Genomic DNA, 57,671 nt, shown 5'->3' with positions numbered 1-57,671 from the left:
ACCGCGAAGTGGACCAGCGCACCGCGCTTGAAGGTCAGCAGCGGCTCCGGCTTGCGGGAGGCGGGATCCTTGATTGGGCGGTCCTGGCGATACTGGCGCTTGGCGTTCTCCACCGTCTGCTTGAACTGGCTCTTGAGCTCCAGCGTCGCGGTGGGGATGCCGTTGACGAACAGAACCAGGTCGAGGCGAGGGTTGTATTGCCCTTCCCGGGCGTGGGGCGAGTAGGAGACCTCGGGCACCACCCGCAGGCGATTGGCGCGGTAACGGGCCAGCGAATCCGGGTTCATGCCGTGGTCGGGCTGGAAGCTGCACAAGTCGAACTTCACCCCCGGCACCTTGAAGCCGTGGCGCAGCACCTCCAGGGTGCCGACCCGCTCCAGCTCGCGCACCACCTTCTGCACGAACACCTTTTCCGGCGCCTGGGGGTTGGCCTTGCTGAACTTCTCCCAGCGCTGGGGCCAGGCCTCGCGTACGTAGCCGAGCAGATCCTCGGTATAGAGCGCCGAGGTGCGTTCAAAGCCGCTGGCCGGACCGCTTCTCCAGCCGTGGGCCGTCATGGCCTCGATGATGTCCTGCTGAAAGCGGGCTTCCCTGCTATCCGCCATGTTATCCCCTGCGTTTAGCGTAATTATGAGTAACAGCCTAGCGCTTTGGGGTTAGGAGGAGAAGCCTACTTAGGACGATGAGTTGCCCATAAAGGGCGATCTCGCCAGTCGTCAGGAAACCCCATTTCGGCCACATTGACGGCATGGTGATCGATGAGCCCGACCAGCCGCTCCCGCCAGTGATGGTGGGGGTTCACCACATCCATCAGATACAGCATCAGAGTGAGGGTATTGTAGATACGTCGCGACGCGTCAAAGGACAGAGTGTCCAGCACCGCCGCAGGCCGATCTTTTGGCAGCTTGGGAAGGAAGGTGAACTCCCGGTTCCACAGGCGTGCATGGTGGGCACACTGGTTGCGTACCGTGCTCAGGTGGTGCAGCACCGATGTCAGCACACTTTCATCGAAGTCGTACTCACGTGCCACGGCATTACGATCTCGGCGCGGTCGTGTGTTGGCGTACCACTGGGACAGCTGGCCGAACGTCATGATCTCTACCAGGGCCCAGATCGGAGGCAGCGGCTCATCGTAGGTAGCGCTCAGGTGGCGAATGAAGGTTTCCTGGCTGCGCCGCACCTCCCCTTCCAAGGCACGGAGCCGCTCCTCGTGACGCCAAGAACGGTGAGGTGACTTGAACAGGGTCGGATCAAGGTGGCAATGGGGCCCGTGTGTATGGGCCATGTGGTAGGCCCAGCAGGTGCGAATAGAGACCTCGATGCGTTCGATGGCGTCCATGACCAGCAACCGGAACTCCCGGTCGAACACATAGAGATTCAGTACGTCATCCAGTGTGGTGCCGGGGCGCAGGCGATGCGTCTGGTGATCGGCCTCGAAGGGCAACCAATAGGCGCCCAACCGGTAGTAGTTGAGATGACGCAGATAGTGGAGCGCCCGCTGGCAGTCCGGCACCGTCAGCCCCCGCTGGATGAGCCGGTCGAGCTGATCATCTAAGCTCAGCGGGGGCTTGTTGAACTGCAAGGCCGGCCTCCAGAAAAAAGTAACCCCCCAAGGTGCGCTTCAGGGAGAGGCGTGGGGGGTGTTGTTACGAAGCAGTATAAGGACGCAAAGGCCCGCTGCCAAGTCTCACCCATCAGGTTGGCGCCATCTCTTCAGGTTGCGCCGCTGCTGCACTCACCTGCTGGTCCTGCCACTCGCCGTAGGTCATGCCGCTGCCCTCCGCCTTCCACGAGATGCGCCCATTGGCGCTGCGCCCGGAGACCACCGCCGCGGCGGCGCTGGGGCTGCTGAAGCTCTGATCCTCGTTGAACACTCGAGTGCCATTGCTGCCTTCCACCAGCACCCCGTCCTCGCAGAGCTGGTTGTAGAGGCTCTGATAGCCGCGCTCGGTGCCGACCCAGCTGCCCCGGGCCAGGGAGCCCTTGAAGACGTAGAACTCGCCGTCGATCTCCTGGCCGGTTGCACGAATGCCGTGCCGTGGCACCTCCAGGGTGAAGCGGGGCGAGGCCTCTGGTTCTGCCGCTGGGGCCTCTTCCGGCATCCGCGAGGGGCGCGAGGTCTCGCGGAGGAAGTCGAACCCCAGCACCGGCAGCACGGTGCGGATCTGCTCGACGAAGAACGCCATATCGGCGCGATCCGACTCGGGCAGGTTGATGTACTCGTGGGCGGTGCCGTTGATCAGCTTGCAGCGGCCGACCTGGCCGGCGTTCTGGATCAGCAGGCTCTCCAGGTACTTCACGTGGGCCTTGGTGAGGTTCTGGTCCTTGCTGGTAACCAAGCAGACCTTTTCCCAGAAGTCCTTGCCGCCTCCTGAGCCTGAAACGGCCTCAGGGCGGTTGTGCTGCTTGAGGCGGGTGCCGACGTCGTCGCTCTCGCCGATGTAGACCAGCGGGCGCAGGCTATTCTCGGGGTCGGGGCCAACCAGGAAGTAGATACCTGTGCGGCCGCACTCAGGTCGCTGGACCAGCTCGCTGAGCTTGCTGCGCGGCCCGGTGAGCACGTGGCCGGTCCAGTTCATGATCTCGGCGGTGAGCAGGCCGTTGGGCGTGCCGTCCACCAGGAAGAGCCGGATGCTGCGCCCCTGCGTCATACGGCCTCCGTTTGGGTGGTTTCAGTGGGGGCCGGTGAACCCGCCGGTGGCTTCCAGCCGCGCACATCGATCTTGCCGGTGACGGCGGCGGAGATTAGGGCGGAGCGACGTTCTTGTAACAGCTTAATCCCATCAACTGCTTCTTTAATCAGCTCTTTGGTTACCTTATCGGCCCCGGTGATTTTTTCTTTTATTTTCAATCTTTCATCAGAAGAAGGAGGTGATGCCACAGCAATAGAACCCAAAGCCTCGCTAGTCAGCTTGGGCTGAGCAGACCCCGTCACATGAATGGACAGATCTAAATTTTCAATCACCTCAGCCCAGTATTCCAAATTCGCATCTATGGGCTCCAAGATATGGGCATGATTGTTCACCCAATACCTCCCTTTAGCAACAAAGGCAATGGGGGAGGAGCGCGCAAGAAGATTAGCCCCATCCTCGGAAACAAGAACATGGTCCTTGTCGAAAATAAAACCATCTATCCAATCAATAACTCCTGAAGCACCATAGTAGGGAAATTCGCCCTGGCGGCCACCTCGGTCCTCAGATTTCAGTGGAATTCTTTTTCCATCCAAAAAATTAAAAAACATCTTGATCGGCGCCACTACCCAATGCGCCGGCACTTCCCCCAGCCACTCCACCCCGGAGTCCTTCATCGGCACATCGGGGTCCAGCCCCTTGGTGACGGCATGGGAGATCACCGCCTGGCGCTTCTCCTTGAGCAGCTCGATCAGGCGCTGCTGCTCCTCCACCAGGGCATCAATGCGGGCGGTTTCGTGGTCGAGGAAGGCGGCGATGGTGGCCTGCTCTTCTATGGGAGGCAAGGGGGTAGGCAAATTATCTGACGCATACTGACTCAGGCCTACACGCGTTAAGCCGTTCGCTGAAACAGCAAAGTAAGATTTTGCAGATCTAGAATCAAAGTAGTGCTTCAAGAACAGGCCAATAATAGAAGGGTGTGGTCTCGCAATAGATAAATGGTAGCCACACACTACACCTGGCAGCGTTTCAGGTACGTGTGCGGCAATAGCGATGTCATCTGATGACTCGGAGTCTTTAGTGAAAATCACATCGCCTGCCAGAAGGGGGAATTTTTCAATCTGACTCCCTGAGGCAGTCGCTTGCATGAAGCTCATGCCTTGAACAATATCATCGTGGTAATACACATCTGTATAGTTGCATAGAAGGACTGATTGTTCGCCCTCTACCGACTTCTTATCAACATTGCTCGGCATAACATCGCAATGCCGCTTAAGCGGTTGAATGCCCCAATGCGCCGGCACCTCCCCCAGCCACTCAACGCCGGAGTCCTTGTATTCGGGGTACTGTGGGAAGCTCATGCCGACAACTCCTCGATCATCTGCTTGATCCGGTCGGTACAGGCCTTGAGGTCGGCGTCGATCTCCTCCAGCGGGCGCGGCGGGGTGAACTGGTAGAAGTGCCGGTTGAAGGGAATCTCGAAGCCGACGATGCCGATGCGGCCATCCAGCGGGTCGCGCTTCTCCTCGTCGATCCAGGCGTCGGGCACGTGAGGCTTCACCTCGCGCTCGAAGTAGTCGAACACCGACTCGTCCAGCGGCACGTTCTCGTTGTCGCGCAGGCCGCTGTCGGGCTCGGGGTTGCCCTTTTTGTCCAGGCAGATATCCGCCTCGGGGTCGCGCTCGGAGAGCGCATTGAGGATCGCCTTCTGCAGCGGGGCGCCGACCTTCATGCCCTCCGGCAGGTGCTGCTTGAGGGCGGCCTTCAGCGCCTTGGTGAAGGCGTCTCGGTTGGTATAGCGCTGCTCCGGGTCCAGGGTGGCGCAGGCGGCCTTGATCGCCTCGCGCTCGCCCTCCGCAAGCTTCTGGAGCGGCTTCTCGTCATCGAGCTTAGCCAGGCGCTCGGGGCTCGCCTGGAAGTTGAGGCGCAGCGGGCGCTCCACGGTGATCCGCCGGTAGCCGAAGGCCTCCACCGGGAAGAGCTTGCTCTCCTCGCTCTCCTGGCAGGCGCCGTAGAGGCGCACGATCTCCTCGATGTCGCGGTCGGCGACGAACTGACGCTTGCTGCCAAGCGATTTGCGCATCTTGCTGGCCCGGCCGGTGGCGTTGATCAGCTGCACCTGGCCGCGGCGCTCGGCGGGCTTGTGGTTGGAGAGGATCCACACGTAGGTGGCGATGCCGGTGTTGTAGAACAGATCGGTGGGAAGGCCGACGATGGCCTCCACCAGGTCGTGCTGCAGCAGGTAGCGGCGGATCTCCGATTCGCCGCTGCCGGCACCCCCGGTGAACAGCGGCGAGCCGTTGAGGATGATGCCGATGCGCGAGCCGCCCTCCTGGCGGGCGCGCATCTTGCTCACCAGATGCATCAGGAACAGCAGCGAGCCATCGGAGACCCGCGGCAGGCCGGGGCCGAAGCGGCCGTCATAGCCCTTGTGGTTGTGCTCGTCGGTGATCGCCTTCTGGACCTTCTTCCACTCCACGCCGAAGGGCGGGTTGGAGAGCATGAAATCGAAGTGCTCGCCGGGGAGCTGGTCGTCGGATAGGGTGTTGCCGAGCTTGATCTGCTCCACCGCCTGGCCCTTGATCAGCATGTCGGCCTTGCAGATGGCGTAGGACTCGGGGTTGAGCTCCTGGCCGTGCAGCGAGACGGTGACGTCGCGGCTGACCTGCTGGATGTACTCGTCGCTCTCGGAGAGGAAACCGCCGGTTCCCGCCGTGGGGTCGTAGACGGTGACGATGCCGTGGGGACGCAGTTTCTCCTCCTGGCCGGTGAGCACCAGGGAGGTGGTCAGGTGGACGATGTCGCGTGGGGTGAAGTGCTCCCCCGCCGTCTCGTTGGAGCTCTCGGCGAACTTGCGGATCAGCTCCTCGAACACCAGGCCCATGCCGTAGTTGGTCAGCCGCTGCGGGCTCATGTCGATGGCGGCGAAGCGCTGCACCACCTGGTAGAGCAGGTTGCTGGCCGAGAGCTGCTGGACGAAGCCCTCGAACTCGAAGTGCTCGAAGATTTCCCGGGCGTCCTGGCTGAACGACTGCACGTAGCTCATCAGGTCGTCGGCGGTCTGGGTGTCGGAGAGCGTACCCAGGATCAGCGGCGAGGCATTGAAGAAGGGCTGCTCTGCCGCACGCAGCAAGAGCTTCTCGCGCACCGCCTCGGGCTTGGCCTGGTGGGCGTGGGCGGCGTCGAGCACCGCAGCCTTGGTGGGCTCCAGCACGCACTCCAGGCGCCGCAGCAGGGTGAAGGGCAGGATGATGCGGCCGTACTGGGACTGCTTGAAATCGCCGCGCAGCAGGTCCGCCACGGACCAGATGAAGGCCGCCAGTTGAGAATGACTCTCCGTGTTCACGATGCTTCCCCACGTTCTTGCTGCTGATGATGATGGATGCGGCCCATCATACACAGTGAAGCGAAGGGAGGGGAAAGGATGCGTAGAAGCCTACCTTTCCTCGCGATATCAAATTGCTCCAACCTTCTCTCTTATTTCATTCCTTAAATCATTCAACCCATTCAGAAGGCTAGATACCTCCACCATCTTGTCCTCATGACCGACAAAATCCTCCTGATTTGACAGCAGCATTTTTAACAAGCCGCCAAGTCTGCCTAAATCACCATTGAGCTGCATCAGGTCACCCACCGCCTTATGATCAATCATCGACTTGGGCGTGTACCCCATCCCCAAGTTCCGCAGGAACGATGATGCACTGTGATTACAGCCCTTGGCGTTATCTTCGATTTCTTCTTTCTCGCGCTTATCCACCCATACTTTGATGCACTGCTTTCTTATGCGTGTCTGACTTCCCATCATTATCTCCATAGTCGATCTACCCTACAGCGGCGGTAGCCGCTCAGCCTCGCAGAGCAGGACAGCGTAGAGCCCGTTGGGCGAGTAAGCGCATTGCATTGTTGGCTAGCCGCTTGCGGCGTAGGCCTACAATGCACATCCTGCCATTGGCCCATCACACATTTTGCTTCACTCTGCTTCATTTCAGGCCCAGATCCCGCAAATGAACTAGAATGAGACAAAATGAAATAAAATCTCTCAAAATGAAGTAAAATGCAGCATCGCTTCGCTATGAGTCGCCACACAGCTGCTGCTTCGCAGCTTTTTGAACGCCAAATGAGATGACTAGCCGACCTCAACTCGCCTCAAAAGCCTCCTGAGACGATTTCAAGCCCTACCCTATGCCTACCCCTTCCTACTTCTATATCTCTCCTCACAGCCGCTTACAGGGCACGCAGTGGCATTGACACACGCACAGGCAGCCCTAGCTGGTGGATAGCGCCCCGGCCCTGGCCGTTGGCGACTCAGCCCTCTTGGCCACTTTCACGCCGCCAGAACTCTTTCATCACTGAGTCTCCATCTTTGACAAGCGTATGAACCTCATAGGGACTGAAGGTGGCAAGCTCTACAACCAGCAGACTGTCAAACTGGAGTTCCCTGTCCAAAGCTCTAAGACGCTGCAACTCGAATGGCCACTCGTCACCGTTATATATACCAAGAAGTAATCGACGAAGGTGGTGAGACTGCCCGCTATGCCCTTGAGCAACATTGATCAACTTTAAAAGTGCTGGGATGCCATGATCGACCAACTTGTCTTCATAGCTAGTCCCACCGCTAATCACCTCACCCATCACTTCATCAGGATTATCAAGCGGCGGATGACCACGCCCTTTCTTTAGCAGATGATCGCCAAGATAGCAATGCGCACCTTCAAGCCATTTTTCGCCAAGCTCAGGAGCGTCATCGGCATCTTTCCACTCTTTCCCTTTATGCGGCTTACGATACTTCATATGTCACCTATTAATCTCCAGATACTAGCTGTTCTTTGACTTTCAAAAATCCCTGCCTTCCTTCCAAAGACTCTATTCGACTCATCCTCAAATTTTCGCCTTTGAAGTTCACCACTTCAAAACACGCGTAATGTTTCTCAAACTCCCCCTTGCGATATTTTCGCAAAAGGCCTTCAAACCACCGCACAGGTGAACCACTAATCGCTCCCGCCCGTAACGCACCACTCAATTCATCAATCAGCAAAACGGCATCTTCCCCGGATACCTCTTCCAGTAAGCGAGCCACCAGGGCCCTCTCACCGCTCCTAAGCGATTCTGGAGTCTCAGGGTAGAGCTTTGCTCCAGGTAGCTGCTGCCCTGCTTCACCACCACACTTATCCACAGGCCTGCTGCCAACTTCCTTTTTTACTTCCTCTGTTAGTTCTAGGGGTGACACAGCTATGTCACCCCCGGGGGTGACACCCGTGTCACCCTCCCCCTGACATTCTGTCACCCCTAGGGGTGACAAATTGTCAGGGGCTTTATCCACAGAGAGGCGATAAGTGTTCGACGTTTGTCTACCGCGCCTTTCGTAACCTGGCCTTATTTCCATAACACCCTGATTAACCATCGTTTTTATGGCTCTCCTTACGGTCCTTGTCGAAGAACCGCTCTTACGTGCAATCGTTGACACGCTGGGCCAACAAACGCCGTCGTCATCGGCATGCCATGCAAGGACCACAAGGATCATCTTGGTGGCCGGTGCCAAAGTGACCTCCATGGCCCACTCAAGAGCGCGGTAACTCATGGCTTCACTCGGCTGAGGCGATGTACTCAGCAATTTGCGGAGTGCGGAAATACACCCTGCGACCAATTCTGACTCGGGCTTTCTTGATCTCGTAGGCATAGTCATGCGACTGATTTATCGCGATTCGGAGACCATCCGGACTCCGGTGCAACAGCTCAGCCAACTGCCCCAAGCTGATAAGGGGGCCATATTTGTCGAGTAGAGAACGTTCGATAGCAACCTTGGTATCTTCCATCGTTCAGCATCCATTGATTACGTTGGTTTGCGTAATCTAGCCCCAAAATGCTTGAAAGAAAGGAACAGTATATGTAAATTTGGTTGACATCGGTAAAAAAACGTCGTCTGTAGGGCAGGCTGTATGGACCTAGAAGAAATCAAGCCAGTCGAAGGCTGTTCAGAGGAGCTCAAGGTAGCTCTCCAGGGATTTCGTGACAATGTCACGGAGTCATACACCACTGGATCCAGACGCTGGTCTATTTGGTCACTTCTCGGTGATCACTTTGACCAGCCATTGGAGCTATTGCTGAACACCAATGGAGCAGAAAATTTCTTCCAGGGGGAACGATTCTCGGCGTTCTGCAAAAGAACCAGCTTCGACGAGGCAGATTTATATCTATCTTCAATATTCAAGAAATATAATGCTCGCCTGCGGGCCGCTGACATCGACATCCTTAGAAGCGTAATCTCATTCTGCGATGACCGGCGGCCTATGAAGATATCTTCTTATTACTTCTCTAAGACAAGGTCACCATATTATAGAAAGGGTGGCAGACCACCCTTTTGTGAGCTTTGCTGGAAAAGAAGCCAAGCTCACCAGGAACTCCACGATGGTGAGAAATTAAGTCTTAAAACCGAGAGGTTCTGCGCAGATCATGATCCACGAAACCCTGACTCAATGTACAGGACCGATCACAACAACAGGAAAGCCTTCTATGACAACCTACGCACCATCACCAGGACAGGCTACTACTACAACATAACAGACTTTGAGCAGCGCCAACATTCACGGTGGGTCGCCTACAGGATGACCAAGCTTCACATACGAGACAAGGACATTGCTGTAATGGACTTGCTTATGGATGGCTTCTCGCAATCAGAGATAGCCCGGAAGCTAGGTGCTTCCAGGCAGAACATCTCAAAGATAAAGATGAAAACCGAAGGGTTCATTGAATACTGGAGGGAGATTAGAACTTCCAGCTACCCCATTGATCCAGAGGACCTGGCTGTGTGGGAAAACTTCGATCAAGCCGACCCAGACTAGCCATTATTACTATAGAAATTTCCATCAACAGCAGGCTCTACCCTAGCCCACCAGTATCATAGCCACACTCCTTGATCGCCGGGACCATTAATTCAGCTTGCTCAGAAAATCCAGCCGCTTTCAGCTTCCCGGCAATTTCATGCCACTTGAGATAGAGACTCTTCGTCACTTCCAAAAGCTCATCGTCATCAGATAGCTTTTCATTTATCTCATCGATGATCATTTCCAGAATCTCTTCCGGATCAAAGTCAAGACCAAACTTCTCATCCGCTTCTCTAAGCAGAGCCTGCTTGTCAGAATACGGGGCCAATTTATAGGCGTTGTAGATCTTTCCATAATCCAGTTTCTTGATTTTCAAAAACGGCATCACCGTCTCTCCTCTCGCTCAAAACGTGCTGAAAGTTAGATATTTGTCTGATTTTCGCAGGTAGTCGCGCCTTACCCTTCCGCAAGCCTGTCCAGCTTCGATACCAGGTCCTCGGCCCGAAGGTGGGTATAGCGCCTCAGCATCTGCATCGACTTGTGCCCACTTATCGCCGCCACTTCCTGGTCGGACAGACCGGCCTCCACCAGCCGGCTGACGGCCTCATGGCGTAGATCATGAAAGCGAAAGTCATCGAGCCCGGCCTTCTTCTTCGCCTGGTTCCAGAGCTTGGTGTAGGCGTAGGGGCCCCGCTTGCCATCCTTTCCAGGCTCGCCAAAGAACACCAGGTCACAGTCAAGCGGGCGCACTGGGTTGTTCAGCGCTTGCTTGAACACCTCGGTGGCGGCCTGGGTCAGTGGCACCAGGCGAGCTTCGTTGTTCTTGGTGTCGGTGAGTCGCACCACGCGGCGTTTCACGTCGACCTGGGCGCGAGTGAGGGTCAGGATCTCTGAGGAGCGCATGCCCGTCTCCAGGGCGATTCTGGCGATCCAGGCCAACATGGGATTGCTGTGCTGCCGTAGCACGGCGAACAGGCGCTTCTCCTCGTCGGCGCTCAGGCGCCGGTCGCGCCCTTCTCCAGGGCTGGGTTTGCGGATATTTTGGACGGGGTTGTAGGTCAGGCCCAGACCCCATTCCTGGATGGCCACGGTGTAGAGATGGCCGAGCAAGGCGAGCTCCAGGCGCACGGTATTGGCGCTGATAGGCTGGCCACGATGGCCGATGCTGTTCAGGCGGGTGTCGCGATAGTTGGCGATCAGTTCCGGCGTCAGGGCTGCGAGGGAATACTTACCCAAGTGCTCGATCAGCGTGTTGGCCTTGTGGCGTTCGCTTTTCTGGGTGCTGGGCTTCTTTGTGGGGGTAACGTCGGCCAGGTAGCGCTTGAGCGCGGCTTCGAGCGTCATGCGCTCCGAGGCACTGCGCTGGATATAGACACCACGCACCATCTCGTCTTCGGTGCGGCGTGCCCAGTCCTGGGCGTCTCGCTTGGTGCGGAAGGTCTTGGCGGTGGTGGGCCAGCCGGTCTTGCGGATGACGGCTTTCCAGCTACCGGCAGGGGTCTTGACGATGGTGGCCATGAAAGTCTCCAGGGGGCTGAAGGATCGGCACTGTACCGAAACTGTACCCTTGGACTATGGGACTCACCAGAGATAATTCGTAAGCTGCTGATTTCATTGGTGGGCCCAGCTGGACTCGAACCAGCGACCAAGGGATTATGAGTCCCCTGCTCTAACCAACTGAGCTATAGGCCCTGAAACGCGGGAGCCGTATGATAACCAAAGCGGCCGGCACAGGCCAGCCGCTGTTGAAGGTTTGCACGTCTAGGGAGGACACGATGTCATCGAAAACGATCATCCGCCGTATCATGGGTGTCGGTCTGGCTGCCGGTTTGACGGCGTTCCACGGCGTGGCGCTGGCGGCCTGGCAGCTCGATCCCGAACAGTCCCAGGTCACGGCAACGGTGACCGAAATCACCAGCGGCGGCGAGTCGATTCCCCATGAGCACTCGCTGCGCCGCATGGAAGGCCAGATCAGCGCGGATGGCACGCTGCAACTGCCGATCCGGCTCAACCAGACCGACGTGCTCGATACCCTTGGCGAGCTGCCGTCGTGGATGTCCTCGCTCACCAGCACGACGCTGGTCACGGTCGTCACTCGCCTGCCGCCGGAACGCATCAACTCGCTGGGGGTCGGTCAGTCGACGGTCGAGATACTCACGCTGAGCACGGAATCCAACGGCGAGCAGCGCCAGGAGAAGCTGCCGGTGCGCTTCACCCGGGAGGCGGCCGATGTGGTGCGCGCGCGCAATGCCGAGCCGGTCTCGCTCGATGGCAAGGAACTGATGAAGAACCAGACCGTGCGTTCGATCCTGTCGCTGATCGGGTATCAGCAGATCGGCGACGAGGTGCCGGTCGAACTGAATGCCGTGCTGGTCGACCGTTGAGCGATGCCTGACACCGTCACCCCGTTCGAGACGCTACCCGCCGGCTGCCACTCGCCACGGAGCGAGTGGCCCTGGCGGCTCGCGCTGCCGGATGCCCGGTTCAGCGCGCTGTGCTTCGAACCCCAAACGCTTTGCGACGCGAACCTCGACGCCTGGGAGCTGGCCTTGCCTGATCGCCTGACGACGGCGGCAGCCAAGCGTCGGGCGGAGTTCCTGGGTGGCCGCCTCACCGCTCGGCGCGCGCTTGCCGCGCTGACCGGGTCGTCCTCGACACCAGCGCAGGACGCCGAACAGCTCCCCGCCTGGCCAGCCGGCACCGTCGGCTCGATCACGCATAGCCGAGGCCTGGCTGCGGCGGTGGTCGCCAATCGGGCAGCCTATCAGGGGGTCGGACTGGACGCCGAGGTCGTGATGAGTGGCGAACGCGCCCGGCGGCTGGCAGGACAGATTCTGGTGGCCTCGGAGCTGGCCTGGCTGGACCGGCTGCCCGCCGAGCGGCAGGGAGAGTTCCTTACCCTGGTGTTCTCGCTCAAGGAGAGCCTGTTCAAGGCGCTCTATCCGCTGGTGGGGCAGCGCTTCTACTTCCCCCATGCCCGCCTGATCGAATGGAACGCCGAGGCGGGCGCGGCGTCGATCGAACTGCTCAAGACGTTATCGCCTCAGTGGCCAGCCGGTGCGCGTCTATCCGGGCAGATCGCGAAAATCGATGACTATCTGATGACGTTGATCGCCGTCCCCTCACGATCCTGAGCTCTTCCCTCTTCCCTCTTCCCTCTTCCCTCTTCCCTCTTCCCTCTTCCCTCTTCCCTCTTCCCTCTTCGCCAAATCCTCGGCTCCCATCCGCCGCGTCTTATAGCGCCTGAAGCGGGCTATTGTAAATAATTGTCATTTCGGTTCAGGAATTCGATTCCCCTCCGTCATCTTCTGGGCAACGTCCATGGATAAGAACGAGTTTCATTCAAGGGGAGTCCGTCATTCATGCATCATGTTCTGCGTTACCCGGTAAGTGCACTGGCCTGCGCTTGCCTGTCGTTTCCAGTCTGGGCCCAGCAGACGGGTGACGATACGACATCCACCACGGCATCCGCCGGCACGGCGGCCAGCGGCACCTCTCTCGATACCGTCACGGTGACCGGCCAGTCTGCCGCCACCAAGACCGAGACACCCATCGTCGAAACCCCGCAGACCGTCTCCAATGTCGATCGCGAGGAAATGGACGAACGTGGCGTGCGTACGCTGCGTGAAGCCGCGCAGTACACGCCCGGGGTCTACACCAATCAGGTCGGGGCCTCCAATCGTTACGACTATCTGGTCATGCGCGGCTTCTCCGACGGCAGCCTGAGCAATACTTATCTCGACGGGCTCAAGGTGATGGGCGACGCCAACGGCTACAGCTCGATGGTGATCGACCCGTGGTTTCTGGATAACGTCGAAATCGTTAAAGGGCCGGCGTCGGTGCTCTATGGCCGCTCGTCGCCCGGCGGGCTGGTTGCGTTGACCAGCAAGAAGCCGCTGTTCGAGAATCGCAACGAGCTGCGTTTCAGCACCGGCACCAATAGCCAGCGCAGCGCCGCGTTCGATTTCTCCGGCCCGCTGGACGTCGAGCGGCGCGTCGCCTATCGCCTGGTCGGCATCGGCAGCAAGGCGGACACCCAGTTCGATCACGTCGAAGAAGAGCGCTACGCCATCGCGCCCTCGATCACCTGGGACGCCACCGACGACACCTCTATCACGCTGATGGCCTATCTGCAGAAGGATCCGGAAGGCGGCTATCACTCCGGCGTGCCCTACGAGGGCGCCGTCAGCCGCCACAACGGCCGACATATCAGCAACAATTTCTTCGACGGCGAAGACGACTACGACAAGTTCGAGCGCTCCCAGCGCATGTTCGGCTACAACCTCGAGCATCGCTTCAGCGACAACGTCACCGGTCGTCAGAAGCTGCGCTATCTGAACTCGGACGTCGAGCTGAACCAGGTCTACGGCTTCGGCTGGGTATCGCCGGACTCCAACGAACTGAACCGCTACTATTCCGGCGGCCGCGAATCGCTGCAGGCGTGGACCGTCGACAACCAGGTGGAAGCGAAGCTCAAGAGCGGTTTCATCGACCATACCCTGCTGGTCGGCGTGGATTATCAGAAGCGCAAGAACGACATCACCTGGACCTATGGTTCCTTCCCCAGTCTCGATGCCTTCAACCCCAGCTACGGCGCCGATCCGATCGGAGAGATTGGGGTCACCAACGACGAGCGTCATGAGCTCAGCCAGACCGGGATCTACCTGCAGGATCAGATGGCGATCGATCAGTGGCGCCTCACCCTGGGCGGCCGCTACGACTGGGTCGATATCAAGAATACCGATCACTACAACGATACCGAGAGCACACTCGACGACACCCAGTTCAGCGGTCGTGTCGGCGCGCTCTACCTGTTCGACAATGGCCTCGCGCCCTACCTGAGCTACAACACCGCCTTCACGCCGACCAGTTTCGTCGACGCGGAAGGCGATCTGCTGGAACCCATGGAGGGTGAACAGTGGGAAACCGGGCTCAAGTATCAGCCGCCGGGCAGCCGGGATCTCTATACCCTGTCGCTGTTCCGGATCAATCAGGAGAACGTGGCCACCAAGGAGCAGCCCAACGACCCTTATCGCTCCGTGGGCGAGATCCGCTCCCAGGGCGTCGAGCTGCAGGCCCGCACCTGGCTGACCGACAACTTCCGCCTGCAGGCCGGCTACAGCTATACCGACATCCGCTATACCAAGAGCGACGACCCGGAAGAGGACGGCAACTACGCCATCTATGCGCCGCGCCACCAGGCCAGCCTGTGGGGCCACTATTCCTTCAAGAACGGCGCCTTCGACAACGGCGCGCTCGACGGACTGGATGTCGGCGTCGGCGTGCGTTACTACGCGGATGTCTATGCCGATCGCGCCAACACCGAAACGGTTCCCGACTACACCCTGGTGGATGCCGCAGTGGGCTACGATCTGAGCCAGGTCGGGCTGCAGGGTGTCAGCGCCCGAGTCAACGTCGGCAACCTGCTCGACAAGGAGTACGTGGCGTCGTGCAACTCGCTCGAGTACTGCTACTTCGGCGCGGAGCGTAACGTGACCGCCACGGTCTCGTACCAGTTCTGACGGGTCATTTCGCAGCCGCCAACCCGGCCGCGTGATCCAAGTGGGGCACAGGGACGTGCCCGTCTCATCGCGAATCACCCGAAGCGCATTTCACCCGACGCAGTCATACAGCGCACGCCATCTGTGCGCAGGGGTGCCTATGTCCGAAATTCGGCTCGAGAAGCCTCGGAAAGGCGCTACACGACAGGCAATCAGGAGGATCTGTCATGCGACATGACACGGAATTCGTCACGCCCATTCCTTTGCATCGGCCCCGGTCGCCAGGCCGGCCAGATTCGGTCGATCTGTTCAACGACTGGTCGCTGGATGCCTATCGCAGCGGCATGCAGCGCTGCGTGGATCTGGTGCGCCGCACGCTGACCCAAGCGCAAGGCCCCTGCAGCGGCATCGAGCCCCACGAACTGCAGCCCGCGTTCGAGGCGATCGATCTCGACCAGCCGCTCGGCGATCTCGATGCCAGCCTCGAGGAGGTCCAGCGGCTCTATCTCGATCACGCCGTGCATTTCCATCACCCGCGCTACGTCGCGCATCTCAACTGCCCCATCACGCTGCCGTCGATCCTGGCCGAGGCGATCGCCACGCCGCTCAACACCGCAGTGGAAACCTGGGACCAGAGCGCCGGCGCGACCCTGATCGAGCAGAAGCTGATCGACTGGACCGCGGCACGCATCGGGCTTGGCGACGACGCCGACGGGGTGTTCACCAGCGGCGGCACCCAGTCCAACCTGATGGCACTGGCCATCGCCCGCGATAGCGCCTGCGAAGCGATGCCTGGCCACGGTGGCAATCGCCATCATGGCCTCCCCCCGAACTACCGGGACCTGCGCATTCTCACCTCGGAAGTCAGCCACTTCAGCGTGCAGAAGGCCGCCGCGCTGCTGGGGCTGGGCTACGACGCCGTGATCGCGGTGCCGTGCGACGCAGACAAGCGCATGGATCCCGATGCGCTCGAGGCCGCGCTGAAGGCGTGCGACGAGGCAGGACGAATCCCGTTCGCGATCGTTGCCACCGCAGGCACCACCGACTTCGGCAGCATCGACCCGATTCCCGCCATTGCCGAGCGCTGCCGCCAGCGCGGCATCTGGCTGCATGTCGATGCGGCCTACGGCGGCGGGCTGCTGCTCTCCTCGCGCCATCGCCACTGGCTCGCCGGCATCGAGCAGGCGGACTCGGTCGGCATCGACTACCACAAGACCTTCTTCCAGCCGGTGAGCTGCAGCGCCTGCCTGGTGCGCGATCGCCGCCAGTTGCGCCACGTCACCTACCACGCCGACTATCTCAACCCCCGCGACCAGGCCGAAGGCGGCACGCCGGATCTGGTCAACAAGAGCCTACAGACGACCCGGCGCTTCGACGCGCTGAAGCTGTGGATGAGCCTGCGCACGCTGGGCGCCGATCACCTGGGCGACTGTCTCGACGACGTGATCGAACTGACCCGTCAGACCTGCCGCGTGCTTCGAGCGCGTGATGATTTCGACGTGCTGATGGCTCCGGCGCTGAGCACGCTGGTGTTTCGCTATCGCCCCACGGCGCTGGAAGAGGATGCCCGGATCGAGGCGATCAACCGCCGGATTCGCCAGACGCTGTCGCGACGTGGCGAGGCGGTCATCGCCGCCACCCGGGTCGACGGGCGCTTCTATCTCAAGTTCACCCTGCTCAATCCCATGACCCGCCCCGAGGATCTGACCGCCCTGATCTCGGAGATCGCCGATATCGGCGCGTCCTTGATGTCGCCCCAGGTATCGCCCGCTGCCCGCCCGTCAATCGTTCGGAGAAAGACCTCATGCTGAGCCGCATACATGACTTCATCGCCATCGGTCTGGGGCCGTTCAATCTCGGCCTCGCCTGCCTGACCGACCCCATCGACGATCTCGATGGCCTGTTTCTCGAGCGTCGTTCGAGCTTCGACTGGCACCCCGGACTGCTGCTCGAGGACGCCACCTTGCAGACACCCTTCATGGCCGATCTGGTCACGCTGGCCGACCCGACCAGTCGCTTCAGTTTTCTCAATTATCTGAAAGCCCAGGGGCGGCTCTACAACTTCTACATCCGCGAGAACTTCTTCCTGCTGCGCAACGAATACAACCAGTACTGCCAGTGGGTCACCACGCAGCTCGAGTCGTTGCGCTTCGATCACGACGTCCAGCGCATCACCTATGACGACGACGAACGTTGCTATCACATTCACTGCCGAGACACCCGCGCGGGCGATCTCGATGACGATGCCGGCCATGACTTCGACGACCGTGGCAATCGCATCTATCGCGCCCGGCGGCTGGTACTGGGTACCGGCAGCGAGCCGATGATTCCGGCGTGCTGCCAGCCGGTGGCCGAGCGCGTGGTGCACTCCTCGCGCTATCTCGAGCACAAGGCGGCGCTACAAGCGAAGTCAGCGATCACTATCGTCGGCAGCGGCCAGAGCGCAGCGGAAATCTATCTCGACCTGCTCGACGAGATCGACGCCCACGGCTACACCCTGAGCTGGGTCACCCGCTCGCCGCGCTTCTTCCCGCTGGAGTACGGCAAGCTGACGCTCGAGATGACCTCGCCGGACTACATCGACTACTTCCACGCCCTGCCCGAGTCGACCCGTGACGAACTGATGCGCCAGCAGAAAGGGCTCTACAAGGGCATCGATCTCGACCTGATCAACACCATCTACGACCGCCTCTATACCAAGAGCCTGCAGGGCAAGGTGGATACCCACCTGCTCACCTGCGCCGAGCTGGAAAGCTGCCATTTCGATGCCGCCCATCGCCGCTTCGACCTGACCTTCACCCAGACAGAGCAGAACCGGCGTTTCCAGCACCGGACGGCGGGGCTGATTCTCGCCACCGGCTACGCGGCGCACAGGCAGGACTTTCTGGCTCCGATCGAGCACCGCATCCGACGGGACGACGCGGGCCGCTACGCGGTCAGCCGTTACTACGGCATCGGCACCGACGACGACATTTTCGTCCAGAACGCCGAGCTGCATACCCACGGGCTGGTCGCGCCGGATCTCGGCATGGCGTGCTACCGCAACGCCTGCATCATCCGCGAACTCGCCGGTCGCGAGGTCTATCCGATCGAGCGCGGGTTCACCTTCCAGGACTTCGGCGCGCCCGATGACCGCGTGTTTCAGCCACAGCGGGCCACGGCGTGAATGCCACCGCGCATCCCGATTCGCCATTCCCGATTTCCGACTTTCATCAAGAGAGAGACTCATGAACTTACCGCAGCGCCGGCTGCCCGCCGCCGAGACAGTTTCGTCACTGGCCAGCAGCCTCTATTCGCCCGACCTGAGATTTCATCGCGACTGGCCGGGCATCGGCACCCTCTCCCTGCGCCCGCTCGATCTCGATCGCGACATCGACACCGTGTTCAATTGGGTGAGCCGCGATAGCGCCCGCTTCTGGGGCATGAGCAACGACACGTGCGACCAGGTCACCGCTTTCTACCGCGACATGGCGCAGAGCGACAGCGCCCAGGCATTCATCGGCCTCCACGATGGCCAGCCGGCGTTTCTGGTCGAATGCTACGACCCGCGCCACGACCCGATCGGCGAATACTATCCGGTCCAGCCCGGCGACCATGGCATGCACTTTCTGGTCGCGCCGAAAGATCCAGCGACATCGCCGATTCACGGCTTCAGCCAGGCCGTGATCGATACCGTCATGGCATTCCTGTTCAGCGACCCGGGGACGCGCCGCATCGTCGTCGAGCCGGACGTCACCAACGACAGGATCCACCCGCTCAACCGCCGGGCGGGATTCGTCTACGCGGGTGAGATCCGGCTGGCGGAGAAGACTGCCCGGCTGGGGTTCTGCACCCGCGAGCGATTCGAGTCGCTGCACGCCTCGCAGCGCCCCGACACCGCAATGGACGAAGCGATCGCCCATCTCCGCCCCGACCGCTGGCAGCGCGCCAATCGCGACCTGCTGGGCAAGGCGATCAGCGAGTTCGCCCATGAACGCCTGCTGACGCCGTTAGCGGAATCCCTGCCCGAGGCCGATGGCTGGGCCGATTATCGGCTCACCACCGATAGCGACAGCATCGTCTATCGTTTCCGCGCCCGCCGGATGGCGCTGGATCACTGGTGGATCGACAAGGGAACGCTTGCCAAGACCCGCGAAGGCGATCCGCAAGCGCTGGACGTGGCGCAATTTCTACTGGAATGCCGTGCGCGGCTGAACATCGATCCCGACAATCTGCCCACCTACCTGGAAGAGATCGCCAGCACCCTGGCCGGCATGGCCTACAAGCTTGGCCGAGACGTGCCGCCGGCCGGCGAACTCGCACTGGCCGATTTCCAGACCGTGGAGGCGACGATGAGCGAAGGCCATCCCTGCTTCGTCGCCAACAGCGGGCGGATCGGCTTCGATATCGAGGACTATCACCGCTATGCGCCGGAAGCCGGCGCCGCGATTCGCCCCGTCTGGCTGGCGGCAGCGCGTCACTGCACGACCTACAGCGCCATCGACGGGCTCGACTTCGAATCGCTCATCGAAGACGAACTGGACGCCTCGGTACGGGAGCGTTTCGTGGCTCGGCTGCGTGCGCTCGGCCTCGATCCCGACGACTATCTGTTGATGCCGGTCCACCCATGGCAATGGCGCCACAAACTGGCGATCACCTTTGCCGGCGAAGTCGCCGAGCAGCGCCTGGTGCTGCTCGGCGAGGCGGACGACGATTACCGCGCCCAGCAGTCGATCCGCACCTGGTTCAACGTCTCGCGACCCAAGCGGCGCTACGTCAAGTTCGCGCTGTCGATTCTCAACATGGGCTTCATGCGCGGGCTGTCGCCCCACTACATGAAGGGTACGCCGGCCATCAATGCGTGGGTCGAGAACCTGGTCGCAAGCGACCCGGAACTGCAGGCACGGGGGTTCAGCGTACTGCGTGAAGTCGCCACGCTGGGCTATCACCATGCCGATTTCGAGGCTGCCACCGACAAACAGCACCCGTATCAGAAAATGCTGGCCTGCCTGTGGCGTGAGAGCCCGTGCACCCGCATCTCGCCCAATCGGCGGCTGATGACCATGGCGGCGCTGCTGCACCGGGACGCCAGTGGCGACGCGCTGCTGCCGGCACTGATCGATGCCTCCGGCATCGGCGCTCGCAGCTGGATCGAGCGCTACCTGGCCGCCTACATGACGCCGCTGCTGCACTGCTTCTACGCCCACGATCTGGTGTTCATGCCCCACGGCGAAAACCTGATCCTGCAACTCGAGAATCAGGTACCGGTCGGCGCGATCCTCAAGGATATCGGCGAGGAGACCGGCATCTTCGACAGCGGCCAGTCGCTGCCGGAAGCCGCCCGGCGCATCGCGGTGGAGGTGCCGGAAGAGCTGAAGATCCTGTCGATCTTCACCGATCTGTTCGACTGCTTCTTCCGCTTTCTGGCCGAGATTCTGGTGGCTTCGAACCAGCTCGAGGAGAACGAGTTCTGGCAACTGGTGGCGGCGTGCGTGATCGACTACCAGCAACGACACCCGGAGTTCGCCGCCAAGTTCGAACGCTTCGACCTGTTCGCGCCGGAATTCACGCTCTCCTGCCTCAACCGGCTGCAGCTGCGTAACAACCGCCAGATGATCGATCTCGCCGATCCGTCGAAGAACCTGCAGTTCGCCGGCACGCTTGCCAATCCCATCGCCGCCTATCGCCCGATGTCTGAACGGCGAAACGGCGCCGGGGACGAGCGCGACGCACCGACCGTGTCGACATGAGGTAACCGACGCCCAACCCGATCCATCGCCGGGCACATGTCGAGGCGCCCGGCCCCAACCAATTGCTAATGATTCTCATTTTTGCCATGATCGCGACACTTCTGTCGTTCTGCCCCCAGGGCCGCCATCATGCGCGAAGCACTGTTCGAATCTCTCTATCGTCAGCACCATCATGAACTCCTGGGCTTTCTCAGCCGCCAGCTCGATTCCCGGGATCAGGCCGCGGATCTGTGTCACGAGGTCTACCTGCGCCTGTTCAACACCGCGTCGGAAAACGTGCTCGATAGCCCGCGCGCCTATCTCTTTCGCATCGCCCGCAATCTGCTGATCGATCAACGCCGACGACAGGCGCCCGAACTGATCGCCATCGACACGCTGGCGCCGGTGCTGGTCTGCCCACGCGCCTGCCCGGAAGCCGACGCCTGCCGGCAGCAGTGTGTCCGCCAGCTCACGCAGACGTTGGCCGGATTACCGGAACGGCTACGCCAGGCGCTGATCTGGCACCGCATGGAGGGCATGACCCAGCGCGAAATCGGTGATCGACTCGGCGTTTCCGAACGCATGGCGGGGCGCTACATCGCCCAGGCCCTGACGCGGTGCCAGACTGAGCTCGACAGCCTGGATATGGCCGTGACATGACGTCCGCTAGTTGCTTGGCTTGGGATACCACGCCATGCCGATGGCATGAGGCGCGGTTGGCTCGAAACCGAACTGGGCATAGAGCCGATGGGCCTCGCCGTCCGCCAGCAGGCTGACAAAAGCGTTTTCCGGCGCCTCGCGCAGGATATAGGCGCGAATTTCGCCCATGATCCGCTTGCCCAGGCCACGCCCCTGATGCGCCGGCTTCACGGCGATATCCACCACCTGATAGAAGCAGCCGCCGTCGCCGACGACGCGGCCCATGCCCACCGTCTCGTTTCCATTTTCGCCCTCGTGAACGACCTGCACGACAAACAGGCTATTGGGCAAACCGCGCTCGGCACCGGTGGCACTGCGCGGGTTCATGCCGGCTTCATCACGGAGCCTCATATAGGTATCAAGCTCGGGCGGCTCGAAGATCAGGCGGTAAGCATTGTCATGATCGACGTCATCATTCATAACGCGGGATCCGTTCTGGAGTGGTTTTTCGGTTGAATGCCTGAGGCGCCATCGACCTGCAGCTGCCGTCTTTTCATCAGCCAGCGAGGCGTTCTCGATGTCGCTTTCAGCAACGGCACCAACAGCCACAGCAGCGGCGCCAGCAGCCAGCGATAGACGAATCGCGCAACGATCAGCAATGGTAGCAGCACCAGCGTCCAGATCAGGAACTGCCCCAGCCAGAGCGGCCAGCCCATCCATTTCGCCACATTGGCACCGAGCGCACTGACCAGGCTAGGGTGGCGCACCACCACGTAGGCCGTGCCAGTGATCGCCGCGACCTTGGCCGCCCGCGACAGGTTGACGAAGCGGCCGCCCCCGACCAGCACGCCACGCCCCGCCGCCCGCGCGCCCTGACCTTCGACAGCGGCTCCGGTACGTACCGCGCGGCCGGCACGCAGCACCTTGATCGCGCTGGTCATCACCAGCAGGTCAACGCCGGCCCAACCCATGTCGGCAACGCCGATCGGCTCGCCACGTCGCCACTGGCTTTCCAGATCGCGCAGGCCGCTGGTGAAGAAATCGCCGATATCGCTCACCACACGTTCACTCTGCAGCCACTGCACTTCTCCATCCGCACCGACGACGAACTGCCCGAGAAAGCCGTGGCCCTCGGCCTCGAGAATGGCGATGGCAATCTGACCACGATGCGCTGGCGTCAACGTGGCCGGCGTTGCTTCGTTGTCGGCCGTCGTCGGATCCGCTTCGGGCGCCTTTTCGGCATCGTCTTGCCACCAGCGCGTCAGTTGTTCGCTTGCCGCCCGGTAGCGGGTGCCCAGCCAGTGCTGGGCGCGCAGCGTGGCGATATCGTGATCGCGGTAGTAACTCACCGGCAGCACCGCATCGGCGCCGAAACGCACCAGCACGCGCTGGAACGCGGGATCGAGGCCGTAATCGCGCAGCGCTTCACGAGCCAGATCGCCGTGATTGCGGATCGCCAGCCAGGCAGCGGCCCAGAGCGCCGGTTCGTCGGCGTAGCTCAGAAAGAGCGCGTTGATCTCCGGCGACTCCTCGGCCAGCGTCGGCGCCAGCGACGGCAGCGCCCGCTGCGCTTCCAGGCGCACCATGCGAGGCTCGAACGGTTCGTGCGAGGCAACGGCGGTCAACACGCCCCCGGCGACGAGCGCGAACAGCACAATCGATAACCACACTTTCATGGGGTCGGGCTCCTTATCATGGGTTCGCGCTCCAGAGACAGGGATATTCGTCCGGCCAGGGACGCTGCCAATCGATAAACGACGACAAGTGTCTTTGATAAGCGTTCGTATTTGAATTAGGATTGCATTCCACCCTGTGACCCACCACTCGCTGCGAGGTTGCCCCGTCCATGTTCGAAGTCCAATCGGCGAGCTTCGAGATCGCGGGCAAGACGTTGCTCTCCCCTATCGATTTCACCTTCGGTGAAGGCCGGATCTACGGTCTGATCGGGCACAACGGTTCCGGCAAGTCGACGCTGCTCAAGCTGCTCGCGCAGCAGCAGCCGGTCAGTCACGGTAACATCCGGCTCGATGGCCGCCCGCTGTCGCAGTGGAAACCGCGAGAGTTCGCCCGCCAGGTCGCCTATCTGCCGCAGCATCTTCCCAGCGCCGAAAACCTCACCTGCCGCGAGCTGATCGGTTTCGGCCGCTACCCGTGGCATGGCCTGCTGGGAAGGCTCAATCGCCATGATCATCAGCAGATCGAGCGCGCCATCGCCCTGACCCATACCGAAGCCTTCGCCGACCGTCTGGTCGACACGCTCTCCGGCGGCGAGCGCCAGCGCGTGTGGCTGGCCATGCTGCTGGCCCAGGGTAGTCGCTATCTGCTGCTCGACGAGCCGCTGGCGGCGCTGGATATCGCCCATCAGGTCGAAGTGCTGGCGCTGGTGCGCAAGCTCTGTCGCGAACTGGGCCTCGGCGTGATCATCGTGCTCCACGACGTCAACATGGCCGCACGCTACTGCGATCATCTGGTCGCGCTGCATAGCGGCAAGCTTCTCGCCGAAGGCGAGCCCGCCAGCATGATGAACGATACCAATCTGGAAGCCATCTACGGCATCCCGATGCGGGTGATGAATCACCCCGCCGATGCCTGCCCCATCGCGGTGCTGCAGTAGGCCATTTTCCCGGCCTCCTGTCTCGTGATCGGCGAGCGTCGTCTGCCACCTCATGACGTATCGGCATCTCCTCTGCCGGAGCGCCATAGCGCTGGACCCGCACGGCTGAACCAAGGATGCTAATCTTCAGGCTTTGCCTTCCGATTCGCCCCTTGTCTGCGAGCTCGCCATGCTGCAACCCGTTTCCCGCCAGAGCGATCTGACGCTAGAACCCGAACAGACGCCGCCACGCCCGGCGCATGTCAGCACCTTCGCCCCGCTGGGAGTCCCGGCGTTCCGGATGATCTGGATCGCCAACCTGTTCGCCAATCTCGGCGTGTGGGCGCAGTCGGTGGCGGCGGCGTGGGTGGTGACGTCGAACGACGGCGGCGCAGTGGCGGTGGCGATGATCCAGGTCGCAGCAGCGCTGCCGCTGGTGCTGATGTCGATCGTCACCGGGGTGATCGCCGACAACTACGATCGCCGCAAGGTGATGCTGCTCGGGCTGGGCATCGAAGTGCTCGGCGGGCTGTTCATCACGCTGATCGCCTTCATGAACCTGCTCTCCCCGACGCTGCTGATCGTCTCGATTCTGTGCGTTTCCATCGGCGGGGCGATTACCACCCCGGCGTGGCAGGCGGCGGTCAACGAGCAGGTACCGCGCAATCTGGTCTCGAGCGCCGTGCTGCTCAACAGCGTCAACTACAACGCCGCCCGCGCCATCGGTCCGGCTATCGGCGGGCTGCTGCTGGCCGCGGTGGGGCCGGCGTGGATCTTCCTGCTCAACGTGCTCTGCTTCTGCGGGCTGATCGCCGCGCTGTGGCGCTGGAAGCGTGCGGTGCTGCCCAAGTCTCTGCCCCCGGAACGCATCTGGGAAGGCGTCAAGGCGGCGCTGCATTTCGTGCAGTACTCCAGCGTCACGCGGCTGGTGATGATGCGCTCGTTCATCTTCGGCATCTCTGCCAGCGCACTCTGGGCGCTGCTGCCGCTGCTGGCCCATCAGCACCCCAGCGGCAGCGCCTCGCTCTACGGCTACATGCTCGGCGGCCTGGGCATCGGCGCGATCGCCGGCAGCACGCTGGTCAATCGGGCCCGCCAGCGCGTCGGCAGCAGCCGCTTGATCAGCTTCTCCGCGATGTTGCTGGGCCTGACGATGCTGGCGCTCGGCGGGCTCGATACGCTGTGGGTGCTGTTTCCGGCGCTCATCGTCGGCGGCAGCTGCTGGATCGCGGCCGTGGCTTCCTACAACTCCTCGGTGCAGATACTGGTGCCGGACTGGGTCAAGGCCCGCGCCCTGGCGCTGTATCAGACCGCGCTCTACGCCGGCCTGACGCTGGGTTCGCTGCTGTGGGGGCAACTGGCCGACGGCCTGGGCGTACAGATGGCGCTGATGCTGGCCGGCGCGCTGCTGATCGTCTCGGCGTTGCTGCTGCTCCCTTCCAGGCTGCCGGACCTGGACGCCAACGATCTGGTCGAGGCGCCCGAAGCGCACACCCACAAGCCGGACTTCGAATTCAATCCGGCACGGGGCTCGGTCATGGTGACGGTCGAATACCGCATCGACAGCGAACGTCTGCGCGAATTCGCCCGCGCCGTGCGGCCACTGAGAAAGCTGCGGCTGCGCAACGGTGCCAAGCGCTGGTCGCTCTACCGTGACGTCGTCGACCGCGATCTGTGGCAGGAGGTGTTCCTCGTGCCCAACTGGCTGCAGCACCTGCGCATGCTGGACCGGCTGACGCTGGCGGACCGCGCCGTCATCGATCGGGTCACGGCACTGCACAGCGGCCCGGAGGCCCCGCGCCTGCGTCACGGCGTCAGCTATCGTTCCTCGCGGTATGACCAGCCGGCGTTGACGCCGAACCAGACCGAACCGCCTGACGATTCGCCGGCCGATGTCACCTCGTTCGATGACACCGCGCCCGATACGACCGTGCCCTGGCCGCAGCAGCGGACATGACTCGTAAAACGAACCTGACGCAGGAGACAACATGAAAAGCGCTCGCGATACCCTGCTCGAGGTGTTCGGCTTCCCGGCGTTCCGCGGTGGCCAGGAAGCGGTCGTCGAGCGCGTCATCGCCGGCCGCTCGACGGCAGCGATCTTCGCCACCGGTGCCGGCAAGTCGCTCTGCTACCAGTTGCCGGCGCTCCACCTGCCGCATCTCACGCTGGTGGTGTCGCCGCTGCTGGCGCTGATGCAGGACCAGCTGGCGTTTCTCCAGCGCCACGGCGTGGCGGCCGCGAGCCTCGATTCGACCCAGGACCGCGACACTGCCCGCGACATCATGGACCGTGCCCGCCGCGGCGAGCTGAAGATCCTGATGGTCTCGGTGGAGCGGCTCAAGAACGAGCGCTTTCGCCATTTCCTGCGCCAGGTCGCGATCTCGCTGCTGGTGATCGACGAAGCGCACTGTATCTCCGAGTGGGGACACAACTTCCGCCCGGACTACCTGAAGCTGCCGGACTACCAGCGCGAGTTCGGCATCCCTCAGGCGCTGCTGCTGACCGCCACCGCGACGCCCGCCGTGATCGACGACATGCGCGCCAAGTTCGCCATCGCCTTGGATGACGTCGTCACCACCGGTTTCTATCGCGACAACCTCGAGCTGCTGGTGCAGCCGGTAGAGAGCGAGCGCCGGCTGCCGGCGCTGGTCGACTGGCTGGCGCCGCAACGCTCGTCACGACAGTCGCCAGGACATCAGCCGGCATCACAGGCGCCCACCATCGTCTACGTCACCCTGCAGCAGACCGCCGAGTCGGTCGCCGCGGCGCTGGCGAATCAGGGCTTCACGGTGCGCGCCTATCACGCCGGCCTAGACAGCGAGACGCGGGACGAGATCCAGCAGGGCTTCATGCGCGGCGAGATTCCCTGCATCGTCGCCACCATCGCCTTCGGCATGGGGATCGACAAGGGCAACATCCGCAACGTGATCCACTACGACCTGCCCAAGTCGATAGAGAACTACAGCCAGGAGATCGGCCGTGCCGGTCGCGACGGCGAGCCGTCACGCTGCCTGATGCTGGCCGGTCGCGACGGCCTGCGCGTGCTGGAGAACTTCGTCTACGGCGACACGCCGGAACGCGAGGGCATACGTCACGTGCTGGCCGAGATCGCCGAGGCCGGCCGCCAGCCGCAGCGTCAGTGGCCGGTGCTGCTCAATACGCTCTCCCGCGACAGCAACATCCGTCTGTTGCCGCTGAAGACGTTGCTGGTGCGCCTCGAGATGCACGGCGTGATCGCGCCCCGCTTCGCCTATCTGGCCGAATACCGGCTGCGCTATCTGGAGGAGCCCGGCGACCTGATCGCACGCTTTCAGGGCGAACGCGCCGACTTCGTGCGCCTGCTGGTCGACACAATCGCCATCGCCAAGACCTGGGGTACGGTGGATTTCGAGCGTCTCTACCGCGCCGGCGTGGACGCGGGGATCGATGCCTCGCGCTCGCGCGTCATCACGGCGCTGGAGTACTTCCAGGACAAGGGCTGGGTGGTGCTGGAAGGCAAGCGCATGACCGATGTCTACGAGGTATGCCAGCCCGCGTTCGACATCGACGCCCTGACCGACCAACTGCTGGCGGAAAGCCAGTCCCGCGAGCAGATCGAGATCGAACGTCTGCAGGCGACGCTGGCGCTGTTCGAATCGGATACCTGCCTGACCCGACGACTCGCCGCTTACTTCGGCGATGACCATTTTTCCCAGACGGCAACCCAGGGCTGCGGCCACTGCTCGGTCTGCCACGGCCACGTCGCTCGCCTGCCGAGCGCGGCGGCGCTGCCTGAATTGACCGATGCCGACTTCGAACGATACGCCCGGCCGCTGATCGAGCGGCATCGCGAGCAGATCGGCACGGTGCCGGGCGCGCAACGCATCGCGCACTTTCTGTGCGGGCTCGCCATGCCGGTCTTCACGCCGCTCAAGGCACGGCAGCTGCCCGGCTTTGGCGTCTTCGAGCAGCGCCCCTATCCCGAGATCAAGGCGTGGGCCAATGCCTGCGCGAGACATTGATGCGAGACATTGACCGATGGTGAATGGCAACGAGGCCCATCGAGCACTGCTCCTGGGATTACGGAAGCGACGTATCAGCGTGCGTTATGACAAACTGGTTTGATGCCTCGGCCTCGACCATGCCCTGAGACTTACGATATGGCTCCAGATTTCTCCTCTCCAGACGAGCCGCTTTCGGTCGGGTTCGTGCTGCTGCAGCGCTTCACCATCCTGCCGTTCGCGGCCTTCGTCGATTGCCTGCGGCTGTCCGCCGACGACGGCGACCGCAGTCAGCAGATCCGTTGTCGCTGGCAGTTCATGAGCAGTGGCGGGCAGGACGTCGTTTCCAGCAGCGGCGCCACGATCACCGGCTGCGGACCGCTGACGGCCCCCGAGCGCTTCGATTACATCGTGGTCATCGGCGGCGTGCTCGGCGCGGCCGAAGAGGAGGATCAGCAGGCGCTGGATTATCTGCGCCTGGCCGCACAATGCGACGTTCCTCTCGTCGGTGTCTGTACCGGGGTCTTCTCCCTGATCAAGGCAGGGTTGATGGATGGTCGTCGATGCTGCATCAGCTGGTATCACCATGCCGATCTCGTGCAACGCTACCCGGATATCGAGCCGGTGGCCGACCAGCTCTTCCTGGATGACGGCAATCGATTGACCTGTGCCGGCGGCGTGGCCTCCGCCGACCTGGCCGCGTACCTGGTGGAGCGACACCTGGGGCGGCTATGGGCGAAGAAGAGCCTGCATATCATGCTGATCGACGAGCCGCGGCCCGGGCAACATCCCCAGCCGCAGCCCGTGGTCTTCAGCCGGGTTTCCGATCCGCTGGTGCGCCGGGCCATCTCGATCTTCGAGCAGCATCTGGGCGAGGTCGTCACGATCGAGCGGCTGGCGAAGCGCCTGCATACTTCGCGGCGCAACATCGAGCGCCATTTCCGGGAACAGTTCGGGGTCGGGCCGCAGAAATTCGCCCGCGACCTGCGTCTGCATTACGGATGCTGGATGCTTAACTACACCAAGCACAGCATCACGGATATCGGCGAGCGCTGCGGCTTTGCCGACACGGCCCACTTCTCGCGTCACTTTCGCGAGGTGTTCGGCATTCCTCCTTCGGAGGTCAGGCGGCTTTCCGAGGATCAGCGCGCCAGGCTCGTGGACCCGTTCTTTCTCCATGTCGGCCAGACCTCCCGAGCGCTCGAGATCGCCACGCCTGCTCAGCGCTGAAGGCGTCTATCCGCTCGCGCTCCGTGTCGGCACCGCCCCGTTCGACCCAGCCCGACTGTCGGAAACGTTAGCGTCGTCAATATCGTTCTCGGGATAGGCCCTGCCTCTCCCGGCTGGCCAGAAGCGCACGGCTGCCAGGCCACAGCGCGGTTTTACGCTCGAACCTGGCTTCCCCTCCATTCAATTATCCAGTCGCAAACGTTCAAGCACCTTTCGATCTGCCTGGCGGATCATGAGCGCAAGCTTCCAACGATCTGATTTCAACGGTTTCCAACGCTGCGGCGAGCCTGCCCGGGCGGCGCCCCTCCAGGAGAAAAGCATGCAACGCTATTCCGGATTCGGTCTGGTCAAGCACGCGCTGAACCATCACGAAAACTGGCAGCGCCAGTGGCGCAACCCCACGCCGAAGAAGCAGTACGACATCGTCATCGTCGGCGGTGGCGGCCACGGCCTGGCTACCGCCTACTATCTGGCCAAGGTCCACAACATCACCAATGTCGCGGTGATCGAGAAAGGCTGGCTGGGTGGCGGCAACACCGCCCGCAACACCACGATCGTGCGCTCCAACTACCTGTGGGACGAAGCGGCCGCGCTGTTCGAACACTCCATGAAGCTATGGGAAGGACTCTCCCAGGACATCAACTACAACGTGATGTTCTCGCAGCGGGGCGTGCTCAACCTTGGCCACACGCTGCAGGACATGCGCGACATCCAGCGTCGCGTCAACGCCAACCGCCTGAACGGGATCGATGGCGAAGTCCTCGATGCCAAGGGGGTCCAGGAGATCGTGCCGATCCTCGACTGCTCGAGCCGGGCCCGCTATCCGGTCCTCGGCGCTTCCTGGCAGCCGCGCGGCGGCGTGGCCCGTCACGATGCCGTGGCCTGGGGCTACGCGCGGGCGGCGGACGCACTCGGCGTGGACTTGCTGCAGAACACCGAAGTCACCGGTTTCAAGATCCGTGATGGCCGCGTCCATGGCGTTCACACCAATCGCGGCGACATCGAAGCGAAGACGGTGGGCTGCGTCGCCGCCGGGAACTCCGGCGTGCTCGCCAAAATGGCCGGCTTCAAGCTCCCGCTCGAGTCGCACCCGTTGCAGGCGCTGGTCTCCGAGCCGCTGAAGCCGGTGCTGGATACGGTGGTCATGTCCAACCACGTGCATGGCTACATCAGCCAGTCGGACAAGGGCGATCTGGTCATTGGCGCCGGCATCGACGGCTACGTGGGTTATGGCCAGCGCGGCAGCTACCCGACCGTCGAGCATACCCTGCAGGCGATCGTCGAGATGTTCCCGATCTTCTCCCGCGTACGCATGAACCGCCAATGGGGCGGCATCGTCGACACCTGCCCCGACGCCAGTCCGATCCTCTCGGCCACGCCGGTCAAGGGCATGTTCTTCAACTGCGGCTGGGGCACCGGTGGCTTCAAGGCCACGCCGGGCTCCGGCCATGTCTTCGCGGCGACGCTGGCCAAGGGGGAAGCGCATCCGCTGGCCGCACCGTTCTCGATCGACCGCTTCCACACCGGCGCCCTGGTGGACGAACACGGCGCCGCTGGCGTCGCCCACTAAGGAAGCGCTGAATAAATCGGCGAGCAGGATGAAGCGCAAGGCGCACGGAGCGCAGCAACCGGAGCCTATGGGGTATAGGTGAGGATTGCGAGCACCGCGTAACGCAGCGATTCGCCTGCGCAGACATTTATGCAGTGTTTCCCTAAGGAGGACTCTTGCATGTTCCATATTTACTGCCCTTACTGCGAAGAGCATCGCGAAGAGGAAGAGTTCCATCCGCGTGGCCAGGCCCACCTGCAGCGCCCCGCCGATCCGGAGAACTGTTCCGATAAGGAATGGGGCGACTATCTGTTCTTCCGCGACAACCCCCGCGGCATTCATCACGAGCTGTGGGTGCATTCCGTCGGCTGCCGCAAGTTCTTCAACATCACGCGGCATACCGCGAACTACGAGATCCTCGAAACCTACAAGATGGGCGAGCGCCCTTCGATCACTGCCGAAACGCTGGCCGCCGACGAGCGCCAGTCCGGCGTTCAGGCCGCGTCCGGCGGCTGGCAGACGGTCGGCGCGCGCCCCGAAGACGAAGCGTTGAACACGGAGGCACGGGCATGACGCAGATCCATCGATCCAACCGCGGCGGTCGTATCGATCGCTCCCGCGAACTCTCCTTCACGTTCAACGGCAAGCGCTACACGGGCTACGCCGGCGATACCCTGGCCTCCGCCCTGCTGGCCAACGGCGTGGATATCGTCAACCGCAGCTTCAAGTATTCACGGCCGCGCGGCATCGTCGCGGCGGGCCCTGAAGAACCCAATGCCGTCGTGCAGCTGGGCGCCAGCGAAGCGGCTCAGGTACCCAACGTCCGCGCCACCCAGCAGGCGCTCTACGAAGGGCTGGTGGCGCGCAGCACCAACGGCTGGCCGAACGTGCAGCGCGACATGATGGGGATGATCGGCAAGTTGGGCGGCAGCTTCATGCCGCCGGGGTTCTACTACAAGACCTTCATGGCGCCGGCCTCGATGTGGATGACCTACGAGAAGTACATCCGCAAGGGCGCCGGTCTGGGGCGTAGCCCGCTCGAGTCCGATCCGGACATCTACGACCACATCAACCAGCATTGCGACGTGCTGATCATCGGCGGCGGTGCCGCCGGTCTGGCAGCGGCCCGCATCGCTGCCGACAGCGGCGCCCGCGTCATGCTCTGCGACGAACAGGAAGAGCTGGGAGGTTCGCTGCTGGATAGCCGCGAGACGCTCGACGGCCTGCCGGCGCCGGAATGGGTATCGCAAGTGGTCACCGAGCTGGCGGGAAGAGAGAACGTCGAGCTGCTGCCCCGAACGACCGCCAACGGCTATCACGACCACAACTTCGTCACGCTCCACGAGCGTCGCACCGAACATCTCTCGGATACCGCGCCCGCCGTGAACCACCGTCCGCAGGCGCGCTCTCGGCTGCATCGCGTGCGCGCCAGGCATGTCATCCTGGCGACGGGCACCCATGAGCGTCCGCTGGTCTACGGCAACAACGACGTCCCCGGCAACATGGTCGCCGGTGCGGTGTCCACCTACATTCGACGTTTCGGCGTCGTACCCGGCCACAAGCTGGTGCTGTCGGTCAGCAACGATCACGCCTATCGCACGGCGCTGGACTGGCACGAGTCCGGTCGTGAAGTGGTGGCGATCGTCGATGCCCGCGCCACTTCTCAGGGTGAACTGGCTGAACAGGCCCGCGCCCAGGGGATCCGGATCATCAACCAGAGCGCCGTCATCGAAGCCAAGGGCAGCGATCGCGTCACGGCGGCTCGCATCGCCAGGGTCGATCTGGATGCGTTCTGCGTTCTCGGTCACGAAGAGACGTTGAGCTGCGACACCATCGCCAGCTCCGGCGGCTACAGTCCCGTCATTCATCTCTCCTCCCATACCGGAACCCGGCCCGTATGGCGTGACGACGTGCTGGGCTTCGTGCCCGGCGACGTCAAGGGCATGACATCGGTGGGTGGCGTTCACGGTGTCTTCGCCCTGAAGGCAGTGCTCGAGCATGCCACCGAAGGGACTCGCCGCGCGCTGGAGGCCATCGGGTTCGACGGTGCCTCGTCCGCACCCGGGCTGCCTGACGTCGCCGAACGGCGCGAGGCCCCGGCCTGCGCGCTCTTCCAGGTGCCCCACGTGAAGTCGGCCATGCGAGCCCCCAAGCAGTTCGTCGATCTCCAGAACGACGTCACTGCCGCGGGTATCGAACTGGCCACGCGCGAAGGGTTCGAATCGATCGAGCACGTCAAGCGCTACACCGCGCTGGGCTTCGGCACCGATCAGGGGAAACTCGGCAACATCAACGGCATGGCAATTGCCGCCCGTTGCCTGAAGCGTTCGATCCCGGAAGTCGGCACCACCGTCTTCCGACCCAATTACACGCCGGTAACCTTCGGTGCCATCGTCGGCCGCCACTGCCGGGAGCTGTTCGACCCTGAGCGCTACACCGCCCTGCACGCCTGGCATGTCGAGCATGGCGCGGAATTCGAGGACGTCGGCCAGTGGAAGCGCCCTTGGTACTTTCCACAAGTACGCGCCGGAGCCGTCAGCGGCGAACGCGAGAGCATGGCAGAAGCGGTGGCCCGCGAGTGTCTGGCGGTGCGCGAGAAAGTCGGCATCCTCGATGCTTCTACGCTCGGCAAGATCGATATCCAGGGGCCGGATGCGCGGGAATTCCTGGGCCGGGTGTACACCAACAAGTGGGCCAAGCTGGCACCTGGCCGCGTGCGTTATGGCCTGATGTGCAAAGACGACGGCATGTTGATGGACGACGGCACCACCAGCTGCCTGGCCGAGAATCACTTCCTGATGACCACCACCACCGGTGGCGCCGCCGGCGTGATGGAGTGGTTGGAGCTGTGGCATCAGACCGAATGGCCGGAGCTCGAGGTCTACTTCACCTCGGTGACCGACCACTGGGCGACCATGACCGTCACCGGGCCACAAGCGCGCAAGCTGATGTCGGAGGTGACCGACATCGATCTGTCCCCGGATCAGTTCAAGTTCATGGACTGGCGCGAGGGCAACGTTGCCGGCATTCCGGCTCGCGTATTCCGGATCTCCTTCACCGGCGAACTGGCCTACGAGATCAACGTCCAGGCCAACTATGCGATGCCGGTCTGGAAGGCCCTGTTCGAGAAAGGCGACAAGTACGGGCTGACCCCCTACGGCACCGAGACCATGCACGTGCTGCGCGCCGAGAAAGGCCTGATCATCGTCGGCCAGGACACCGACGGTTCGGTCACGCCCGAGGATCTGGGCATGCAGTGGGCGGTGGGCTACGACAAGCCGTTCTCCTGGATCGGCAAACGCGCGTTGACCCGCCCTGACACGGCGCGAACCGACCGCAAGCAGTTCGTGGGGCTCAAGCCCAGGGATCCCAAGGTCGTGCTGGAGGAAGGCGCGCAGATCGTCTTCGATCCCGAGCAGAGCATTCCGATGACGATGGTCGGCCACGTCACCTCCAGCTACTACAGCCCCAACCTCGGTCACGGGTTTGCCCTCGCCGTCATCAAGGGCGGCCGCGATCGCCTGGGGCAGACGGTCTATCTGCCGATGAAGGATGGCGTCGTGCACGAAGCGGAAATCGTCAGCCCGGTCTTTATCGATCCCAAAGGAGAACGTCAGAATGTCTGAGATTCGTGAATTCGACTGCCGGCCGAACGATCAGACCGGTGCAGAGTCGCCCCTCGCCTGGTCGTTTCAGCGCGGTCCGGCGCCCGCCGCGGACGCACAGGCCGGGGTGACGCTTCGGGAATCCGCCTTCATGGGCCATCTGATCCTGCGGGGCGGCGCCATCGTCCTGGATGAGGCCGTGCGCGAGGTGCTGGGCATCAACCTGCCGGCGCGGCCCAACACCCTGGCCGTGGATACCAAGGGCGAGCGTTCGATCCAGTGGCTATCGCCGGACGAGTGGCTGATTCTGGTTCCCGGCGGCGAAGAGTTCGTGCTGGAGAAGGCGCTTCGCCATGCCCTGGGGCAAGCACACTTCAGCCTCGTCAATGTCAGTGGCGGTCAGACCGTCATCACCTTGCGCGGCCCCAAGGCACGCGAGACGTTGAAGAAGTCGACGCCCTACGACGTTCACCCGTCGGCGTTCCCGGTCGGCAAGGGCGTTACCACGATCTTCGCCAAGACCTCCCTTATCTTGCGCCAACCCCAGGCGGACTGCTGGGAGCTCATCGTGCGCCGCAGTTTTGCCGACTACGTCTACCGATGGCTCCTCGATGCCGCCGCAGAGTTCGGTGTGACGGTCGAGCGTCGATGAGACAGAAGGCCGATGTGCAATCGGCCTTCCTATACCCAGGAGCCCCGTCAGTGGAGAACAATAAAGCGATGAACAACAAATCGACGAACAACAACTGGATCCTCACCGCCCAGTGCCCCAGCCGCCTGGGCACCATCGATGTCGTGACGCGCTTTCTCAAAGAGTCACGCTGCTATGTCAATGAAATCAGCTCGTTCAACGACGCGCCAGCCGAACGCTTCTTCATCCGCGTGGCCTTCCAGCCGGACAGGACGCTGACGTTCGACAAGGACCGCTTTGCGGAATCCTTTGCGGCGAGAGCGCAGGAGTTCGACATGACGTTCGAGCTCAGCTCCAGTGCCGAGCGAATGAAGACCGTCATCCTCGTTTCCAAGGCGGATCACTGCCTCAACGATCTGCTCTATCGCTATCGGACCGGCCAACTGGCGCTCGACGTCAAGGCCATCGTGTCCAACCACCCGGACCTGGAACCGCTCGCCAGGTGGCACAACATTCCGTACCACTACCTGCCGGTCACCCCCGAGACCAAGACAACACAGGAAGCGCAGATTCGAGCGGTGATCGATGACATGGACGCTGACCTGATCGTTCTCGCCCGATACATGCAGGTGCTTTCACCGCAGCTCTGTGACGCCCTGAATGGGCGCGCCATCAATATCCATCACTCGCTTCTCCCCGGCTTCAAAGGCGCCCGGCCCTATCACCAGGCGTATGAAAAAGGGGTAAAGCTGGTCGGCGCCACGGCGCACTATATCAATAACGATCTCGACGAAGGCCCGATCATCGCCCAGGGTGTCGAATCGGTGGATCACGCCTACTTTCCGGAAGATCTGGTCAACAAGGGCCGGGATATCGAGTGTCTTACGCTGGCTCGCGCGATTCAGTACCACACCGAAAGACGCGTTTTCCTCCATGCCCAAAAGACCGTCATTCTCAGCAAGTGACAGCACTCGTCATGGAGGATGACTGAAAGACGCTTGGTACCTCTGAATCCGACAGACCTTGCCCCTGTGCCACAACTCGAATACTGTACACAAATACAGTATTCGAGACGGATCACAGGGTCGCCGCATGGAACTGATCGACAAGCTTTCCATCCTCGCCGATGCCGCCAAGTATGACGCTTCCTGCGCCAGCAGCGGCGCACCCAAGCGCTCGTCACGGGGCAAGGCGGGGCTCGGGTCGTCATCCGGCATGGGGATCTGTCACAGTTTTACCCCGGACGGGCGCTGCGTCTCGCTGCTCAAGGTGCTGCTGACCAACTTTTGCCTGTTCGATTGCCAGTACTGTGTCAATCGACGCTCGAGCAACGTGCCGCGGGCGCGCTTCACGCCGGAAGAAGTCGTCCGATTGACGCTATCGTTCTACCGCCGCAACACCATCAGCGGGCTTTTCCTGAGCTCCGGCATCATTCGCTCCAGCGACTACACCATGGAGCAGCTGATTCGCGTGGCCAGGCTGCTGCGCGAAACGCACCAGTTTCGCGGCTATATCCATCTCAAGGCGATTCCGGAAGCGGATCCCAGACTGCTCGAGGAGGCCGGACGCTACGCCGACCGGCTAAGCGCCAACATCGAGCTGCCGACGCTGACCAGCCTGAAGACGCTGGCCCCGGAAAAGGAGCTCGGCACCATCCACGCCGCGATGGGCCACATTCGCCAGGGAATCGACGCCACCAACGACGACATCGCGCGAGATGCCAGGCACCTGCCGCGCAGCGCCAATCCGAAGCGCATGGCGCCGCGCTACGCGCCCGGTGGCCAGAGCACGCAGATGATCGTCGGCGCGGATGCCACCGACGACCGCACGATCCTCCAGTCCGCCCAGCATCTCTACCGGAATTTCCGTCTCAAGCGCGTCTATTACTCGGCGTTCAGTCCGATTCCCGAACGCCCTGCCGGGCTGCCCCAGGCTGCGCCGCCGCTGCAGCGGGAGCATCGGCTGTATCAGGCCGACTTTCTGATCCGCAGCTACGGCTTTCAGGCCGAGGAGCTGCTGAACGCACCGGGCAATCTGGATCTGGAGATCGATCCCAAACTGGCCTGGGCGCTGGCCCATCGCAATGACTTCCCGGTGGATCTCAACCGAGCCGAACCGGCCATGATCGCCCGCGTCCCCGGCATCGGTTTGCGCAGCGTACAGCGGCTGGTCGATCTGCGACGGTTGCGGCGCATTCGCTATCAGGACCTGGTGGCGCTGCGCTGCCGGCTGGACACCCTGCGGCCCTTCGTGGTGACGCAGGACTACCGCCCCACCGATGCCGATCGAGACAGCACCCGGCTGCGACAGAACCTGACCGCGCCGCAGCCGTCCCAGATGGCGTTGTGGTAGCACCGAATAGAATATTGGAGATAGCACGAAGGAGATCTCGTCATGCACGGTGTCTCAACGCTCCCGGCGTCATGCGTTGCCTGGGCCGACGATTTCGATGAATGGCGGCAGCAGGCGCGCCAGTTGCTCCAGGCTGGCATCCCGCCGCCTCGCGTGACCTGGCACGATGGCGAGGCGCGCCACGACGACCTGTTCGCGTCACCGACGATATCCGAGCGACCGTCAAGCCCGGAGGGCGCTTCGACACCGATAAGCATCGGTCGCGACCAGTTGGCGCTGCTTCGCAATGCTGCCCGCTATCGCCCCCGCGGGAGCGAACAGCCACGCTGGCCGTTGCTGTATCGGGTTCTGTGGCGAGTGGTCCAGAGCGATGCGACGGCCATGCATCCCGCCGATGAGGATGGCCGCGTGCTGCACCAGCGCTGGCATGCGATCAAGCGGGAAGCGCATCACATGCACGCCTTCCTGCGGTTTCATCGTCGCGACGATGCGCACGGTGAACGCTATGTCGCCTGGTTCGAGCCCGCGCATGAGATCCTCGATCTAGGCGCGGAGCACTTTGCCGATCGCATGGGCGGCTCGCGCTGGATCATCGCCACGCCGGGAGGTGGCGTCAGCTGGGATGGCACGACCCTCGACTACCGCGCCCCCTGCCCCGAAAACTGGACCCGCGAAGCACGGGCGGCCGCCAATCGTTCCAATGCCGACGAAGAACATGCTCTCTGGCGGACCTATTTCGTCAGCACGTTCAACCCGGCGCGTCTCAACCACAAGGTGATGACCCAGCACATGCCACAGCGCTTCTGGCGTCATCTCAGCGAAGGCGACCTGATCCCGACGATGGAAGCGAAGGCGCGCCACGGCGGCCAGCGCCTGGCGCAGGAGACGAGCGTGGGTCAGCGCCAGGGGAAGACGCTGAGTGTAAAGCTGCCCGCCGACGCCACCCGCCTTCCCAGCCGTCAACGAGATGACGCGCCAACCGATTGATAGGGCGAAATGCCATCTCAATTAGCGCTTTCTTATTCAATCCATTTCTCGAACTTGCTGCATATTGGCGGCGTTTCGCTGATCGATAGCGACCCGCTGGGCGCTGTTTCCTGTCGCCATCCTGCCATGGGATAGCGGCGGGCCAGCGGTGAGCGTTCGCTCGCCTCGAAACGATGACCGCAGCCATGGAGGCTCGGTCCCACCCTCCGCAACGATGGATGTTACGGCTACGTCATCGCAGGACGCATCGACACGACACTCGTCATGAGATGCCTACATGAATGCCTCCTTCTTGATCGATTACCGCCTGTCCAGCGAATGGAACGGGGGTTTTACGCTCGAAATCTATCTGACCTACCAGGGTTGGGAACCGCTCGATGGCTACCAGCTCGATTTCGGCCTCGATGCCGAGCTGAATACGCTCTGGGGCGCCGACCGCTACGAGACGACGGATACCGGTTACCGGATCGAGGACAGCGGGCAGCTCGTTCCCGGCGAGACGGTACGCATCAAGCTCAAGGCGCTGGGCGACGACACGGTGATGCCCCTCGCCCCCACGGTAAATGGCGTGGCCGCCTCGCTGACCGAAGGCGCCCGGCTGCTGACCGAAGCGCTTACGCCGCCCGATCTGCTGGGTGACGACTATTCGTTCGTCGACAACGCCATCACAGTGGATGACGGCATCGACGCCGCCACGCTCAACGCACTCATCGCCGCCGCGCCGGAAGGCGCCACGATCCATCTCGCGGCCGGACGCTACCTGCTCGACGAATCGCTCGTCATCGAACGCTCCGATGTCACCCTGGCGGGCGCCGGTTCCGACGACACCACCCTGGTATTTACCCGGCAGGCACTGGAAAGCGATACGAAAAATGCCATCCGCATCAGCGGAGACGAGGGCGAGACCGTCGCCAGACTCGCCAGTGACGTTCAGCAGGGCGATACCCGACTCACGCTGAGCGAAGGACACGGCCTCGCGGTCGGCGACACGATCCGGCTGGCCCAATCGAATGACGTCGCGTTCCTCGACGCCATCGGCGACAGCGAATGGCGGGAGATGGATTCACCGCTGCGCACCAGCATGGCCCGGATCGTGGCGGTCGACGGCAACGAGATCGTGCTGGATCGCGGCGTACATTTCGACCTCGACGCCGGGGTGACGGAAATCGACAGGATCGAACCGCTGACGGACGTTCGGCTCGAAGGGCTGACCGTGGCATTTACTCTGGGCGAGGCCGACAGCAGCAACTTCAGCAATACGCTGCCGGCGCTATCCCGCTATCACGCGGTGGAGTTCAACGCCACGGTGGGCGCGGCAATGAAAGATGTCGCCGTCGTCGATGGCCCCTCGGTCGCGTTCGAATTCAGCCGCTCGCTGGATCTCGATGTGAAGGAGATCACGGCCAGTGGCAGCTTCAACAAGGGCAGTGACGGCAACGGCTACGCCTACGAGCTGCGGGAGAGCTACGACGGCCAGTTCAGCGGCCTGGAGGATAGCGGCATGCGCCACGGCGTGCTGTTTGCCTCCTGGTACTCCTCGGTCGGCAACGAGATACGCGTCACCTCGACCGACCGCGACATCAACTTCCACGGCGGCCGCGATCATGGCAACAGCGTCCACGTCGAACAGTCGATTCGAGATGCCGGCAACGACAAGATGTCGACGACGGTCTGGATCAACGAAGGCGAGACCTTCGGCGCGCCGACGGACGCGGATGCCAACCTCGTCACCTTCGACTACGTCATCGGTTCGCGCCGCGACGATATCATCCATGCCAGCGACGACGGCGCCTACCTCGATGGCGCGCTGGGCAACGACACCCTGATCGGCGGCAGCGGCGACGACATTCTCGGCGGCGGTGGCGGATGGGGGAGCAACCGCCTCGAGGGCGGCGCGGGAGACGACACCGCGCTCTTCACCGGCGAACTGTCGGACTACGACATCGAGCGTCTCGCCAGCGGCGAATGGTACGTCGCCGGTAACGGAACGCGCGACACGCTCAGCGACATCGAACGCGCCCTGTTCGCCGACGGACAGCTGCTGGATCTGACGACCGGCGCGGTCAGCCAGGTCGATGCAAGGGCCGATGTCGCGCCCGAGACGTACTGGGCCAGCCGGGACAGCCTCGATATCACGGATGCCACGGATACCGCGGGTGCCAGCTCGCTTCACGCCTCGTTCGACGTCGTCAGTCGCTGGTCCAGCGGGTACGTCATGGGTGTCACGATCACCAACGACGGCGACGCAGCCGTGGAGGTCGATGACGTTGCGCTGAATCTGGCGAGCGATGTGCATGCGTTCTATGGCGCCAGCCTCGCCTCGCGGCAGGGCGACGACTACCGGGTCGATGTCACCAGTCGTTCGCTCGAAGCCGGCGAGTCCATGCGCTTCTCGTTCAAGGCCTACGCGGATACCAGCGACATCCCGCGGGAGATCCTTCTGAATGGAGCCTCGGTCACGATCGACGAGGGATCGCTACCGGATGGTAGCCGTCTCGCCAGCGCCCTCGTCGATGCCGATCGCACCATCACGGCTTCCGGTGACGAAACGCTGACCGGCGGCAGCGGCAACGACACCCTGATTGGCAATGCCGGAGACAACGTGTTGATGGGCAGCCTGGGCGCCGACCGGCTTGAGGGCGGCGGTGGCCAGGATCGGTTCGTGTGGCAGGCAGCGATGGAATCGACGCCGCTGTCGATCGATGAAATCGTCGATTTCGGCGACGACGATCTGATCGACCTCTCCTCGCTGGACGCCGACATCACCCAGGCGGGCCGTCAGGCATTCCAGTGGCTGGGGGCGGAAAGCTTTACCGGCGACGCCGGTCAACTTCGCTATGCCGACGACCAGTTGCAGGGTGACATCAACGGCGACGGCCTCTCCGATCTGGTCATCGGTGTGCAGAACCTGAACCCGATGGATAGCGGATTCCTGATCCTGAGCTAAGCATCCACTTTTCCTTTACTGCTTGATGATGGCGGCGCCGCATTCCTCGTTAATGCGGCGTCGATCTTTCTCACCATACGAAACCAAAGCGCTACAGAGCGTATCCCTATCGTGCCCTGGAACTGCGTAGGATTCCGTCGCCAATTGATCCAGATCAACAAAAGGGAGCCACATGATTCGTGTCGATAACGAGGTAACCGCCGAGGAACTCGAGCAGATCATCAATGAAGAGGCCAATCGCGACGAAACGGTCAAACTGGAGGCCGGTGAATATCACTTCGACCAGGCCCTGACCATTACCCGTTCAGACGTCTCTCTGGTCGGCGAAGGCAGCGACGATACACGACTGACCTTTACCGACGACGCGCTGGAGGACAACGACGACAATGCCATTCTGGTCAGCGGCGAGAAGGCAGACACGATCGGCAAGATCGAATCCGACGTCGACGAAGGCGAGGACGTGCTCAAGCTCGACGATGCCGACTCGCTGACGGCGGGCGACACGATCCGCATCGCGCAGGACAACGACACCGAGTATCTCAACGAGATCGACGATCATGACTGGCGCGAACTGGACTCGCCGCTGCGAACGAGCATGGCGAAAGTGACCGACGTCGATGGCGACTACGTCACGCTGGACCGCGGCGTTCATTTCGACTTCGATCATCACGAGGCCGAAGTCACCCGGATCGACAGCGCCGATGATGTCTCGCTGCGCGGCTTTTCGGTCGGCTTCGAACTGGGCGAACCCGATGACGACGAGTTCAGCAACGAACTCGACGACCTCACCGGCTATCACGCCATCGAGTATGCCGACACGACAGACGGCGAGCTCGACGATGTCGCCGTGATCGACGGCCCCTCGACCGCCTTCGAATTCTCGCGCTCGCTGGACATGGATGCCGACTCCCTGACCGCCGAGGGCAGCTTCAACAAGGGGTCCGGCGGCAACGGCTACGCCTTCGAACTGCGCGAGAGCTACGATGGCACCTTCGACGATCTGAGCGACAGCGGCATGCGTCATGGCCTGCTGTTCGCCTCCTGGCACTCCTCGGTGGGCAATGACGTCGAAGTCACCCGAACCGATCGCGACATCAATTTCCACGGCGGCCGCGATCACGACAATCGCGTTCACGTCCAGCATTCGGTCCGCGACCCGGACAACGACAAGATCTCCTCCACGCTATGGGTCAACGAAGGCGAGTCCTTCGGCGCCCCCACCGACATGTCGACCAACGACGTCACCTTCGACGATGTCGTCGGCTCGCGTCGAGACGATATCGTGCACGGCAGCGACGACGGGGTGACACTCTTCGGCGGTACGGGCAGCGATACGCTCTTCGGCGGTGATGGCGACGACGTTCTCGCGCCCGGCAGCGGCTGGGGGCAAGACTGGCTCGATGGTGGCGATGGCCATGACATCGCCAGGATGGAGGGCAACCGCAACGACTATGCCGTCGACCGGCACGACGACCTGGTGACCGTCGACGGCAACGGCATCGAGGCGACACTGGTGGGCATCCAGGAACTCATCTTCGACGACGGCGGCCTGTCGCTCTAGTCAGACCGCCGGCCGTGGCGTCAGGGCGTGTCGATCCTGGCCACGGCGTCACGACTGACCAGCTCGCGCTCGTCGCCGGTCAGTTCGCGCAGCTGGCCATCGCGCATCTCCAGCAGCCGGTCGGCGTGGGCGAAATAGTGATCGTCGTGGCTGATCGCGAAGACCGTGATGCCGAGTTCGCGAAAACGCGGCATCAGCTCGCGGTAGAAGGCGCGGCGGAACTGCGGATCCTGATCCGCGGCCCACTCGTCCAGCAGCAGGATCTGGCGCTGTTCGACCAGCGCCATCAGCAACGCCAGACGCTTGCGCTGGCCCTGGGAGAGTTCGGTATCGAGGATTCGGCCATCCTCGAGCTGCAGCTTGCGCGCGAGCTGCAGCGTCTGCAGCCAGTTGTCCAGCAGTGCGGGATCGGCGCTGCCGCCATGCGGCCCCATCAGCCGATCGAACTGGTGAAAATCGGTGTAGACCGCGGAAAAGCGCTGCCGGTAGCGATGCCACCCCGCTTCATCAATGGCCTCGTCATCGATACGGATCTCGCCCGAGTGCGGGCGGTAGAGCCCGGTCAACAGCTTGGCCAGCGTCGACTTGCCGCTGCCGTTGCCGCCGATCAGGTAGACCTGCTCGCCACGCTTCAGGCGCAGATTGATCGGGCCTATTTCGAAACCCACGCGCGCAAAGCCTTCCCGCCCCGCCCTGGCCGGGTAGCGATAGGTAATGTCGCGCAACTCCAGCGACTGCCACTCGCTGTGCGTCTCGACCAGATCGAAATCGGCACGGTACTCGGCCAGCGCCAGCTCGCGCAGCCTGTCGAAGGAGACCTGCGCGGTGATCAGTGTCGGCGTCGCGCCGACGGCCTGGATCAGCGGCGAGCGCAGAAACAGCAGGGTCAGCGAGAACGTCGCCGCCACCGCAGTGTTCGACCAGCCCAGACCGTTGGCCAGGAAGAACACCAGGCCGATGGCCCCCAGCATCATGATGTTGGTCCAGTTGCCCGCGCTCAGGTGGTAGGTGTCGGCGCGAATGATGTGATCGCGATAGGTGCGGGCGTTGGCACCGTAGACCTCTTCCAGCAGGTGCCGGGCGCGGTCGCGGTTGAGCGCCAGCTCCTTGCGCCCGTGAATGATCGTCTCGTAGTCCTGGTAGAGCCGGCTGTCGGTGGTGCGGGTAATGTGAATGTGGTGATAGACCTTCGATACCAGCCACCAGCCGACCAGCATGGTCACGGCAATCCAGATCGCCGTGATCAGCAGCAGCGGCGGCGAGAGCCAGAACAGGTAGACGACGGAAGCCAGCGTGATGACGACCCCCTGCACCAGTTCCGGCAGGCGGACGAAGGCGATGGTCACGTTGCGGATGTCGCTGGAAAGGCACGACAGCAGATGCGCGCTCCCGAGCTGCTCGAGACGTTCGATGTCGGTATCGAGGATGCGCTTGATCAGGCGGCCGCGTAAGCGGTAGACAAAATGGTGGCCCAGCGTCGTCAGCGCCAGCTGCGATCCCAGCGTGACCGCCAGTAGCAGCGCCACCAGCCCGATGAAAGGCAGCAGAGCCGTGATGGCGGTGCCGTCGGTGACGATCAGGTAGTGGTTGATGAAGGCGATGACGCCGATCCCCAGCGCCGCGCTCAGCAGACTGAGCAGCATGACGCCGATGAACGGCCAGCGATAGTGACGAAAGACGACGCGCAGTAGTTCCATTCGGATTCCGTAGCCGGCGATTGGGCTCGCTCACGATCTTGGACATGGCATTCCGCCATGACACTTCCGACAGAAGCGGCAGCCCGGAAAAGGCTTGTCAGACCCTTGAGCGAGAAGCACGGCGCCGATAGATGACCAGCTCACCGCAGGCGCGAATGATTCTGATCTTCACCCGTGAAGTCAAGCCGCCTGGTGCAGACGACCGGATGTGGACGACCGGGTCGGCTTCGATTCATTCGTCGTCGGAGAACATCATCTGTATTCGCGAGCGCAGCCAACGCTCGGCAGGGTCGTTGTCGTAGACGCTCTGCCACACCATGCTCAGCGGCGACGGCGCACGCTCCAGCGGCATCTCGTCCACCCGCAGCCCGCCCTGCGCGGCCAGCACGTCCGCGGCGTAATCCGGCACGGTGGCGACCATGTCGGTATCCCGCAACAGCGAGGCCAGACTGTTGAACTGCGGGACGGCCAGCACGATGCGGCGCTTGCGGCCTTGCTCGGCGAGCAGATCGTCGACGTAGCCATTGAGATCGCCATCGAATGACACCAGTGCATGCGGCCGCTCGCAGTAGTCGTCGAGGGTCAGTGCCCCCGGGCGGCTATCCGCCCGCAGTACCTTGGCGCGGCTGTGGCGCAGGATCTTCTGCTTCGCATTGGCCGGCAGCTCCCGCGCATAACCGGCGGCAACGGTCACTTCACCGGTATTGAGCAGTTGCGGCATCAGGTGGAAATCGGCCCGCCGGACCACCAGCACGATGCCCGGCGCTTCGGTCCGCAGCCGCTTGAGCAGCGCCGGCAGCAGGGCGAACTCGATGTCGTCGCTCAACCCGATTCGAAACACCGCCTCGCTGGTCTCGGGGTCGAAATCGCTGGTACGGCTGAGCACGTTGGAGATGGCATCGAGGGCGGGTTGCAGCTGTTCGTAGATCTGCTCGGCACGAGCGGTCGGCACCATCTGGCGACCCGTTCGCACCAGCAGCGGATCGTTGAAGACATCCCTGAGCCTGGCAAGTGAGGCACTGGTGGCCGGCTGACCCAGAAACAATCGCTCCGCGGCCCGCGAGACGCTGCGTTCCTGCATCAGGGTCTCGAACACGACCAGCAGCTTGAAATCCACCCCCCTCAGGTCACTACGGTTCATGCCTCTCCTCCCTTCGACGGCTGGCGGCCCACTCGTTGCTCCCGGCACCCGCTGCGGCGATCGCATCACCATGGCGGGTGCTGTATCGATCAGCGTTATAGCCACTATCGATCCCTGAGCATAGTCTTTGCCCGTCATCGTCGATAGAGTCGGGACAAACTCTGGAATCATTGAGGTGCACGATGTCACGTGCGATACAGTTTCAACGTTTCGGCGATGCCGACGTTCTGGAAATCATTGAACGCGACGACCCGCACCCCGCCGCCGGGGAAATCCTGATCGAAACCGAGGCGCTCGGCCTCAACTGGTACGATATCCTGTGGCGGCGCAACATGGCGCCCACGGAGGCCAGGCTGCCGGCCGGCACGGGTAGCGAGATGGCCGGCAGGGTCATCGCCGTCGGCCCGGGGGTGACGGCCTTCTCGCCGGGAGAGCGCGTCGCTTCGATCCCCGCGTTCGATCCCAACAAGTATACGGCACACGCCGAGCGCGTGCTGCTGCCGGCCGAGGCGCTCATTGCCTATCCGGATTGTCTGCCCCCGGCCGAAGCCAGCGTTCACTACGTTCCGTCGCTGATCAGCTGGCTGGGATTTCGCGAGGTGGCCGACCTCAAACCCGGCGAAACGGTGCTGATCACCGGTGCCTGCCATATCGGTGGCCCCTACGCCGTCCAGATCGCCCATGCGCTGGGCGCCCGGGTCATCGCCGCGACACCGCACGAGTCGGCGATCGACTATCTCAAGTCCCTGGGCGCCGACGCGGTGGTACACACGGAAACCCAGGACCTCGTTACCCGGATCAACAAGCTGACCGATCACCATGGCGTCGATGTGGTGCTGGATGCGCTGGGCGGCCCTCAGATGAATCTGCTGGGCGATGTCATGGCGCCTCGGGGCCGGATGATTCTCTACGGCCTGATGGGAGGCAACCAGACCACGTTTCCGGCTCAGGCCGCCTTCCGCAAGAACATCCAGTTCCATGTGCACTGTCTTTCCAACTTCAGCGGCAAGCCGGAACTGGGCATCCCCCAGAACCGGGAAGCATTGGAACGTGCCATTGCCGAGGTCGAGCGGATGACCCGGGCCGGCGAGATCAAGCCGCAGATCGACTACCGCTTCGCGTTCGAGGAGATGGTCGAGGCACATCGCTATCTGGAAACCTGCGCCAATCACCATGGGCGCATCGTGGTCGAAATGGCCTGATCGGCGGGGGCGCGACGGTGATTGGCAAACACGCATTGCCAGTCGCCTGACGGATTGACGACAATACGGCCTTCCACTTTTGTCGCTCTTTCTCTCTCACCGCCCTCAGTCAGGCTAAAGGGCTCAAGGATATTCGATGCTTGCTCAACTGTTCGCGGTCATGGCGCCAGTCCTGGTTGGAGCAAGCATCGGGTTCGGCTGGATTCGCCTGGGGCTGAACTACCCCACCGAGTTCGTCACCAAGCTGGTGTTCAATATCGGTACGCCAGCGTTGGTACTCGCTTCTCTGGCCAATGCCGAGGTCGACCCGCATACCTTCGGGCGTACTCTCGCCACGACTTTCGTGGTCCTGGCCGGCATGGCGGTAGCGAGTTTCGGCGTCGCCAGACTGCTGGGCAAACCCTGGCAGGTGATCATCTCGCCGATGATGTATCCCAATGCCGGCAACATGGGATTGCCGGTTTCGCTTTACGCCTTCGGCAAGGAAGGATTCACCTTCGCCATGACGGCCTGGGTCGCCAACGCGCTGATCCAGTTCACCATCGGCATGATGATGGCCACGCGCGGCAACCCCTGGAAAGCGCTGGCCCGCAATCCCACGCTTTACAGCATCGCCATCTCGCTGACACTGCTGCTGTCCGGCGTTCATCTGCCGGCATGGCTCGGCAATACCGTCCACCTTCTCTCCGGCCTGACCATCCCGCTGATGCTGATAACCCTGGGCGTCTCGCTGGCCAGCATCCAGGCCCGCAGCCTATCTTCGGGATTTCTGTTCACGCTGTGCCGCGTACCCATCGCGCTGGCCCTCTCGTTCGGCATCGCTGCCTGGTTCGGCCTGCCTCCGGTGGCCGCCAGCGCCGTGGCGCTCCAGATGAGCATGCCGGTCGCCGTCTACAACTATCTGTTCGCGCAACGTTCCCGTCGCGAGCCGGAGTACGTCGCCAGCCTGGTGTTCTGCTCCACCGTGCTGGCCTTCGTCTACCTGCCGCTGGAACTGGCCTTCATGCTGTAGCGCATCGCATCCTCGGCTTGCAAAAGCACGACGAGCAACTACATTACAAAGTGTAATCTTGGAAAAGTTAATGGATTACAGCTAGTTGGATGTATAGACAGTCGTATGTATAGATGGCTTTATGCACCGACTAGTTACATGCCTAGATTGCATGTACAGATAGAGAGTCGCACGCCCAAGAAGCCGCAAGGCAAGGAGACACAGATGCAAAACCTGTCATGGAAACAGACACTCGGCGTGGCCACGCTGGCAGCCGGCAGCGTGATGATGTCCCAGGCCGCCCTGGCGCAGGACACCACAGACCCGCAAGGTCTCTACTCCGCCGATGAACTGATGGATGCAGACGTCTTCCTGTCCAGCAAGCCGAATGAAGACATTGGCGATGTCGAGGACATTCTGTTGGGCGAAGACATGAGCGTCCAGGCACTGGTCGTCGAAGCTGGTGGCGTACTCGACATGGGCGACAAGAACTTCGTCGTCCAGAACGGCGAATTCACGGTCGAGACCAACCATGACGAGAGCCTCGACGACATGGAGTATCGCGTCGTACTCGACATGGATGGAAACGCCCTGAAGCAGCAGCCCGAATACACCAACGACTGGTGGCAAAATGCCAAGAACCAGGCGGCCGATGCCTGGGAAAACACCAAGCAAGGCGCTTCCAGTGCCTGGCAGAACACCAAGGCCGCCACTTCAGACCTCCTGGATGATGCCAGCGACGCGATCGACAACAACTGATCGTACCGCGCTCTGATAAAGCATCGAGCCAGATACCGATACAAAAAAACCGCCGACCCGAGGTCGGCGGTTTTTCTTTGGGCGGTTTACGAGACCGCTGCAATCCGGCCCGATTACTGCTGGGGCTGCTGGACCATGCCTTTGACACGCTGCATCAGTTGCGGATCCTGCTGGATGGCCTGACCGATGGAGTTGAACTGCTCGACACTCATGCCGCTGTCCTTCACCGCCTGCACCATTTCGTCATTGGCCTGCTGACGGATCTTCTGCTGCTCGTCTTCGTCGGAAGCGTTCTGCAACTGCTCAGTGTAATCCTGAGAGATCATCGCGATGTTCTGAGAGGCATCGGCGAACTGCTGCAACTGCTCATCGGAAAAATTCTTGGCAGGTGCCTGTGCCTGCGAACCGCTGCCGGCTGCGTTCTGGTCTTGCGCCATGGCTGGTGCGCTGACGAGACCGGTCGTCATCATTGCCGCCGCGAGAAATGCAGTGATCCTTTGCATGAATACCTCCAAGTACGATTTTATGCATGTGCTGTCATGGGATGCCACTCATGGCAGAGAGTTCCGCCCGGAAGTGTTTCGCCTGGAAATTTAATGTTTCCTTAAGAAACTTGAGCGCAATTCCCCTTCCAACTCGCTCCCTCATGGTAACCATTCAACGATAGCCTGAATACCGTCGCGAACCTTGTCGAGCGCCGGTAACGCCATGGGATCGTCATGGCGCTGCGGCTGATGCGCCAGCAGCGCCTCGCCATCGAAGTCCACATAAGCCAGACGCACCGTGAGCTGGGCGGGGTCGCAACCAAAGGCGCTACCCGGCAGCAAGGCTACGCCGGTCTCGGCCAGCAGCCGCGCGGTCAGGTCGGCACTGGTCATGATGCCCCGTTGAGCCAGTCCTTCGCGATGCGCCTCGAAGTCGGGAAACAGGTAGAAGCCGCCGTCGGGAAGATGCGTGCGAATGCCCGCCGCCTGCAGCCGAGTCGCACACCAGTGGCCGATCAGGCCTAGCCATGCTCGCTGGCGATCGAGGTACTCGGTCAATTCCGGCGTCACTCGATAGGCGACGCAGGCGGCCTCCTGAACCGGGCTGGCAACGCTCGACCAGGTCTCCGAGGCGATGCCCAGCAGGCGCGAGACAATCTCGTCTCCCAGCGCTTCGGGCACGTGCATCACCCCCAGCCGCCACCCGCCCGCGCCACACCACTTCGACAGGCCGCTGGTGGTCACCGTGCCCTCCGGGTAGTCGAGCGCGAAGGCGCGATGAGAGCCGTCGTGATCCAGCGGCCCGTAGATCTCGTCGGCCAGCACGATCACGCCATGGCGACGCGCCACCTCGGCCAGCGCCTGCTGGCTGTCGGCATCGGGCGATAATCCGGTGGGATTGCCGGGCGCGTTGAGTATCAGCAGTCGCGTGCGGCTGCCGCCTTCACGGCAATGCGCCTCGAGCTGTTCGGGCGTGATCTGCCAGCGCGTTTCGAAACTCGCCGCCAGCTTGACTGCGGTCTGCCCTGCCAGACGCGCCTGCGGCGCATAGGAAACCCAGGCCGGCGCAGGGATCAGGATTTCCGCCGCTGGCAGCGCCTTGATCAAGGCGAACAGCAGCAATTTGCTGCCGGGGCCGATCAACACCCGTTCGGCTTTCCAATCGGTCCCATCCAGCTCGCGGTGGAAGGCTGCGACCTGCTCGCGCAACGCCGGCAGCCCCTGAACCGGCAGATAGGCCTTGCTGGCGGCGTGTTCGGTCAAGGCCTCCACGGCCGGCCCATAGACCGGGAACGGCGACTGGCCGAAGCCGAACTTGACGATCCGCTCGCCCTTCGACTCGCGCAATCGCGACTGTTCGTTGATTAACAGCGTGTCGGAGGCCGGCGTGGCATTAGCGTCGGCGTGATAGTCGCGATTCAGCAGCTCGGCTGCGAGCCCCGATGAAACGTTCATGACGGGATTTCTCCTGGGTGGCGCGGGTCAAAAGAGTCGGCGAGGCGGATCACTCGATCTGCCAGCGGGCGATCAAGGCTTCACGACGGCGGATCGACGCCACGGCATCGCCGCCCATCTCGTGGGCCATGTGGGACAACAGCATTTCGATCACCACGAACAGGCTGCTCATGGGATTGAAGAAGAAAGGCCCCTCGGCGGAGGCGAGCAGTGTCATCTCGGTCATCGTGGCCAGCCGGGCGGAACCGTGATTGGTCAGTGCCAGCAGCTGCGCGCCCTGTTCCAGCGCCTGCTGACAATAATCGACGCTGATCCGGGTCTCCGGCCGATAACTGACACCCACCACCAGATCCCCCTCCCCCAGCTCTCGTACCGCCTCGAGATTGAGGCCGCCCAGCGAATCGATCAGACGGACGTCGCTGCGCAGGTAGCCCAGATAATAAGAAAGATAATGCGCCCCCGCGAAGCAGGCGCGCTGACCGACCACATGCACGCGACGCGCCTCGATCAGCGCTCGCGCCGCCTGCTCCAGCTTTGCGTCATCGAGCCCTTCGGCCGTTCGCGAGAGATTGCCCATCTCCTCCTGCCACAAGGTCTGCTGCTGAACCGGGTGATCCCCCTCGCTCGGCACCTGACCGAGATCGAGCAGACGTTCGGCGCGGGTGGAATAGAACGCCCCGTTGGTGGCATCGGCACGGAACAGCGCCTGGAAGGCCTTGAACCCGGTCAGCCCCAGCGCGTGCGCCAGGCGAGTCAGACTGGAGGCATTGACGCCATGCTGCCGGGCCAGTGCCGAAATGCTCAGCGTCGCCGCCGGTTCCGGGGCTGCGAGCAACTGCTCCAGCAGCTTGAGGCCGCCCGGAGTCAACCTGGGCGCCTGAGCTTCTCCTCGGCGCGCGGCAATCGAGAGCGCCTGCAGGGCAGCTATCGATGTGGGGGGCGTGTCGAAACCATCGTGATCGGCCATGACCAGTCCCTCTTTTTCAGTTTTGTGAGGTTATACCTTTGCCCAGATATCGGCAAATATATTTTCAAAACAGGAAATAAATTTGCCAAGCTGGGTTCCGATTCAACGCGATGACGATTCCGATGCAACGCGATGACTCAGCCCGCTGCCTTGAACCCCTCTGCCTTACACGGGTCACAAGCTATAGAGTACGCGTAAACGACACGCCTGGAGACGCTTATGAAACGATGGTTAATGGCCGGTGCGCTGATGGCAGGCGCCTTTCTGGCGACGAGCGCCGTGTTCGCGGCGGACGACGCCGCCCGCCCGGACGACGGAAAGAACCCAGCCAACCCGCTGATCACTGACAAATGGAACTTTCGACCGTTGGTCGTGGTGACACCGGACGCAGGGCAGCCGGCCTATCGGCACCTGCGGCAACAGCTCGAAGAGACACGGGGAGCGTTCACCGACCGTGACATGCTGCTTTATACGGTCGAAGGAGACAGCGGCACGCGCCACGGCCAGCCGATGACGCCCTATGAAACCCGGGCGCTGCTGGAGGCACTGGGCGTCAGCCCCGATCAGGGCTTGACGACGATCCTGATCGGCAAGGATGGCGGCAAGAAGGTTCAGCTTCGAGGCGACGTCGACCTGGAGGAGATCTACGCCACCATCGACCGGATGCCGATGCGCCGGGCGGCCGAGAAATGATCGGCCACCCGGTGCATGGATGAGCGCTGGCGGCTAGCGCCAGCGCGCAAGCTGGCGCAGATAGCGCGTGCGCGCCTGATGCGGGGTGACCGGGGAGAGTCTGATCGTCGTGCCGGGGGCGCACTGCCCCAGCCGCGCGCAAGCGATAGGCGACAACGCACCGAGACGCGGATAGCCGCCAATGGTCTGGCGATCGTTTAGCAGGATGATCGGCTGTCCGTCCGGTGGCACCTGGACGGCGCCGAGCGGAATGCCTTCCGACACCATCCCGCCCGCCTGACAGCGCAGCACCGGGCCAGTCAGTCGCACGCCCATGCGATCGGCACGGCTATCCACCTGCCAGGGCTGATTGAAGGCGGCAAACAGGCTGGCGCCGTCGAAGTGGGCGATCTGTGCCCCGGTGACCAGCTCGAGCACGGCCTCGTCTGTCGGCATGGCGCATAAGGACGGCAGCTCCCGCAACGGCTCGCCCCTCTGCGGCGTCGACGATGCCGCGACCAGACGGTCTCCAACCTGGATCGCACTGCCCCGGCCATCGAGACCGCCCAGCTGTTCGCGAGCTACCGTCGACAGGCTGCCCATGAAGGGCGCCGCGTCGATCCCGCCCGGCAATGCCAGATAGGCGCGTAGCCCGGCCCTCGGCTGATCGAACGCGAGAACCTGACCCTGTTCGAGCGTGAAGCTGCCGTTGGCCGCCAGCGGCTCGCCGTCCCGCGTCGCGCCGAGATCGGCACCGGCGATGGCCAGTCGCAGCGTCCGTTCCGCCTTGAGCGCGAGCCCGCCGATGGCAATCTCGATACCGGCGGCGTCCGGCGCGTTGCCCAGAAGCCAGTTGGCCCATCCCAGCGAAATCCAGTCCAGCGCACCGCCCTGGGTCACGCCAAGATGGCGACAACCGAAGCGTCCCGCGTCCTGCACCAGGGCCAGCGGCCCCGTACGCTCGACGACGAGTGACGCCTGCGTGGGTTGCGTCGGGTTTGGCGTTCCGTTTCGTGCAGTAGTTGTCGTAACCTTCTGCGTGGTCGTCCGCGTCGCCATCAGCGCTCCTCCAGCGGCGTGGTATCGCCGCCCTGTTCGATAAAGGCTTCGCGACTGATCGGCTCGAAGCGCACTCGGTCACCGGGCCGGAAGAGGCTGATTTCGTCGCGATCGCGGTCGAACAGCTTGACGGCGGTACGGCCGAGAATGTTCCATCCGCCCGGAGAACGCATGGAGTAGATGGCAGTCTGGCGCTCGGCGATTCCCACGCTGCCTGCAGCCACTTTCTGGCGCGGCGTCTTCAACCGCGGCGTGGCCAGCGCCTCCTCGATCATGCCCATGAACGCATAACCGGGAGAGAATCCCAGCGCGAAGGCGCAGTAGTCGCGGCTGGTATGGCGTCGCACGATCTCGTCGGTATCGACACCCAGGCGCTCGGCGATCCTCGGGAGTTCAGGACCGACGCTTTCGTCGTACCAGACCGGGATGCGGTGTTCGCGCCCGGCCTCGGTCGAAGCCGGCTGCAAGCCGTGCAGGGCCTGCTGGACCCGCCTTCTGGCCTCGATGTGGGACAGCTGCTCGATGTCGTAATGCACCAGCAGCGTGGTATAGGACGGCACCAGATCGATCAGCGCCCCGCCGAGGCCTTCGCGCAAGGCGTTGTCGGCGGCCAGGATCCACGGCATGTGCGCCTCGTCGATGGCGTCGAACAGCCTGACGATCAGCGCATCCATACCCACCGTTTCCATTCGAAAAGAGGGCGAAAGAGCGGGGGAAGGCGATTGGCTCATGCGTCGGCTCATGCTTCAACCAGCTGCTGGAAGGCTTCACGGATGGCTTTGACCGCTGCGACCGATTCGGCATTGTCGCCATGAACGCACAGGGTATCCGCCGGCAGATGCAGCTTGCTGCCATCGCTTGCCGTCAGCGGCTCGCCTTTGGCCAGCGCCACGGCCTGATCGACGATGGCGCCGCGATCGTGATGCACGGCCCCCGGCAGGCGTCGCGACACCAGATGCCCCCTGGCATCGTAGGCACGGTCGGCGAAGGTCTCGAACCATAGCGTCACGCCCATTTCCGCCGCGAGTGCGCGTACCGGCTCGGGATTGGCGGTCGACATCACCAGCAGCGGCAGCTCGCGATCGTAACGGACGACGGCCTGCATCGCCGCGCGCAGCAGATCCAGATCCGCAGCCATGTCGTTGTAGAGCGCGCCGTGCGGCTTGACGTAACTGACCCGGGTGCCTTCGGCGCGGCAGAAGGCTTCCAGCGCTCCGATCTGGTAGAGCATCAGGTTCTCGACTTCCTGCGCCGAGCAGGCCATCGAACGGCGGCCGAACCCCACCAGATCGGGATAGCCCGGATGCGCGCCGATCCTCACGCCGTTGGCCACCGCCATCGCCACGGTCTTGCGCATCACGTCGGGATCGGAGGCGTGAAAGCCGCAGGCGATATTGGCGCAGTCGACGAAGGGCATCGCCTGATCGTCGAGGCCCAGCGCCCAGTTGCCGAAACTTTCACCCATGTCGCAGTTGAGCAGGGGCACGCGCATCGCTTCACCTCGTGTCGTTGTTGTCAGAGCGTATCGTCGTTGTCAGAACGTGTCGTCGTTGTCAGAACGTATCTTTGTTGCAAGAACGTATCTTTGTTGCACGAACGTATCGTCGATATAGGCACGCTGCCGGCGGGCAGCCTCATGGCACTTTAAGAAACCGCTGGCGAAAGGGTCCAATCGTTTTTCGCGATGCGCAGTATCGGCGCAATCTTTCATTCCGCCGTATGGCGCGTGCCGGTGCCCCTTGAGAGTTGACGTCGACGCCGGCGCGCCGAAGAATCAGCCTTCCTCGAATGCACCGCACGGGAAGGCACAGGGCCCGAATCTACCGAGAGAATCCGCCATGTTCGATTTCAAGGAGCTCGAAGCCTTCGTCTGGGTCGTCAGGCTGGGCTCGTTTCGCAAGGTGGCAGCGCGCCTGCATCTGACCCAGCCGTCGATTTCCGATCGCATCACTCGCCTGGAAGCCGCGGTCGGCGAATCGCTGCTCGACCGCGGCGCGCGGCCGGTACAACCGACACTGCGCGGGCGAGAGTTCTACGTCCACGCCGAACGCCTGTTGAACAACCGCGAAGAGGCACTGCAGCTGTTCCAGAATCAGGAGGATTTCTCCGGCACGCTGCGGCTAGGCGTGATCGAGACCATCGCCCACAGCTGGTTCAGTACCTTTCTGACCCAGCTGGCCGAGCGCCACCCGCAGCTCACCATCGAACTGACCGTCGATATCTCGCCGTTCCTTCATCAGCGTCTGGCGGACAACGATCTCGACATGATCTTCGCCATGGATGGCGTCGCGCCGGGGCTGTCGGTAACACAGCTGCCGCTGGCCACCTACGAGATGGGGCTGTTCGTGGCGCCACAGCACGCCGAGCGGCTGCACCATGGCGGTACACGCGCCATGTCCCGCCTCCCGTTCGTCTCGTTCAGCAAGCTGGCGCGCCCTTACAGCGAGCTCGTGACCTACCTGGCCGAGCTGGGTATCGACGACCCGAAGATCCACTGCGCCTCGACGCTGATGACCATCGCCCGCATGAGCATCGATGGCGTCGGCATCGGCTCGCTGCCCGTCTCCACCGTGGCGGATGCCTGCCAGCGCGGCGAACTGCTGCGGCTGGAGCTACCGGTGCCATTGCCGGCGATGGTCTACAACGCGATCTGGCGTACCAGCAGCTACCCGAGCTTCTGCCGAGGGGTTACCCAGCTCGCCCAGGACTGTGCCGCCCGCTACGCCCGCGACCATGCTGATGACGAGCTCCAGGGCAAGGTGAAAGCCTGGCCCGATAGTTCGGATAAGAATTAACGATTTGACGCCATCGCCGGCCAACTTGAAGAATGAAGATGTCTAATGTCTTGCACCCTTTGAATACCAACCTCTATCAATAACAACTCGAGGCCTGTCGATGCGCACACCCAACCTCTCTCTGTTGACGATTGCCATGGCCGGTTCACTGGCCATCGCGACGCCGGCTCTTGCCGCCCAGTGGAATCTCGCCTCTCCCTACGGCGATGCCAGCTTCCATACCCAGAACACCAAGCAGTTCGCCAAGGATGTCACCGAAGCGACCGACGGCGAGTTGACCATCACGGTCCATAGCGGCGGTTCGCTGATCAGCCACGCCGAGATCAAACCCTCCGTGCGTCGCGGCACCGTCCAGGCAGGCGAGATCTTCCTCTCCACGCTCTCCAACGAGTCGCCGATCTACGAAGTCGACACCCTTCCCGGCCTGGCCGGCAGCTACGCCGACGCCTACGACCTGTGGCAGGCCTCCAAGCCGATCATCACCGAGCTCTTCGCCAAGGAAGGATTGATGCCGCTGTACGCCGTGCCGTGGCCGGCACAGGGTATCTACACCGACTTCGAGCTGACCGATGCCGCCCAGTTCGAGGGCCTGCGGGTTCGCGCGCCGAACATCAATACCCAGCGTTTCGTCGAAAATCTGGGCGGCATCCCGACCCAGACCGAGGAAGCCGATATTCCCACCGCGTTCAGTACCGGTCGCGTCGACGCCATGATCACTTCCGTCTCTACCGGCAAATCGATGTCCGCGTGGGATTACGTGTCGAACTACAGCGATGCCAACCTGTGGCTGCCGAAGAACATCGTCTTCGTCAACAAGCGCGCCTTCGACCGCCTCGATGACGCCACGCAGAAGGCCGTTCTCGACGCCGCAGCCAAGGCCGAGCAGCGCGGCTGGCAGTTGAGCAAGGACGACAGCGCGCAGAGCGCCGAAGCGCTCGAGTCCCACGGCGTTACCGTGAGCGAGCCCAATACCGAGCTCAAGCAGCAGTTGCAGGCTGCTGGCCAGCAGCTATTCGAGGACTGGCAGTCGCGTGCCGGCGACCAGGCCAAGCAACTGGTCGACCGCTATCGCAAGCTTCAGGCCCAGCAGAGCCAGTAACGCCGGCTCTCCAACGCCATTCCAGATTCATTAGGCCCATCGACGATGGGCCTTACTGACTACTCGCAACCCGTGAGTTCCCGTGATGACGTTCAAACTCGATCCGCTCTACCGGCTGGGCGCCTGGGGCGCCGCGGCGTGCATGCTGGCGATCTGCGGCATGGTCACGTTTCAGGTGCTGCTGCGCTGTCTCGACGCGCTCCTGGTACTGGTCGGCGCCAGCCGCCTCGGCTACGAGATCAGCGGCGTCTCGGAAATCGCCTCCTATCTTCTGGTCGGCGCCACCTTTCTGAGTCTCGCCTACACCTTCACCCATTACGCCCATATTCGCGTCACGCTGGTCATCGCCCGATTGCCGGCGGCAGCCAGAGTCTGGTGCGAAGTGGCGTGCCTGGCGATCGCGCTGGCGCTCAGCGCGCTGCTCGGTTGGGAGGTGATCGGCCTGGTTCAGGAGAGCCTCGATTACGGCGATGTCTCCTCCGGGCTGATGGCGATCCCGCTATGGATACCCCAGACCGTCCTGGTCATCGGCCTGGCCCTGCTGTGCCTGGCACTGCTGGAAGCCCTGCTGACCACGCTGCGCCAGGCGCTGACGGCGCCCTCGAGCTACGTGGC

At 62.6% G+C, this 57,671-nt stretch carries 49 protein-coding genes and 1 tRNA gene (2 of these 50 running past the window's edge); 28 read left to right on the top strand and 22 right to left on the bottom strand.

Annotated elements, in window-relative coordinates; all coding sequences use genetic code 11:
- From BC443_RS15030 to BC443_RS14990, 9 genes are all read right to left on the bottom strand, one after another.
- Positions 1-605 carry the beginning of a type I restriction endonuclease gene (locus BC443_RS15030; RefSeq protein ID WP_071232644.1) on the bottom strand. The gene continues 2,632 nt to the left of window position 1, outside the view, so the window shows 605 of its 3,237 coding nt (coding positions 1-605); its start codon is at positions 603-605; the stop codon falls past the left edge of the window.
- 65 nt (positions 606-670) lie between these two features.
- Positions 671-1,582 carry an Abi family protein gene (locus BC443_RS15025; RefSeq protein ID WP_071232643.1) on the bottom strand — a complete coding sequence of 304 codons (912 nt, stop codon included), beginning with the start codon at positions 1,580-1,582 and terminating at the stop codon, positions 671-673.
- 112 nt (positions 1,583-1,694) lie between these two features.
- The gene (locus BC443_RS15020) at positions 1,695-2,651 is read right to left on the bottom strand and encodes a GIY-YIG nuclease family protein (protein WP_071232642.1); all 957 of its coding nucleotides are present in this window, start codon (positions 2,649-2,651) and stop codon (positions 1,695-1,697) included.
- A complete protein-coding gene (locus BC443_RS15015) occupies positions 2,648-3,991 on the bottom strand; it encodes a restriction endonuclease subunit S (protein WP_071232641.1) in 1,344 nt (447 codons plus the stop codon). Before BC443_RS15015 ends, BC443_RS15020 begins: the two co-directional genes overlap by 4 nt.
- Entirely contained in the window at positions 3,988-5,976 is a 1,989-nt protein-coding gene (locus tag BC443_RS15010) for a class I SAM-dependent DNA methyltransferase (RefSeq protein WP_071232640.1), read from the bottom strand. Before BC443_RS15010 ends, BC443_RS15015 begins: the two co-directional genes overlap by 4 nt.
- Positions 5,977-6,084: 108 nt before the next feature.
- On the bottom strand, positions 6,085-6,432 hold the full coding sequence (locus BC443_RS15005) for a hypothetical protein (RefSeq protein WP_083387439.1): 348 nt from the start codon (positions 6,430-6,432) through the stop codon (positions 6,085-6,087).
- Positions 6,433-6,935: 503 nt separating this feature from the next.
- Positions 6,936-7,421, bottom strand: a complete 486-nt coding sequence (locus BC443_RS15000) for a hypothetical protein (protein ID WP_071232638.1) — start codon at positions 7,419-7,421, stop codon at positions 6,936-6,938.
- A 10-nt stretch (positions 7,422-7,431) separates the two neighbouring features.
- Positions 7,432-8,208, bottom strand: a complete 777-nt coding sequence (locus BC443_RS14995) for a helix-turn-helix domain-containing protein (RefSeq protein ID WP_071232637.1) — start codon at positions 8,206-8,208, stop codon at positions 7,432-7,434.
- A gap of 4 nt (positions 8,209-8,212) precedes the next feature.
- A complete protein-coding gene (locus tag BC443_RS14990; protein ID WP_071232636.1) occupies positions 8,213-8,443 on the bottom strand; it encodes a plasmid-related protein in 231 nt (76 codons plus the stop codon).
- Positions 8,444-8,566: 123 nt separating this feature from the next.
- Here BC443_RS14990 and BC443_RS18680 point away from each other — a divergent pair, with 123 nt between their 5' ends.
- Positions 8,567-9,469, top strand: coding sequence for a hypothetical protein (locus BC443_RS18680; RefSeq protein ID WP_139284337.1), 903 nt, complete (start codon positions 8,567-8,569; stop codon positions 9,467-9,469).
- Positions 9,470-9,506: 37 nt separating this feature from the next.
- Here the strand turns inward: BC443_RS18680 and BC443_RS14980 are convergent, their stop codons facing one another.
- The 3 genes from BC443_RS14980 to BC443_RS14970 all read right to left on the bottom strand — a co-directional run bounded on the left by BC443_RS14980 (position 9,507) and on the right by BC443_RS14970 (position 11,143).
- Positions 9,507-9,836: a hypothetical protein gene (locus tag BC443_RS14980; protein WP_071232634.1), complete on the bottom strand. Its 330-nt coding sequence runs from the start codon at positions 9,834-9,836 to the stop codon at positions 9,507-9,509.
- A gap of 71 nt (positions 9,837-9,907) precedes the next feature.
- A complete protein-coding gene (locus BC443_RS14975; RefSeq protein ID WP_071232633.1) occupies positions 9,908-10,969 on the bottom strand; it encodes a site-specific integrase in 1,062 nt (353 codons plus the stop codon).
- Between the two features lie 97 nt (positions 10,970-11,066).
- Positions 11,067-11,143: transfer RNA gene (locus BC443_RS14970), tRNA-Ile, on the bottom strand.
- 83 nt (positions 11,144-11,226) lie between these two features.
- Between BC443_RS14970 and BC443_RS14965 the strand changes: the two genes are divergently transcribed.
- From BC443_RS14965 to BC443_RS14935, 7 genes are all read left to right on the top strand, one after another.
- Positions 11,227-11,835 (top strand): hypothetical protein, encoded by a 609-nt coding sequence (locus BC443_RS14965; protein ID WP_083387437.1) that lies wholly within the window; start codon positions 11,227-11,229, stop codon positions 11,833-11,835.
- A gap of 3 nt (positions 11,836-11,838) precedes the next feature.
- On the top strand, positions 11,839-12,585 hold the full coding sequence (locus BC443_RS14960) for a 4'-phosphopantetheinyl transferase superfamily protein (protein ID WP_071232632.1): 747 nt from the start codon (positions 11,839-11,841) through the stop codon (positions 12,583-12,585).
- 228 nt (positions 12,586-12,813) lie between these two features.
- Complete coding sequence (locus BC443_RS14955; RefSeq protein WP_071232631.1) at positions 12,814-14,973, top strand: TonB-dependent siderophore receptor; 2,160 nt, start codon at positions 12,814-12,816, stop codon at positions 14,971-14,973.
- Between the two features lie 206 nt (positions 14,974-15,179).
- The gene (locus tag BC443_RS14950; protein ID WP_071232630.1) at positions 15,180-16,763 is read left to right on the top strand and encodes an aspartate aminotransferase family protein; all 1,584 of its coding nucleotides are present in this window, start codon (positions 15,180-15,182) and stop codon (positions 16,761-16,763) included.
- A complete protein-coding gene (locus BC443_RS14945) occupies positions 16,757-18,118 on the top strand; it encodes a lysine N(6)-hydroxylase/L-ornithine N(5)-oxygenase family protein (protein ID WP_071232629.1) in 1,362 nt (453 codons plus the stop codon). Before BC443_RS14950 ends, BC443_RS14945 begins: the two co-directional genes overlap by 7 nt.
- 61 nt (positions 18,119-18,179) lie before the next feature.
- The gene (locus tag BC443_RS14940; RefSeq protein WP_083387436.1) at positions 18,180-20,681 is read left to right on the top strand and encodes a GNAT family N-acetyltransferase; all 2,502 of its coding nucleotides are present in this window, start codon (positions 18,180-18,182) and stop codon (positions 20,679-20,681) included.
- A 129-nt stretch (positions 20,682-20,810) separates the two neighbouring features.
- Positions 20,811-21,320, top strand: coding sequence for a sigma-70 family RNA polymerase sigma factor (locus BC443_RS14935; RefSeq protein WP_071232628.1), 510 nt, complete (start codon positions 20,811-20,813; stop codon positions 21,318-21,320).
- Positions 21,321-21,326: 6 nt separating this feature from the next.
- On the opposite strand, the gene BC443_RS14930 is transcribed toward BC443_RS14935, so the two are convergent.
- Together BC443_RS14930 and BC443_RS14925 are read right to left on the bottom strand one after the other, a co-directional pair.
- Positions 21,327-21,779 (bottom strand): GNAT family N-acetyltransferase, encoded by a 453-nt coding sequence (locus BC443_RS14930; RefSeq protein ID WP_071232627.1) that lies wholly within the window; start codon positions 21,777-21,779, stop codon positions 21,327-21,329.
- On the bottom strand, positions 21,776-22,975 hold the full coding sequence (locus BC443_RS14925; RefSeq protein ID WP_071232626.1) for a hypothetical protein: 1,200 nt from the start codon (positions 22,973-22,975) through the stop codon (positions 21,776-21,778). The genes BC443_RS14930 and BC443_RS14925 overlap by 4 nt, the downstream gene beginning before the upstream one ends.
- 170 nt (positions 22,976-23,145) lie before the next feature.
- On the opposite strand from BC443_RS14925, the gene BC443_RS14920 reads away from it, so the two are divergent.
- From BC443_RS14920 to BC443_RS14860, 13 genes are all read left to right on the top strand, one after another.
- Positions 23,146-23,913, top strand: a complete 768-nt coding sequence (locus BC443_RS14920; RefSeq protein WP_071232625.1) for an ATP-binding cassette domain-containing protein — start codon at positions 23,146-23,148, stop codon at positions 23,911-23,913.
- A 169-nt stretch (positions 23,914-24,082) separates the two neighbouring features.
- Complete coding sequence (locus BC443_RS14915; protein WP_071232624.1) at positions 24,083-25,849, top strand: MFS transporter; 1,767 nt, start codon at positions 24,083-24,085, stop codon at positions 25,847-25,849.
- Positions 25,850-25,880: 31 nt separating this feature from the next.
- Positions 25,881-27,893: a RecQ family ATP-dependent DNA helicase gene (locus BC443_RS14910; protein WP_071232623.1), complete on the top strand. Its 2,013-nt coding sequence runs from the start codon at positions 25,881-25,883 to the stop codon at positions 27,891-27,893.
- Between the two features lie 138 nt (positions 27,894-28,031).
- Positions 28,032-29,102, top strand: a complete 1,071-nt coding sequence (locus tag BC443_RS14905) for a GlxA family transcriptional regulator (RefSeq protein ID WP_071232622.1) — start codon at positions 28,032-28,034, stop codon at positions 29,100-29,102.
- 319 nt (positions 29,103-29,421) lie between these two features.
- A complete protein-coding gene (locus BC443_RS14900; protein ID WP_071232621.1) occupies positions 29,422-30,672 on the top strand; it encodes a sarcosine oxidase subunit beta family protein in 1,251 nt (416 codons plus the stop codon).
- Between the two features lie 159 nt (positions 30,673-30,831).
- A complete protein-coding gene (locus BC443_RS14895) occupies positions 30,832-31,224 on the top strand; it encodes a sarcosine oxidase subunit delta (RefSeq protein WP_071232620.1) in 393 nt (130 codons plus the stop codon).
- Positions 31,221-34,277: a sarcosine oxidase subunit alpha family protein gene (locus tag BC443_RS14890; RefSeq protein ID WP_071232619.1), complete on the top strand. Its 3,057-nt coding sequence runs from the start codon at positions 31,221-31,223 to the stop codon at positions 34,275-34,277. The genes BC443_RS14895 and BC443_RS14890 overlap by 4 nt, the downstream gene beginning before the upstream one ends.
- Positions 34,270-34,908, top strand: a complete 639-nt coding sequence (gene soxG, locus BC443_RS14885) for a sarcosine oxidase subunit gamma family protein (protein WP_071232618.1) — start codon at positions 34,270-34,272, stop codon at positions 34,906-34,908. The genes BC443_RS14890 and soxG overlap by 8 nt, the downstream gene beginning before the upstream one ends.
- Positions 34,909-34,976: 68 nt before the next feature.
- Positions 34,977-35,852, top strand: a complete 876-nt coding sequence (gene purU / locus BC443_RS14880; protein ID WP_071232617.1) for a formyltetrahydrofolate deformylase — start codon at positions 34,977-34,979, stop codon at positions 35,850-35,852.
- Positions 35,853-35,979: 127 nt separating this feature from the next.
- The gene (locus BC443_RS14875) at positions 35,980-37,239 is read left to right on the top strand and encodes a putative DNA modification/repair radical SAM protein (RefSeq protein ID WP_071232616.1); all 1,260 of its coding nucleotides are present in this window, start codon (positions 35,980-35,982) and stop codon (positions 37,237-37,239) included.
- 42 nt (positions 37,240-37,281) lie between these two features.
- Complete coding sequence (locus tag BC443_RS14870) at positions 37,282-38,226, top strand: TIGR03915 family putative DNA repair protein (protein WP_071232615.1); 945 nt, start codon at positions 37,282-37,284, stop codon at positions 38,224-38,226.
- A 277-nt stretch (positions 38,227-38,503) separates the two neighbouring features.
- Positions 38,504-41,173, top strand: a complete 2,670-nt coding sequence (locus tag BC443_RS19255) for a cellulose binding domain-containing protein (RefSeq protein WP_071232614.1) — start codon at positions 38,504-38,506, stop codon at positions 41,171-41,173.
- Between the two features lie 172 nt (positions 41,174-41,345).
- Positions 41,346-42,734, top strand: a complete 1,389-nt coding sequence (locus tag BC443_RS14860; protein WP_071232613.1) for a hypothetical protein — start codon at positions 41,346-41,348, stop codon at positions 42,732-42,734.
- 20 nt (positions 42,735-42,754) lie between these two features.
- Here the strand turns inward: BC443_RS14860 and BC443_RS14855 are convergent, their stop codons facing one another.
- Positions 42,755-44,431: a multidrug ABC transporter permease/ATP-binding protein gene (locus BC443_RS14855; RefSeq protein ID WP_071232612.1), complete on the bottom strand. Its 1,677-nt coding sequence runs from the start codon at positions 44,429-44,431 to the stop codon at positions 42,755-42,757.
- 232 nt (positions 44,432-44,663) lie between these two features.
- Positions 44,664-45,572, bottom strand: coding sequence for a LysR family transcriptional regulator (locus BC443_RS14850; RefSeq protein WP_071232611.1), 909 nt, complete (start codon positions 45,570-45,572; stop codon positions 44,664-44,666).
- Between the two features lie 182 nt (positions 45,573-45,754).
- Between BC443_RS14850 and BC443_RS14845 the strand changes: the two genes are divergently transcribed.
- From BC443_RS14845 to BC443_RS14835, 3 genes are all read left to right on the top strand, one after another.
- Entirely contained in the window at positions 45,755-46,774 is a 1,020-nt protein-coding gene (locus BC443_RS14845; protein WP_071232610.1) for a zinc-dependent alcohol dehydrogenase family protein, read from the top strand.
- 136 nt (positions 46,775-46,910) lie between these two features.
- Entirely contained in the window at positions 46,911-47,786 is an 876-nt protein-coding gene (locus tag BC443_RS14840) for an AEC family transporter (RefSeq protein ID WP_071232609.1), read from the top strand.
- Between the two features lie 204 nt (positions 47,787-47,990).
- Positions 47,991-48,524 carry a PRC-barrel domain-containing protein gene (locus BC443_RS14835; protein ID WP_071232608.1) on the top strand — a complete coding sequence of 178 codons (534 nt, stop codon included), beginning with the start codon at positions 47,991-47,993 and terminating at the stop codon, positions 48,522-48,524.
- Positions 48,525-48,637: 113 nt separating this feature from the next.
- Here BC443_RS14835 and BC443_RS14830 read toward each other — a convergent pair whose 3' ends face one another.
- From BC443_RS14830 to BC443_RS14820, 3 genes are all read right to left on the bottom strand, one after another.
- Positions 48,638-49,027 carry a DUF4168 domain-containing protein gene (locus BC443_RS14830; protein ID WP_071232607.1) on the bottom strand — a complete coding sequence of 130 codons (390 nt, stop codon included), beginning with the start codon at positions 49,025-49,027 and terminating at the stop codon, positions 48,638-48,640.
- A gap of 141 nt (positions 49,028-49,168) precedes the next feature.
- Positions 49,169-50,464, bottom strand: a complete 1,296-nt coding sequence (locus BC443_RS14825; protein WP_071232606.1) for an aminotransferase class I/II-fold pyridoxal phosphate-dependent enzyme — start codon at positions 50,462-50,464, stop codon at positions 49,169-49,171.
- 49 nt (positions 50,465-50,513) lie between these two features.
- On the bottom strand, positions 50,514-51,431 hold the full coding sequence (locus BC443_RS14820; protein ID WP_071232605.1) for a MurR/RpiR family transcriptional regulator: 918 nt from the start codon (positions 51,429-51,431) through the stop codon (positions 50,514-50,516).
- 219 nt (positions 51,432-51,650) lie between these two features.
- On the opposite strand from BC443_RS14820, the gene BC443_RS14815 reads away from it, so the two are divergent.
- On the top strand, positions 51,651-52,124 hold the full coding sequence (locus BC443_RS14815) for a DUF4174 domain-containing protein (protein WP_071232604.1): 474 nt from the start codon (positions 51,651-51,653) through the stop codon (positions 52,122-52,124).
- Between the two features lie 33 nt (positions 52,125-52,157).
- On the opposite strand, the gene BC443_RS14810 is transcribed toward BC443_RS14815, so the two are convergent.
- The 3 genes from BC443_RS14810 to BC443_RS14800 are packed head-to-tail and all read right to left on the bottom strand — an operon-like array spanning position 52,158 to position 54,654.
- Positions 52,158-53,162, bottom strand: coding sequence for a biotin-dependent carboxyltransferase family protein (locus BC443_RS14810; RefSeq protein ID WP_083387435.1), 1,005 nt, complete (start codon positions 53,160-53,162; stop codon positions 52,158-52,160).
- Positions 53,162-53,893 (bottom strand): allophanate hydrolase subunit 1, encoded by a 732-nt coding sequence (locus BC443_RS14805; protein ID WP_071232603.1) that lies wholly within the window; start codon positions 53,891-53,893, stop codon positions 53,162-53,164. The genes BC443_RS14810 and BC443_RS14805 overlap by 1 nt, the downstream gene beginning before the upstream one ends.
- A gap of 8 nt (positions 53,894-53,901) precedes the next feature.
- Entirely contained in the window at positions 53,902-54,654 is a 753-nt protein-coding gene (locus tag BC443_RS14800) for a 5-oxoprolinase subunit PxpA (RefSeq protein ID WP_071232602.1), read from the bottom strand.
- A 346-nt stretch (positions 54,655-55,000) separates the two neighbouring features.
- Here BC443_RS14800 and BC443_RS14795 point away from each other — a divergent pair, with 346 nt between their 5' ends.
- The 3 genes from BC443_RS14795 to BC443_RS14785 all read left to right on the top strand — a co-directional run.
- A complete protein-coding gene (locus tag BC443_RS14795) occupies positions 55,001-55,957 on the top strand; it encodes a LysR family transcriptional regulator (RefSeq protein ID WP_071232601.1) in 957 nt (318 codons plus the stop codon).
- A gap of 100 nt (positions 55,958-56,057) precedes the next feature.
- Positions 56,058-57,056 (top strand): TRAP transporter substrate-binding protein, encoded by a 999-nt coding sequence (locus tag BC443_RS14790; protein ID WP_071232600.1) that lies wholly within the window; start codon positions 56,058-56,060, stop codon positions 57,054-57,056.
- 85 nt (positions 57,057-57,141) lie between these two features.
- On the top strand, positions 57,142-57,671 hold the 5' portion of the coding sequence (locus BC443_RS14785) for a TRAP transporter small permease (RefSeq protein WP_071232599.1). Its footprint extends 34 nt past the window's final position; 530 of the gene's 564 nt are visible here — the first part of the coding sequence; it begins with the start codon at positions 57,142-57,144; its stop codon lies beyond the right edge, outside the window.

The sequence above is a fragment of the Salinicola sp. MIT1003 genome (genome assembly GCF_001858555.1).
In the GTDB taxonomy this organism is placed as follows: Bacteria; Pseudomonadota; Gammaproteobacteria; order Pseudomonadales; family Halomonadaceae; genus Salinicola; species Salinicola salarius.
This window is presented reverse-complemented; position numbering and strand designations above follow the sequence as displayed.

What these genes read in the sequence shown, in the direction of transcription:
- BC443_RS15020 (WP_071232642.1), bottom strand. Translation starts at nt 2,651, where the DNA reads ATGACGCAGGGGCGCAGCATCCGGCTCTTCCTGGTGGACGGCACGCCC.
- BC443_RS15015 (WP_071232641.1), bottom strand. Translation starts at nt 3,991, where the DNA reads ATGAGCTTCCCACAGTACCCCGAATACAAGGACTCCGGCGTTGAGTGG.
- BC443_RS15005 (WP_083387439.1), bottom strand. Translation starts at nt 6,432, where the DNA reads ATGGGAAGTCAGACACGCATAAGAAAGCAGTGCATCAAAGTATGGGTG.
- BC443_RS15000 (WP_071232638.1), bottom strand. Translation starts at nt 7,421, where the DNA reads ATGAAGTATCGTAAGCCGCATAAAGGGAAAGAGTGGAAAGATGCCGAT.
- BC443_RS14995 (WP_071232637.1), bottom strand. Translation starts at nt 8,208, where the DNA reads ATGAGTTACCGCGCTCTTGAGTGGGCCATGGAGGTCACTTTGGCACCG.
- BC443_RS14990 (WP_071232636.1), bottom strand. Translation starts at nt 8,443, where the DNA reads ATGGAAGATACCAAGGTTGCTATCGAACGTTCTCTACTCGACAAATAT.
- BC443_RS18680 (WP_139284337.1), top strand. Translation starts at nt 8,567, where the DNA reads ATGGACCTAGAAGAAATCAAGCCAGTCGAAGGCTGTTCAGAGGAGCTC.
- BC443_RS14980 (WP_071232634.1), bottom strand. Translation starts at nt 9,836, where the DNA reads ATGCCGTTTTTGAAAATCAAGAAACTGGATTATGGAAAGATCTACAAC.
- BC443_RS14975 (WP_071232633.1), bottom strand. Translation starts at nt 10,969, where the DNA reads ATGGCCACCATCGTCAAGACCCCTGCCGGTAGCTGGAAAGCCGTCATC.
- BC443_RS14965 (WP_083387437.1), top strand. Translation starts at nt 11,227, where the DNA reads ATGTCATCGAAAACGATCATCCGCCGTATCATGGGTGTCGGTCTGGCT.
- BC443_RS14960 (WP_071232632.1), top strand. Translation starts at nt 11,839, where the DNA reads ATGCCTGACACCGTCACCCCGTTCGAGACGCTACCCGCCGGCTGCCAC.
- BC443_RS14955 (WP_071232631.1), top strand. Translation starts at nt 12,814, where the DNA reads ATGCATCATGTTCTGCGTTACCCGGTAAGTGCACTGGCCTGCGCTTGC.
- BC443_RS14950 (WP_071232630.1), top strand. Translation starts at nt 15,180, where the DNA reads ATGCGACATGACACGGAATTCGTCACGCCCATTCCTTTGCATCGGCCC.
- BC443_RS14945 (WP_071232629.1), top strand. Translation starts at nt 16,757, where the DNA reads ATGCTGAGCCGCATACATGACTTCATCGCCATCGGTCTGGGGCCGTTC.
- BC443_RS14940 (WP_083387436.1), top strand. Translation starts at nt 18,180, where the DNA reads ATGAACTTACCGCAGCGCCGGCTGCCCGCCGCCGAGACAGTTTCGTCA.
- BC443_RS14935 (WP_071232628.1), top strand. Translation starts at nt 20,811, where the DNA reads ATGCGCGAAGCACTGTTCGAATCTCTCTATCGTCAGCACCATCATGAA.
- BC443_RS14930 (WP_071232627.1), bottom strand. Translation starts at nt 21,779, where the DNA reads ATGAATGATGACGTCGATCATGACAATGCTTACCGCCTGATCTTCGAG.
- BC443_RS14925 (WP_071232626.1), bottom strand. Translation starts at nt 22,975, where the DNA reads ATGAAAGTGTGGTTATCGATTGTGCTGTTCGCGCTCGTCGCCGGGGGC.
- BC443_RS14920 (WP_071232625.1), top strand. Translation starts at nt 23,146, where the DNA reads ATGTTCGAAGTCCAATCGGCGAGCTTCGAGATCGCGGGCAAGACGTTG.
- BC443_RS14915 (WP_071232624.1), top strand. Translation starts at nt 24,083, where the DNA reads ATGCTGCAACCCGTTTCCCGCCAGAGCGATCTGACGCTAGAACCCGAA.
- BC443_RS14910 (WP_071232623.1), top strand. Translation starts at nt 25,881, where the DNA reads ATGAAAAGCGCTCGCGATACCCTGCTCGAGGTGTTCGGCTTCCCGGCG.
- BC443_RS14905 (WP_071232622.1), top strand. Translation starts at nt 28,032, where the DNA reads ATGGCTCCAGATTTCTCCTCTCCAGACGAGCCGCTTTCGGTCGGGTTC.
- BC443_RS14900 (WP_071232621.1), top strand. Translation starts at nt 29,422, where the DNA reads ATGCAACGCTATTCCGGATTCGGTCTGGTCAAGCACGCGCTGAACCAT.
- BC443_RS14895 (WP_071232620.1), top strand. Translation starts at nt 30,832, where the DNA reads ATGTTCCATATTTACTGCCCTTACTGCGAAGAGCATCGCGAAGAGGAA.
- BC443_RS14890 (WP_071232619.1), top strand. Translation starts at nt 31,221, where the DNA reads ATGACGCAGATCCATCGATCCAACCGCGGCGGTCGTATCGATCGCTCC.
- soxG (WP_071232618.1), top strand. Translation starts at nt 34,270, where the DNA reads ATGTCTGAGATTCGTGAATTCGACTGCCGGCCGAACGATCAGACCGGT.
- purU (WP_071232617.1), top strand. Translation starts at nt 34,977, where the DNA reads ATGAACAACAAATCGACGAACAACAACTGGATCCTCACCGCCCAGTGC.
- BC443_RS14875 (WP_071232616.1), top strand. Translation starts at nt 35,980, where the DNA reads ATGGAACTGATCGACAAGCTTTCCATCCTCGCCGATGCCGCCAAGTAT.
- BC443_RS14870 (WP_071232615.1), top strand. Translation starts at nt 37,282, where the DNA reads ATGCACGGTGTCTCAACGCTCCCGGCGTCATGCGTTGCCTGGGCCGAC.
- BC443_RS19255 (WP_071232614.1), top strand. Translation starts at nt 38,504, where the DNA reads ATGAATGCCTCCTTCTTGATCGATTACCGCCTGTCCAGCGAATGGAAC.
- BC443_RS14860 (WP_071232613.1), top strand. Translation starts at nt 41,346, where the DNA reads ATGATTCGTGTCGATAACGAGGTAACCGCCGAGGAACTCGAGCAGATC.
- BC443_RS14855 (WP_071232612.1), bottom strand. Translation starts at nt 44,431, where the DNA reads ATGGAACTACTGCGCGTCGTCTTTCGTCACTATCGCTGGCCGTTCATC.
- BC443_RS14850 (WP_071232611.1), bottom strand. Translation starts at nt 45,572, where the DNA reads ATGAACCGTAGTGACCTGAGGGGGGTGGATTTCAAGCTGCTGGTCGTG.
- BC443_RS14845 (WP_071232610.1), top strand. Translation starts at nt 45,755, where the DNA reads ATGTCACGTGCGATACAGTTTCAACGTTTCGGCGATGCCGACGTTCTG.
- BC443_RS14840 (WP_071232609.1), top strand. Translation starts at nt 46,911, where the DNA reads ATGCTTGCTCAACTGTTCGCGGTCATGGCGCCAGTCCTGGTTGGAGCA.
- BC443_RS14835 (WP_071232608.1), top strand. Translation starts at nt 47,991, where the DNA reads ATGCAAAACCTGTCATGGAAACAGACACTCGGCGTGGCCACGCTGGCA.
- BC443_RS14830 (WP_071232607.1), bottom strand. Translation starts at nt 49,027, where the DNA reads ATGCAAAGGATCACTGCATTTCTCGCGGCGGCAATGATGACGACCGGT.
- BC443_RS14825 (WP_071232606.1), bottom strand. Translation starts at nt 50,464, where the DNA reads ATGAACGTTTCATCGGGGCTCGCAGCCGAGCTGCTGAATCGCGACTAT.
- BC443_RS14820 (WP_071232605.1), bottom strand. Translation starts at nt 51,431, where the DNA reads ATGGCCGATCACGATGGTTTCGACACGCCCCCCACATCGATAGCTGCC.
- BC443_RS14815 (WP_071232604.1), top strand. Translation starts at nt 51,651, where the DNA reads ATGAAACGATGGTTAATGGCCGGTGCGCTGATGGCAGGCGCCTTTCTG.
- BC443_RS14810 (WP_083387435.1), bottom strand. Translation starts at nt 53,162, where the DNA reads ATGGCGACGCGGACGACCACGCAGAAGGTTACGACAACTACTGCACGA.
- BC443_RS14805 (WP_071232603.1), bottom strand. Translation starts at nt 53,893, where the DNA reads ATGAGCCAATCGCCTTCCCCCGCTCTTTCGCCCTCTTTTCGAATGGAA.
- BC443_RS14800 (WP_071232602.1), bottom strand. Translation starts at nt 54,654, where the DNA reads ATGCGCGTGCCCCTGCTCAACTGCGACATGGGTGAAAGTTTCGGCAAC.
- BC443_RS14795 (WP_071232601.1), top strand. Translation starts at nt 55,001, where the DNA reads ATGTTCGATTTCAAGGAGCTCGAAGCCTTCGTCTGGGTCGTCAGGCTG.
- BC443_RS14790 (WP_071232600.1), top strand. Translation starts at nt 56,058, where the DNA reads ATGCGCACACCCAACCTCTCTCTGTTGACGATTGCCATGGCCGGTTCA.